The organism is Brevundimonas poindexterae (assembly GCF_020524625.1).
In the GTDB taxonomy this organism is placed as follows: Bacteria; Pseudomonadota; Alphaproteobacteria; order Caulobacterales; family Caulobacteraceae; genus Brevundimonas; species Brevundimonas poindexterae_A.
The window spans coordinates 1-55,706 of record NZ_JAIVLL010000005.1; the positions used below are offsets into that span (position 1 = coordinate 1).

The following is a 55,706-nucleotide window of genomic DNA, read 5'->3' on the forward strand; positions in this document are numbered from 1 at the left end:
CTCCCCGTCTCCGTCGCAGGAGAGGCGCCTCGGGACCCAGGCACTGAAGCGGCGGCGGGGGCCGGTCGAGCGGGACTGCCCGGGGCGAAACCCCGGGGTCCGGGGCGTTTCTGGGCGCTTCGCCCGTCGCGGGCCGAGAGACTGGGACCTGCTGTCGAACCGGGACAGGCGAGGTCGGGACCGCAAGCTTTTCGGCGCCCCGACCCCCGGCTGAAGAGACAGTCCCCCCAGGCGCTCGCGTGAACCGACCGGGGCAGCGCACAGGTCAGGTGCCGAAAAACACACACGCTCCCTAAGGCGAAAGCACGGGAGCACACGGTTCCGGGCCCCCGGCCCATGCGCCGCCCGCCTCTCCATCTCCTCTGCCGTGCGCGGCGAGAGGTGCTTTCGCGCGGCCGCATGTCGGTATGAGGCCGCAAGGGGCAGCCAAACCGTGCCGTCGCGCGTATCTACAGTCCCGATGATGCCGAGCCCGAGTTATTCCATGTCCCGTCGCGCCACGCTGGCGAGCCTGCTGGGCGGGCTGGCGGCTGCCTGTTCTCCGCTGGGGCTGCTGAACAGTCTGGGACCGCGCGATTCCGGGGCAAGGCGCGTCGCTCGCGACCTGCCCTATGGCGACGACCCGCGCCAGAAGATGGACCTCTATGCGCCGACCGGGGCCACCCCGGCGTCGCCGGTGCCGACACTGGTCTTCTTCTATGGCGGCGGCTGGGATTCCGGCTCCCGCGACGTCTACGGCTGGGCGGCGCAGGCGCTGGCGGCGAAGGGCTTTGTGGTGGCCCTGCCGGATTACCGGCTGGTGCCGGAGGTGCATTTCCCGGGCTTTGTCGAGGACGCGGCCCGGGCCACGGCCCGCGCGGCCGAACTGGTCCGGCCCCATGGCGGCGATGCCGGGCGACTGGGCGTTCTGGGCCATTCGGCGGGCGCCCATCTGGCCATGATGATCACGCTGGACAGGCGCTACATGGCCGCGGTGGACCGCCCGGACCTGATCAAGGCGGCCGCCGGTCTGGCGGGGCCGTATGAGTTCCTGCCCTTCGATGTGAAGGCCTCGGTCAATGCTTTCGGGCGGGCGCCTGACCCGACCCTGACCCAGCCGGTCACCTTTGCCCGGGCCGATGCGCCGCCGCTGTGGCTGGGCCATGGCACTGACGACACCGTGGTCCATGCCGAGGACACGCGGATACTGTGCGAGCGCATGGAGGAGGTGGGCGGCCCCTGCACCGCCCGTTTCTATGAAGGGCTGAACCACGCCGATCTGATCGCGACCTTCTCGCCCCTGTTCCGCAAGAAGGCGCCGGTGCTGGCCGAGGTGTCTGACTTTTTCCACCGGACCTTGGATCGCCCCGCCTGAGCGCGCACAGTGCCGCAAAGCTTTGCGGAGGTCCTGAGATGAAACGCCCCCTTGCCGCTGTGATCGCCCTGACCCTGCTGGTGGGCACCCCGGTCCTCGCGCAGGAGGCGGTGGAGCGCGCCGAGGCCGAGTACCTCGCGACCACGCCCCTGCCGTTCGATGCCCGCGACGAGGCCCGGGAGTGGCGCCTGTGGTGGGACGAGGCCGACCCGTCCGAACGCCCGGCCATGGAGGCCCAGCGGGTGACAGAACTGGAGGTCGCGACCTGGAAGGACCGGCAGCTGGCACGCTATGAGACTGACTTCGACAGTCTGGCGCGCACCTGTCCCGAGGGCGTGACGGATGTCTGTCGCATCGACGGCGCCGGCGTGATCATCGTGCCCGGCGACGAGGAGGCCGGCATACCGGCGCACCCCCTGTACTGGCAGCAGTTGAGGATGGGGGGCGAATGGGACATGCCCCGGGCGGCCGTGATCCTCTACACCCCCACGGCCGACGGACGGCTGAAAGCCGCGACCTGGGTCCAGACGGCCATTGTCCATGAGCCGCCGGTGGTGATCGAGGGACAGGGCGCCCTGTACGTCGCTGTGCCCGGCTATCATGACGGGACCGGGCATGCGAACGCCGACGTGCTGTTCCGCTGGACGCCGGAGGCCGACCGGCCCTTCAGCCAGATCGACATCACCTCCTGGAAGGAGGACCTGACGACCCGCCTGCCGACCGGGCTGGAGGTCTGGAAAGGGGTCGCCTATCGCTGGCCCTATCTGATGGCGGAAACGTCGCTGTGGCAGGCGAACGATGCCAACTGTTGCGCCAGCGGTGGCGAGGCCTGGATCGACTTCCGCATTGATGGCGACCGGTTGGCCATCGAGTGGCTGCAGGTCAATGACCGCGTTCTGCAGGCGGCCGAGACGACCCCGGCCGATATCCTGGCCTGGGCCGGCCGTCGGGTCGGCTGCGACCATTGGGCGGGGGAAGAACCCTATGATGCGGAGCGCGCCGCCATGATCGCGGAAGCGACCGCCCGGCTGAACTGTGAGGGGCTGGACGCCGATCAGGCGGCCCTGGTCGAAACCTATGCCGGGGATGAGGTGGCGCTGGCCCTGATCGAACGCGTGGCCGGTGCCGCGGCCCGGGAAGCGGGGGCGCCCTGAGGCGTCTCGCCAAGGTCATACTGTTCCGCTAGAGGAGGCCATGACAGAACATATGACTCCCGACGCGGTCCTCGACCGCCTTGAAACCCTGTATTCGAAATCGGTCGACACTCTGCGCCAGGCGGTGCGGGACTTCGTCGATCACGGCGCCCGACCGGATCCGGCCGCCCGGGCCGAGGGCCTGTTCGCCTATCCCGAGCTTCGCATCCGCTGGCACGGCGACCGCCCGCAGGACCTTCAGCCCCGCGCCTATGCCCGCCTGTCCAAGCAGGGCACCTATACGACCACCGTCACCCGGCCCGACCTGTTCCGCAACTATCTGCGGGAACAACTGACCCTGCTCGCCGACGAATATGACGCGACCTTCGAGGTCGGCCTGTCGCGGCAGGAGATCCCCTTCCCCTATGTGCTGGACGGGGCCGAGGTGGCCTTGGACCGGTCGATGACGGCCACCCTGGCGCGCTGGTTCCCGACGACAGAGCTGGCCCATATCGGCGACGAGATCGCCGACGGCCTGTTCGACACGACCGGGGACTTCCCGTTGTCGCACTTCGACGGGCTCCGGACCGACTTCTCGCTGGCGCGGCTGCGGCACTACACCGGCACGCCGGTCGATGACGTCCAGTCCTATGTGCTGTTCACCAACTACAACCGCTATGTCGACGAGTTCGTCAGCTGGGCCATCGCCGAGCTGAAACGCCCCGGCAGCCCCTATCAGACCCTGTCCTGCGCGGGCGGGGTGGTGATCACGCGCGACACGCCCGACCCCGAGGCTGCGATCAGCGACACGGCCTGGAAGAAGCACCAGATGCCCGCCTATCACCTGACGGCGCCGGGCGCGAAGGGCATCACCCTGGTCAACATCGGCGTCGGCCCCTCGAACGCCAAGACCATCACCGACCACCTGGCGGTCACCCGTCCGCACGTCTGGCTGATGATCGGTCACTGCGGCGGCCTGCGCGCCAGCCAGTCGATCGGCGACTATGTGCTGGCCCACGCCTATCTGCGCGACGACCATGTGCTGGACGCCGTCCTGCCGCCGGACATCCCCATCCCCTCGATCGCCGAGGTGCAGCGCGCCCTCTATGACGCGACCAAGTCGGTCAGCGGCATGCCCGGCGATCAGGTCAAGCTGCGGCTGCGCACCGGGACGGTGGTGACGACCGACGACCGGAACTGGGAGCTGCGCTACACGCGCTCGGCCCTACGCTTCAACCAGAGCCGGGCGGTCGCCATCGACATGGAGTCCGCCACCATCGCCGCCCAGGGCTATCGCTTCCGCGTGCCCTACGGGACCCTGCTGTGCGTGTCGGACAAGCCGCTGCACGGCGAGATCAAGCTGCCGGGGCAGGCCAACCGTTTCTATGAAGGGTCGATCTCGGAGCACCTGCAGATCGGCATCCAGACCGTCGACCTGCTGCGCGAGGAGGGCGAGCGCCTGCATTCGCGCAAGCTGCGCGCCTTCGACGAGCCGCCGTTCCGCTAGGGGGCGGGCTTGCGCATCAGCTGGAGCGCAAAGCCGGTATAGGGCCGGGCGAAGGTCAGGAAGGACCGGACCCGATCGGCGGTCGCCTCGATGTGCGGGCGCTCGATCCGGTCGGGATGGGCGGCGATCCACGCCCGGGCAGCGCGGTCCATGGTCTCGATATAGGTCTGCCAGGTCGCATCGTCGGCCACGTGCACATCGAGCACCTCCAGCCCGGCGGCCCCGGCGGCGGCGGTCCAGTCCTCCAGCGGCGTGCAGGCATTGGTCAGGGCCATGACCCGCGCCAGCGGTTCGGGCGGTTCTGCCGTCCAGAACAGGTCACCCCATACCAGCAGGCCACCGGGGGCCAGATGGTCGGCCAGCCGGCCAAAGGCCGCGTCGGGATGGCGATGGTCCTCGCCCACGGGATCGGTGGCCCCGATCGACAGGATCAGATCCTGCGGGGGCAGGTCCTCCAGCAGGGTCGGGGACTGCATGCGGCTGAGGGTGACCCGGTCCTCAAGGCCGGCCGCATTGATGCGTGACTGGGCCAGGGCGGCCACCGCCATGTCGACCTCGACGGCCTCGACCTGCATGTCGAAGTCTCGTGCCAGACAAAGGGCCAGGGCGGCATTGCCGGCCCCGATCTCGAGCGCCCGACCGCCCGCCTTCGGCTGTGCGGGCGCGAGGAAGGCGCGGAAGGTGTCGAGGGTCAGGGCGTTGCAGACCTCGATCGCCTCATAGGCCAGACAGTGGAAATTCATGCGCATGATGCAGCCCTAGCGTGCCGCTCCGCTTCGGTCATAAGAAAGCACTTTACATTACAAAGTGCATGCGCGATAAGGGGGGCAGACACACCCCACCAGGCGCCAAGGCGCAGGAGCGACAGGGCCATGCCCCAACAGACGACCACCCCCGAAGACGACATTGCCTACATCCGCGCCCTGGCCGAGGAGGGGCGCAACACCCCGGTGCTGGGCGGCGGCATCCTGATCACGGCCGGTGCCGTGTTCGGTCTGGCCTCTCTGGCCCATTACGCGGTCGACAGCGGGCTGCTCGACGTGGAGCCGGTGGCCTACGCCTGGATCTGGATCGGCGCCATGGTGATCTTCTTCCTCAGCCTGATCGGGCTGAAGTCGAAGCTGCGGGGCAAGCCGGGCGCCCGGTCGGCCGTGAACCGCGCCGTCGGGGCCGGCTGGATGGGCGTGGGGCTGGGCATCTTCGTCCTGGCCGTGTCGATCGCCATCCTCTCCTTCAAGCTGCAGAGCCCAGTGCCGACCCTGATCTTCCCCTCGCTGATCCTTGCTCTTTACGGCGCGGGATGGGCGGTATCGGCCACCATGTCGGGTCAGAAGTGGCAGTGGTGGCTGGCCATCGGCGGCTGGGCCGGAGCGCCGGCGATGGCGGCCCTGATCGGAACGCCCCTGCTGTGGCTGGGCTATGCGGCGGGTCTGGTGCTGCTGGCGCTCGTCCCGGGTCTGATCCTGGTGCGCCAGGAGCCGGCCGAGGTCATCTGATGGAAGACGGCTTCGACATCAATGAGATCGACGACGTCATCCACGGACGGGTTCGGCTGGGCATCATGGCCTATCTGTCCAGCGCGGGCATGGCCGACTTCAGCGACCTCAAGGCCCGGCTGAAGACCACGGACGGCAATCTTTCGGTCCACCTGCGCAAGCTGGAGGAGGCCGGCTTCGTCGAGATCACCAAACGCTTCGCCGGCCGAAAGCCCCTGACCGAGGCGCAACTGACCGACGCGGGGCGCAAGGCCTTCATGGCCTATCTGGACACCCTGTCGGCCCTGATCCCGCCCCGCTGAGATACGGGACGATCTGTCGGGGTGGCGCGGATCGGTCCCTGCGCTAAGAGGGGGCATGACCGACCGGATCAAGCGCTTCGAGGCGATCGATAATTTCCGTGACTTCGGCAACTATGCCGGGGGGATGGGCCGCCACATCCGGCCGGGCCACCTGTATCGCAGCGCCCATCAGGCGCGGGCGACCGAGGCGGATCTGGAGGCGCTGGGGGCGCTCGATCTTGGGCTTGTCGTGGATTTGCGCCGGCCGAGCGAACGGCGCGGCCAGCCCAGCCGCCGCCCGGCCGCCTTCGCCGCCCGGGTCATCGAGAGCGACCACGATGACGGCGGCGAGGCGCCCCACATCACCTTCCTGAAGACCGCCGACCTGACCGAAGAGTCCGGCCGGGCCTTCATGACCGACACCTATCGCCGCCTGCCGTTCGAGCCGTCCCACCTCGAGCTGTTCAGCCGCTACTTCGAGGCCTTGGCCGACAGCGACCGGCCCGTGCTGATCCATTGCGCGGCGGGCAAGGACCGGACGGGGCTGCTGGCCGCCCTGACCCACCATCTGCTGGGCGTCGCCGCCGATGACGTGATAGGCGACTATCTGCTGACCAACCAGGCGGTGGATCTGGAAGGTCAGGCCGGGTTCGTCGCCGAGCGCCTCAGGGCGATGACAGGCCGGACCGCCTCGCACGGCGCCGTGGTGGCCTTTCTGGGGGTGGAGCCGGCCTTTCTGGACGCAGCCTTCGCGGCCATTCGCGAGCGCCACGGATCCGTCGACGCCTATCTGGCGCAGGCTCTGGGCGTCGATGCCGACCGGCGCGACCGGATCGGCGCGCGCCTGTCTGCATGATCCGCGCCTTCACCGCCCGGGGCGAGCGGCGACTGGCCTGGCGCGATCCGCTCGACCTGATCGACGCCGTGGGGGCCCGCGAGGGCGCGCTCATCCTGTTCAGCGACGCCGGCGGGCGGGTGTTGATGACGGCAGAGCCGGACGCCACCCGCGAGATCACCGACGACCCGGATGCCGTTTCGGCCCTGCTCGGGGATCCGGCCTGGAGTGAGGGGGCCATCCAGCTGCTGTCCTATGACGGGGGCGCCCGCGTCGCGACCGGGGCCCGCCCGACCGTATGGCCGGACCTGATGGCCGCGCGCTATCCGGCCTGGCTGGTGTTCGAGCCGGAGACGCAGACGCTGAAGGCCGTGAGCTATGGGACGGCAGAGGCCGACGTCGATGACGCACTGGACCGGGCCGAGGGCTGGCTGGCCGATGCCGGAAAGGCCTGCAACGTGACCTGTCCGCTGTCCACGGGCTTCGAGGCCGAGGCTGACGAGGAGACCTATCGCGCGGCTGTGGCGGACGTTGTCGAGCGCATCGGCCAGGGCGAGATCTTTCAGGCCAATATCGCCCGGGGCTGGCGGGGCCGCCTGCGGGCGGATGCCGATCCGCTTGAGGTGTTCCGCCGACTGGTGACGGCCAGTCCGGCGCCCTATGCCGCCTTCTGGCGGCAGGGAGGCCGGGCGCTGGTCTCGAACTCTCCCGAACTGTTCCTGACCCTGCGGTCGCGACAGGTCGAGACCCGGCCGATCAAGGGCACCCGGCCCCGGCGTGCGGATCCCGATCAGGATGCCGGCGAGGTCGCGGACCTGCGATCGTCGGTCAAGGACCGGGCCGAGAACCTGATGATCGTCGACCTGATGCGGAACGATCTGGCGCGGGTGTGCGAGCCGGCCTCGGTCCGGGTGGGTGCCCTGTTCGCGCTCGAGTCCTATGCCAATGTGCACCATCTGGTCTCGACGGTATCCGGCCGGCTGGCGGAGGGCGCGACCGCCGGGGATCTGTTGGCGGCGACCTTCCCGCCCGGCTCGATCACGGGCGCGCCCAAGCATCAGGCCATGAAGGTGATCGCCGCCCATGAGCCGCCGCGCGGGCCGTGGTGCGGGTCGCTGGTCCTGCGCGAGGGGGCCGACAGCCTGACGGCGTCGGTCCTGATCCGCACCCTGGCCCTCACCCTTGAGGAGGGCGCCTGGCACTGGCGGACGCAGGCAGGAGCGGGGATTGTCGCCGACAGCGATCCGGTTGCAGAGGCGGCGGAGGTGCTGGCCAAGATCTCGGCCATCCGTCACGCCCTGACCGGGGCCTAGGGCAGGATCACGACCTTCTCGACCGTGCGCGGCCGCAGATAGAAGGTGTGCGAGAACCGGGTGACGCCCGGCATCATATAGTCGACCGGGGAGTCATAGTCGTAGGTCGACTCGGACATGACGACGCTTTCGCCAACCTCGATCAAGCCGTTCGGCACGGTGATGGTGCTGCCGACCGCGCGCGCGGCCATGCCGTGGCCCCGGCTCCAGTCGATGCGCACCGTGGTGCCATTGATGCGGGTCGCGCTGGACACCCGCATGTTGAGCGGCGAGGCCGAGAAGGGCGCCATGATCAGTTCGCCGATCTCGAAGACGTCATCGATCTCGCCGCCGGTGATGCCTTCGCGCTGGGCGATCAGGTCGGCGACCATGGCGGCCGAGTGGCTGGCCCGCTTCTGCGCCATATAGCCCTGGCAGAATTCCGCGAGGCCGAAGTAGAAAAAGATCATGACGGGCGCCAGCATGGCGAACTCGACCGCAGACACGCCGCGTCGGTCAGACCCCAGCCGCCGCCAGGGGCGCAGGTGCCGCATGATCCCGCCCCCGCTCATTGCCAGGGCTCGTTCCGGAAGGCGGTGGTCGCGGTCAGGATCGCCTTGCCGTCCCCCATCCGCGACAGGCCCTGCGACAGGAAGGGGGTGAACAGGCTGTGGCGGTACCAGGCCCGGACCAGCATCAGACTGCCGGGATCACCGTTGTCATAGCCGAGGCCCGCCTCGCTGAAGGTGCCCCCTGTCGTCGGATCCGGCGGATTGGGATTGGTGAACTGGGGGATTTCGCGCACGTCGATCGTGACCTTGGCCATGCAGTCACCCGAGAAGATGCTCATGCGCTGGCACATGGCGGTCTTGAACTGGCCAGCGGTGAAGCCCTGGCTATTGGCCTGACCGGTGCGCACCAGGCGGCCCGTCTCGATGGTGGCGTTCTCGAGCACCGAGTCGAGCACGAAGACAAAGGCCAGTTCGAGCACGGCGAACATCATGAAGAAGAAGGGCGCGGCGACCATGGCGAATTCGACTGCGGTCGAGCCGCGCCGCTCGGCCGCAAAGCGGGCCAGGGCCTTTCGGGGTCGCATGGCCCTCAGCATGGATCAGGGCGTGCCGGTGGAGCGCTGGGTGGGAGAGCAGGTCGAGCCGCAGGCCATCTCGGTCACCTGACCGCCCCGCCACACGCGCACGCGGCCCTCGTCACCGGCGCTGACGATGATCTGGCTCTGGAACAGGGTGCGGCCGATGCTGTCGACGGCGACAATCTCGGTGATGCCGTAGCCCTTGCCGGTCACATAGAGGGTGTTGGCGTCCACCACGGTAATGTCGGCGATCTGCGGATTGCCGACGATCACCGAGCCGGCGGGGGCGCGCAGCTGGATACGGGCGGTCTGGTCGATATCGACGCGCAGCGAGTCCTGGGCCAGCGCGGGCGTGGCGAGGGCGGCGCCGAAGACTGCCGCAGCGGCGATCATCAGGGTCTTGGCCATTCGACGGAACATGGGGCGATCAGCCTTCCACTTTTCACAACGGGCGCGCGGGGTGCGCACGCGTATGTGCACACGGAATCCTCAAGAAAGGCTGAAGGGGCGTTGCCTGTGTTTCTCATAGTAAACGCGATGGTAACTATGAATATTCGCGCCAAATCCGTTCACTTTACTTGTCCTTAAGCCGTTTGGGGCAGGATGAGCGTGTAAGGGGGTCAAGCGGGCATAACCGAAGACCCTGATGGTGCAACTGTTAGCTCGCTCAAGAAAAAGGACTATCCAATGACCAAGTTCATCTCGCGTTTTGCCCAGGACGAATCCGGCGCCACGGCCATCGAGTACGGCCTGATCGCGGCCCTGATCGCCGTCGTCATCATCTCGGCCGTGACCGCGCTCGGCACGACCATCAAGACCAAGTTCAATGCCGTCGTGACCGGCATGGGCGGAACCGCCGGCGCCTAAGCCGACCGTCTTGAAAACCGCAGGGGGGCCGGGGCAGCGATGCTCCGGCCCCTTTCGCTTGTGGACGGTCGTTGAATAAAATCACAGTAAATGGCCAAATAACCATTACTTTCGACGGCCTCTTAACTCAGGCGCCCTAGGGTGATCGTGCAATCAGGGGGCCGCGCGGGCGACCGTCTCCCCCGTTTCTGCCCGCCAAGGACTGATCAAGAGGATATCCATGACCAAGTTCATCTCGCGTTTTGCCCAGGACGAATCCGGCGCCACGGCCATTGAGTACGGCCTGATCGCGGCCCTGATCGCCGTCGTCATCATTTCGGCCGTGACCGCGCTCGGCACGACCATCAAGACCAAGTTCAATGCCGTCGTGACCGGCATGGGCGGAACCGCCGGCGCCTAAGCCGACCGTCCTGAAAACCGCAGAAGGGCCGGGGCAGCGATGCTCCGGCCCTTTTTCGTTGCGCGACGCCCGGGTCGGGCAACGTCGTTTTAACGCGTGGATGGCAAGGATGACGGCATGGACACACTGACCCTGACGCTTCTGGCCTGTCTGCCGGCCCTGGTCATCATCGCGGGCCTCAAGGACCTGACGTCGATGACCATTCCGAACTGGATCTCGCTGATCCTGATCGGGGCCTTCTTTCCCGCGGCCTGGGCCGTGGGACTGCCGCTGCCGACGGTCGCCGCCCATGTCGGCGTCGCATTGCTGGCCCTGTTTGTCGGCGCGGGCATGTTCGCCCTGCGCTGGATCGGCGGCGGGGATGCCAAGCTGATGGCGGCTTCCTGCCTGTGGCTGGGCGTGACCGGGTCGGGCTACTTCCTGTTGTGGACCGGCATCGCCGGGGGTCTGTTCTGTCTGGCCCTGATCTTTGCCCGCTTCCATGCGCGGCCGTATCTGTCGGGCGTGCCCGGCTGGGTGTCGGAGTTGATGCAGCCCAAGGGCGACATTCCCTATGGCGTGGCCATCGCGGCCGGCGCCCTGCTGGCCTATCCGGCCAGCACCATGATCGAGCGGTTCGCCGCCGGCTTCTGAGCAAAAGGTCTTCCGGAATCCGCGTTTAGGGGTGCGTTAACTCCGACCCTCCATGGTCGTTAACGCTTGGGTGGTCTGGCCTGTGATTCGGTCGGCCGCTCGCCGCTGGAGACCGTGGATGAAACCCGCCCGCATCATCGTGATCTGTGTCGCGGCCGTTTCTGCGATCGGCCTGGCGCTGGTCGTGCGCGCCATGGGCTCGTCCTCGGGACAGCCGACCACGCCCGCCGCCGCCGAGGCCCCCGCCGAACCCCAGGAACCCATGGCCAAGGTTCTGGTCGCGGCCCGCGATCTGGAGCCCGGCAGCCGACTGGCCGCCGCCGACATGGTCTGGAAGGACTGGGCGATCAGCGCCGTGGACGCCAGCTATGTGACCGACGGCACCGTCCCCATCCCCTCGCAGGGTCAGGTGGCGCCCGCGCGCGACAAGCCCGACGGCGCCGTCGCCCGGGTGGCGCGCGCGGCGACCGAAGTGGTGACCCAGGCCTCGAAATCGGACTTCGTCGGTTCGGTCGTGCGCGAACCCATTCTGGCCGGAGAGCCGATCGTGGCGCGCAAGGTCGTGCCGGCCGGCGACAGCGGCTATATGGCCGCCTATCTCGAGCCCGGCATGCGCGCCATGGCGATCCGCGTGACGGTCGAGACCGCCGCCGGCGGCTTCATCCTGCCCGGCGACCGGGTGGATGTGCTGCTCACCCGCGAGACGACGCTCGGCAATATGGGCGCCCAGGAAGGCGACCGCCCGCGCTTCACCTCCTCGACCGTGCTGGTCAACGTCAAGGTTCTGGCCATCGATCAGGCCACCCGCGTCTCGGACAATGAACAGGCCGTGGTCGGTGCGACCGCGACGCTGGAAGTCCGCCCCGGCGATGCCGAGGCCCTCGCGCTCGCCAAGTCGGAGGGCGAGCTGAGCCTGGTCCTGCGCTCCTATGCCGACACCGGCGGTCCCTCGGGCCGCACGGGCGCCGTGGCCACGGCCCAGGGCGGGTCGGTGCGGGTCTATCGCGGCGGTGAAACCGAAGTGGTGGTGGTCCAATGAGCCGTCTCACACAGATTGTCCGACAGGGGGCTGCGGCCCTCGTGGCCCTGTCCATGGTGACGGTCGGCCTGCCCCTGCCCGTGCAAACCGCGCAGGCCCAGAGCCGCGAAGTGGTGACCATGGGCACTGGCACCCGTCTGGTCAGCCTGCCGCGCGGGACGTCGATGGCGGTCGACCTGCCCAATGACGCGCGCGACGTCATCGTCTCCAATCCGGCGGTGGCCGAGGCAGTGCTGCATTCGCCGCGCCGCATCACCATCATCGGTCTGGCCCCGGGCGAGACGGATGCCGTCTTCCTCGATGCGGCCGGTCGCTCCATCCTGACCCTGCGGATCCGCGTCGATGCCGGCGTCAGCGCGCTTCAGGACACGCTCAGCCGCGTGCTGCCCGGCACTGACGTGCGGGCCGAGGCCGTCAATGACCGCATCCTGCTGACCGGCACGGTCTCCAGCCCCGGCGAGGCCGATCGCGTGACCCAGATCGCGGCAGCCTTCGTCGACGCGCCCGAGAAGATCATCAACATGATGACGATCACCGGTTCGGACCAGGTGATGGTGCGCGCCCGGGTGATCGAGGTGCAGCGCACCGCGGTCAAGCAGCTGGGTCTGGACGTGACCGCCATTCTGGACACGGTGGGCGACGGTCTGCAGCTGACAAACTCGGCGACCTTCGGCGTGTCCGGCAGCCAGCTGGGTGGCGGCAACCTGCGCTACACCGACGCCAACAACGACGGCGAAGGCATGACCGGCACTATCCGCGCCTTCGAGCGCGCGGGTCTGGTGCGGGTGCTGGCCGAACCCAATGCCACCTCGGTCTCGGGCGAGAATGCCGAATTCCTGGCCGGTGGCGAATTCCCTGTGCCGGTCGGGCGCGACGACCGCGGCAATATCCTGATCGAGTTCAAGCCCTACGGCGTGCGGCTGGCCTTCCGGCCGATCGTGCTGTCGGGCGGACGCATCTCGCTGCAGCTGTCGACCGAGGTGTCGGAACTGACCACCTCGGGCGCCTTTACGCTCGGCGGGACCGCCGACAATGCCTTGGTCATCCCGGCCCTGAACGTGCGTCGCGCCTCCTCAACCGTCGAACTGCCCTCGGGCGGGTCGCTGATGATCGCGGGCCTGCTGCGCGAGGACACCCGCCAGAACCTGGACCAGCTTCCGGTGCTGGGTGACATCCCCGTGGCCGGCGGCCTGTTCCGCTCGCGGGACTATCTGTCGAACGAGACCGAGCTGGTGATCATCCTCGAGGCCTACATCGTCTCGCCGACCAGTCCGGACCGGCTGCAGACCCCGGCGGACGGGATCGCCATCGCGGGCGACGCCTCGACCCTGTTGTTCGGCCAGCTGACCCGCACCTATGGCCCGCCGCGCCAGACCGGCGACGAGGCCCCGGCCCGCTGGGTCGGTCCCGTCGGCTATGTGATCGAATGAGGACGGAGACGATGCCCCGCACCCCCCGCACCCTCGCTGTTCTGGCCGCTACTGCGGCGGCGCTGGCCCTCTCCGCCTGTGGCGGCGCCGGGGCCGGTGGCGTGCGCCCGCTGACGCCCGTCTCGCAGTACTACATGCAGGTCGAGCCCGGCATCGACCGCATCGCCCTGGCCGTCCACGACCAGGGCATGTCTGCCAATCAGTCTGCGGCCATCGACGCCATGGTCCAGCGCTACTGGGCCACGGGCACCGGCGGCGTGTTTGTCCAGGCCCCCGGCATCGGCGATGCGGTGACGGCCGACATGGCCTGGTCGATCCGCTCGGCCCTGATCGCGCGCGGGATTCCGGAAGGCCGGATCCGCATGGAGGGCTATGACGCCCCGGACGCCCGGGCGCCGGTGCTGATCGGTTTTGACACCGTCCAGGCGGTGATCCCGAACTGTGCAGCCGTGAACAGTGCGGGGCGCCCACGCTATTCCAACGCCCCGTCGCCCGGCCTCGGCTGTGCGGTGACCGCCAATATGGCCGCCCAGATCGACGATCCGCGCGACATCGTGCGGCCGCGCGCCATGACGCCCGCCGACTCGGGCCGGGCCGCCGTCGTCTTCCAGAACTACCGGGCCGGCGAGCCCACCTCGGCCCCGCAGGACGAGCTGGTCAGCGGTCGTATCGCGCGAGCGGTGGAATAGGGGCCCGATGAACGCCGCAGCCTTTCCCCGACCTGAAGACGCCTTCGACGCGGATCTGGACGATGCCTTCGATCTGGACATGAGCTATGCCCGGCCGGGCGAGGCCGCGCCCGCGCCTGCCGCCCAACGGTCTGAGCCTCGGCCGTCGCATGAGCCGCTGCAGTTCACCGCGCCGATCGGCAGCGAACCGGCCGGCTTTCCGTCGACGCCCGCGCCGGCCGCCTTCCCGTCTGAGCCTGAGACCTTCAATCCGGTGGGCGAGCTGGTGGCCGGGGCCTCGGCTGCGCTCGCTCCCATTGAGTCGGCCCTGCCCGAAATCGCCTCGACGACCGGCTATGGCCAGCCCGATCCCTCGGGTGTATCGATCCCGCGCATCGCCATCCATGTGTTTGCCGAGCGTCAGGACACGCTGGCCGCCGCCGACCGGGCGGGCAAGGACCGGCGCATGTCGCGCGCCACCACCCACATCCGCGTGGGCGGCATTCCGGCGGCCATCGAGACCTACGCGAACGAGCCGACCCCGCCGCTGATCATCGTCGAATGCCTCAAGGACCCGCATTCCCTGCTGGCCGAGATCGACGCCCTGGCCGAGGTCTGCGACGCCGGCACCAAGGTGGTGGTGATCGGCGCCACCAATGACATCCTGCTGTTCCGCGAACTGATGCGCCGGGGGGTCAGCGAATATCTGGTCGCGCCGTTGCAGCCGCTGCAGCTGATCGCCGCGATCGGCGGACTGTTCTCGGACCCGGCCCAGCCGTTCGTCGGTCGCTCGATCGCCTTCGTCGGAGCCCGCGGCGGGACGGGGGCCTCCTCCATCGCGCACAACACCGCCTATGCGATGAGCGAGCGGATCGGCGCCAATACAGTGATCGTCGACTACGACCTGCCGTTCGGCACGGCCGGGCTGGACTTTAACCAGGACCCCCTGAACGGCGTGGCCGATGCGCTGAGCCAGCCGGACCGACTGGACGCCACCCTGCTGGACCGGATGATGGTGCGCTGCACGGACAAGCTCAGCCTGTTCGCTGCGCCCGCCACGCTCGACACCGACTGGGACATCTCGGTCGAGGCGTTCGAGGAAGTCACCACCCGGATCCGCTCGACCGCGCCGTTCGTGGTGCTGGACCTGCCGCACATCTGGAGCGGCTGGATGCGCCGCAGCCTGATCTCGGCGGACGAGGTCGTCGTGGTGGCCACGCCCGATCTGGCGTCGCTGCGCAATGCCAAGAACATGATCGACCTGATCCGTCAGGGCCGCCCCAATGACGCGCCGCCGCGGCTGGTGCTCAATCAGGTCGGCGTGCCTGGACGTCCCGAAATTCCGGCCAAGGACTTTGGCGCGGCGCTGGGAGTCCACCCCAGTCTGGTCATTCCGTTCGAGCCCAAGGTGTTCGGCACGGCGGCCAATAACGGCCAGATGGTTCTGGACCTGAACGACAAGTCCAAGTCTGCCGCCGCCTTCCAGACCCTGGCCCAGATCGTGTCGTGCCGGGAACTGCCGGTCGTGGCCGGGCCGAAGGCCAAGGCCAAGGGCGGCTCGTTGTTCGGCAATCTGTTCAAGAAGGGCTGACCGCTCCGGTGTTTGGCAAGCGCACACAGTCAGTGGCTCCGGGTGGTGCGGCTCCCGCGCAGCCCGCCCCTGCGCCTGCGCCCCAGCCGGCCGCCAAGGCGCCCCAGCCGGGCATCCAGACCGAGGCCTTCGCCTTCGGCTTTGACGGCGACGACGCGCCGATGCCGCCCGCCTCCGACGCGGTTGCCCCGGCCGGCGGCCTGGACCAGGCGGATCGACTGGAGGCTCTGGCCGCCCGCCCCAAACCGCGCCCCGACGCCCGCGCCACATCGCCCGCGCCCGAGGCGCCCCGGCCCAAGGGCCCGGGACCGCGTGCCACCCCGGCCTTCGAACAGATGAAGAAGGTGCAGTCGGTCACCGAAATCGTTCGGGAGCAGTCCGACTATTATCACGCGACGAAGACGACCATCTTCAATGCGTTGATGAATACCATCGACCTGTCGCAGCTGGCCCAGCTGGACCAGAAGGCGGCGTCGGAGGAAATCCGCGACATCGTTGCCGAACTGGTGGCGATCAAGAACGTCTCCATGTCGGTGGCCGAGCAGGAGCACCTGGTCCAGGACATCGTCAATGATGTGCTCGGCTATGGCCCGCTGGAGCCGCTGCTGGCCCGCGACGACATCGCCGACATCATGGTCAATGGCGCCGGCCGGGTGTTCATCGAGGTCGGCGGCAAGGTGCAGCTGACCAACGTCCGCTTCCGCGACAATGCCCAGCTGATGAACATCTGCCAGCGGATCGTGTCGCAGGTCGGCCGCCGCGTGGATGAGTCCAGCCCGATCTGTGACGCCCGCCTGCCCGACGGCTCGCGCGTCAACGTCATCGCCCCGCCGCTGGCCATTGACGGCGCGACCCTGACGATCCGGAAGTTCAAGAAAGACAAGCTGACGATGAAGAATCTGGTGGAGTTCGCCTCCATCAGTCCCGAGGGCGCGCGCGTCCTGGGCGTCATCGGCGCGTCGCGATGCAATCTGGTCATCTCTGGCGGCACGGGCTCGGGCAAGACGACCCTGCTCAATACCCTGACGGCCTTCATCGACCCGACCGAACGGGTCATCACCTGCGAGGATGCGGCCGAACTGCAACTGCAGCAGCCGCACGTGGTGCGCCTTGAAACGCGGCCGCCGAACCTTGAGGGACAGGGCCAGATCACCATGCGTGATCTGGTCAAGAACTGTCTGCGGATGCGCCCCGAGCGGATCATCGTCGGCGAGGTCCGGGGCCCGGAGGCGTTCGACCTGCTGCAGGCCATGAACACCGGCCACGACGGCTCGATGGGCACGCTGCACGCCAACAGCCCGCGCGAGGCCATCAGCCGGATGGAGTCCATGATCACCATGGGCGGCTACGGCCTGCCGTCCAAGACCATCCGCGAGATGATCGTCGGATCGGTCGATGTGATCATCCAGGCCGCGCGCCTGCGCGACGGCTCACGCCGCATCACCCACATCACCGAGGTGGTCGGGCTGGAGGGCGATGTGATCGTCACCCAGGACCTGTTCGTCTACGAGATCACCGGCGAGGACGAGAACGGCAAGATCATCGGCCGCCACCGCTCGACCGGCATCGCCCGTCCCCGCTTCTGGGATCGCGCCCGCTACTACGGCCTGGAGCGCGAGCTGGCCGAAGCCCTCGACGCGGCGGAGTAGGGCCGATGCTGGCACTTCTCGCGGCCGTTCTCGCCTTCGTTACCATTGGCTCGGTCGGCTGGGTGCTGGTCGGGGGCGATGACTCGAGCGCCCAGGCGGTCAAGCGCGCCCAGACCTTCGGCGGTCCCAAGGTCGATCAGGCCCGCGCCAAGAAGGCCGCCGCCAACACGCCCGAGGCGCGCCGCAAGCAGATCGTCGACCAGCTGCAGGACGCCGAAAAGGCCCAACGCAAGGCGCGGATGACGTTGAAGGCCCGCATTCGTCATGCCGGGCTGAACATGAATGTCCGGACCTTCTGGATCTTCAGCGGCGGGCTGGGGGTCACGGCCCTGCTGATGAGCCTGCTGTTCGGGCTGAACATCCTGCTGGGCGTGGGCCTGGCCATGATCTTCGGACTGGGTCTGCCGCGCTGGGTGCTGTCCTTCCTCGCCAAGCGGCGCATGAAGAAGTTCTCGAACCTGTTCGCCGACGCGGTCGATGTGATCGTGCGGGGCATCAAGTCGGGTCTGCCCGTCCACGACTGCTTCAAGATCATCGCGCGCGAGAGCCCGGCGCCGCTGGGGCCGGAGTTCCAGAAACTGGTCGAGGGGCTGGGGGTCGGCATGACCCTCTCGGAAGCGCTCAACAAGATGTACGAGCGGATGCCGACGCCCGAGCTGAAGTTCTTCGCGATCGTCATGGCCATCCAGCAGAAGACCGGCGGCAACCTGGCCGAGGCGCTGAGCAATCTGTCGTCCGTGCTGCGCGCGCGGCGGATGATGGGCGAGAAGATCAAGGCCCTGTCGTCGGAGGCCACGGCCTCGGCCGGCATCATCGGCTCGCTGCCGCCGGCGGTGATGATCCTCGTGACCCTGACCACCCCGGCCTACATGATGCTGCTGTTCACCGACCCGCGCGGGCAGTTCATGCTGCTGGTCGCCGTCGCCATGATGACCATGGGCATCTTCGTCATGAAGAAGATGATCGCGTTCAAGTTCTGATGGCCCGGCACCCATGATCCAGTTCCTGACCGATCCCCAGAACCTGCTGACCCTCGGCGTCGCCGTGGCGGCGTTTGCCACCGTCTTCACCCTGCTGTCGTCGATGGGCGGGGGCTCGGGCCTCGACAAGCGGATGAAGGCGGTCGCCGCCCGCCGCGAGGAGCTGAAACGCCGGTCGCGCCAGGCCATTGCCAGCCAGGGGTCGAGCCTTCGCCAGTCGGACGAGGGCTTCAAGAAGCGCGTCGTCGACCAGCTGAACCTGACCAAGCTTCTGGAAGACCCCAAAGTCGCCGAGAAGATGACCCAGGCCGGCTACCGCGGGCCCAAGCCGCTGACGACCTTCTACTTCTTCCGCTTCTCAACGCCGTTCATCTTCATGGCGGTGGTGGCCTTCTACCTGTTCATCTTCAACGACTTCGGCCTGCCCTTCATGACCCGGATCACCGCCGTGATGGCGGCGGCCGTGGCGGGCTTCTATGCGCCCAACCTCTATCTTTCGAACCGGATTTCCAAGCGTCGCACCTCGATCATGCAGGCCTTTCCGGATGCGCTGGACCTGCTGCTGATCTGCGTGGAGTCGGGCATGTCGATCGAGGCGGCCGTGCAAAAGGTCAGCCAGGAAATCGGCGCCTCCTCGATCGATCTGGCAGAGGAACTGACCCTGCTGTCGGCCGAGCTCAGCTATCTGCCCGATCGCCGCATGGCCTATGAGGGTCTGTCGAAGCGGACCAATCACCCGGGCATCCGTTCGGTCGCCACGGCCATGACCCAGGCGGAGACCTATGGCACGCCGCTGGGCGCCGCGCTCCGGACCATGGCCAAGGAAAACCGCGAGCTGCGCCTGTCCGCCGCCGAGAAAAAGGCCGCAGCCCTGCCGGCCAAGCTGACCGTGCCGATGATCCTGTTCTTCCTGCCGGTGCTGTTCATCGTCATCCTGACGCCGGCCATCATCAACATCCAGGACACGATGGCGGCCGGCGGCGGCTAGGTCGCCCGCCGCTTCAGGACTCGGCCAGCGCCTTCAGACGATCGCACATGTCCGTCAGACCGTGCCGGATCGACTTACTGTGCCGGTCCATGAACAGCTCGGCGCGCAGGCCCTGGAAGAGCATGCCGGTCGCGACGATGCATGAGCCCTTGTCGAGCTCCTCTATCTCGAAATAGCGCACGGTGGTGAACAGCCAGCCGCGCTTCTCGACCCAGATCAGCTGGGCCAGCGGCTGCCATTCGGTGACGCGCGCTTCGACCTTGCGGGGGGCCATGTCGGGCCAGGTCTCGGTCAGGGCAAAGGCGCCGCCAAAGGCCAGTTGACCCTCGACTTCGGTCTCATGGGTGTTCCAGCGGGACCAGTGGGGGAAGTCCACCAGAATGTCCCACAGATGCTCGGCGGTGGCCCGGATCCCCACCCGTTGTTCGATGCGTGTGTCCATGACCGGCATGTGCCACGAGATGCGCGGTCTGACTATCCCGAAGCGGTCAGCGGTTGCCCTCTGGCCCGGGCTGGGAGGCGGGGGCAGTGTCCGGCGGCGGGGTCTCGTCCCGATCCGGCAGATCGACAGGACCTGTCCGGAGGACCGGGCTGAGGAAACATCCGGCCAGCGCCAGCGCGCCCAGCAGCACATTGAACAGGAAGGGCGCGGCCTCCATCAGTTCGTAGAGCCCCACGCCAATGATGGGCGGCGCCAGAAAGCTCAGGCCCGCCAGCGACATCATCAGGCCCGCGACGGCGCCCTGCTCATGCGGTCCGACGGACAGCGAGGACCCGGCCGTAAAGCCGGGGCGGGCAAAGCCCACCCCCATCGACACCACCGCATAGCCGACCACCACCCCGAAGAAGCCGGGCGAGGCGATGCTCATCGCATTGCCGATCAGGGCCAGTCCCGCGCCCCAGCGCAGCAAGTCGCGGGGCTCCATCCTGAGCATGGGGATCAGGCCCCACTGGACCATCAGGGTCGCGGCCGCCCCCGCCAGCATGGCCACGCCGATGAAGGGCTGGGCCTGGGCCGGCGCCAGCCCCTCAATCGCCAGTTCGTCGATGACGTGAAAGCCGAGGACCGAGATGTTGATCGCCTGCACGGCCATCAGGGCGATGCCGTACAGCAGATAGTCCTTGATACGCGGATCCCGCCACAGGCCGCGTCCGGGGTTGCGGAGGCTGTCGGTCGGCAGGCGTACGACATCGCCGCTGGGCAGATAGCGCCAGACCGCCCACAGCACGATCGCGCCCATGGCCGCAAAGGCATACATGGGCCCCGCCAGTCCTACGAGCGGAAGGACGAAGAAGGGGGCCAGCGCCGGGCCGATCACCGTGCCCAGGCCCTGGGCCGAAGCCAGCCAGCTCATCGCCTGGGTCCGCTGGGCGGGACTGGTGCGGTCGGCCACATAGGCCTGGGAGGCGATGGGCGCGGCCGATCCGAACAGACCGTAGACGGTGCGGGCCACCACCATCAGGCAGAAGGCGACGATAGCGAGGAGCCAGCCTTCCAATCCTGACGTGGCGGCCAGCCCGAAACCGCTCATCGAGACGATGAAGCCGCCGAGGCCGATCAGGATGACGCGTTTCCGGCCCAGCCGGTCCGACAGCCGCGCCCAGACCGGCGAGGTCAGGGTCCACATCAGGGCCGAGATGGCAAAGGCCCCGGCCACCAGGGTGTCGGACAGTTCGAACGCCCGGCCCAGAGCCGGCAGCACCGACTGCAGCGCCATATTGCCGGCTGCCGCGATCAGGCTGACCGCGAACAGAAGCATGAAGGTGGGGCTCTTGAGGTTCACCCGGTCTCGATAGGCCCGGACGCCGGGGTCTGGCCAGAGCCGGGCCCGGCGGGGGGATCACTTCGTGTGGCCGCAGATTTCCGCCGGCGGCCGTCGGACAGGTTCAGGCCGTCGCGGATTTCGGTCAGGTCGGTGCCGGGCGCGATCACCAGCAGCCGCTCGGGCGTGCGCGCATTGGCGGCCACCACGGCCCCCTTGGGGCACAGATCGAAACACCCGGTCTCGACCACGGCCACGCGGGCCTTCAACCCCTTGCCGGGCTTCAGCCAGCGCTTCAGCGCCTTCCTGAGGCTGCGGTCCTGATCCGGGCCAAAGCCCTTGCGCTTCAGCTTCTTCGTGCATTTGCGGCAGACGAGAACCACGTCCTGCCACTCGGTCTTCGCGGTCTTGATGGGCATGGAACTCGGGGGTGTAGGGCGGGTCAGACGGGGCTGGCGGCGGGTGGTTTCCTTGTCGGATCAGAAACGCCTTCCATCAAACCCTGATGACAGACCCCCGACAAGGGCTCCCGCAAGACGGGCATTGTGGCCGTCACAGGAACAAGGCTACGCTTGCCGGGCGTCCGGCAGCGGGGCCGACACGACAGATATTTCGGGTGTTTTTTGCGGATGACGGAACAGCAGCCCCTGCGAACCCTGGAGCCCCCGACCTACTATGCAAACGTCATAGCCTGGCTTCGCAAGGAAGAGCCTCACGCCTGGGACTGGTCGGCTGCGGCGACCATGGGCCAGCAGGCAAGCGACGTCCGCGACACCATGTTGCGCGATACCTACCGGCTGGAGCCCGCGGGGCATCCGGATGCCTTCGAGGCCTGTCGCACGGCGATGGAGCGGCTGGGCATCGAGGCGCCCTGCACCCTCTATCAAGCCAATGACGGCAGCATGAATGCGTCGCTGGTCTACGTTCCGGGCGAGGTCCATCTGGTCTTCTTCGGGCCCATTCTGGAGAAACTCTCTACCGACGAACTGCTGGCGCTGATGGGGCATGAATTGGCGCACTATCTGCTGTGGTCGATGGACGAGCGCGAGATGTACCGGGCCAACCGCGTGTTCGACCACGCCCTGTCCTATTCCGACGCCAAGCCCGCACACCGCGAGACCGCCCGTCTGCTCAGCCTGCACACCGAACTGTTTGCCGATCGGGGGGCTGCCGTGGCTGCGGGCGCGCCGGGGCCCGCCGTGGCGGTCCTGATCAAGGTCATGACGGGGCTCACCCAGGTGGATCCCGAAGCCTATCTGCGTCAGGCCGAGGAGGTCGAAGGACTGGCCGGCAAGTCCCGCGGGATTTCACATCCCGAGATTCATCTGAGGGCACGGGCCCTGAAGCTGTGGTGGGATGACGACCCGGACCTGCCCCAATGGCTGAAGAAAAACCTGCATGGTCCCCTGTCCATCGAGACCCTGGATCTGCCGGGGCAGGGCAGGCTGACGGGAATGACGCGCACATTCTTGGCCCGGCTTGCGGGCGAGGTCGGAGAGGTCAGCGAGGAAATCATCAGCAGCCTTCGGACCTTCTTTCCGGACTTTGGAGAGGCGGAGGAGCCCCGGCTGGATGTCGCCGACATCGGCGTGGAGCGGATCGACGACCCGACGCGGGACTATTTCATCGCCCTCATGTTCGATGTCGCCATGGCCGACACCGACTCCACGGACGAGGTGATGTTGGCTGGGGCCAGGCTGGCGTCCGAGTTCGGTGCGACCGAGCGCCTCCGGGAAGCGCTTCGCCGTGATCTGAAATGGTCCAAGGCCCGTATCGACAAGCTGATAAAGAAGGCGGCCGCGGAATGACACCGGGAGGGGCAGACGTGGACGGACCGGCCTCTGAAGTCCCGGGCAACCGCACCCTGGGCGAGGTTCTCGGGGCGGGCGTCTGCCTGCGACCGGATGACCTTGTGCATGCCATGTCCGGTCTGCTGGATCAGGTGGCCGGCTTGCATGCCCGGGGCCGGGTTGCCCGCATTTCGGCGGGTTCGGTGGTCGAGCAGAAGGACGGCCAGCTCGCGCTTGCGGACCCCGGCGGCATGGCGCCGAAGGACAATCTGGACGCCATTCTGGCCCTCCAGCCGCAGGTCTCCAGCGCCCTCAAACTGGTCGGCAACTACCGGGTCACACATGATGAACAGGTCGGCACCTCGGTAGACGATCTGTCGGTCCTGGATGGCGACGATCCTGAGATTTCCAGCCCCGTTTACCTCACGCGGTTCCGCACGTGGGAAGCGGAGCTGGGCCACCACGACGAGATCACGGATGTCTTCCAGCTGGGTCTTGTCATGGCCTGCCTGGCCTGTGGTCTGGACCCGGACGAGCCCAGGGACCTCGAGCGCTTTTCCCTGAACCGCCAGAACCTGTTCGCCTTGGCAGCCGGCCTCCATCCGGTAATCGCCTCGCTGATCGTCGAGACGACGGAACTGAACCGGCACGAGCGTGCCAAGGACGTGGCTGAACTGGCCCAAAGGCTCCGGACATGGCGGGACCAGCCCACCGGGATCGAGGTGGAGCGGGTGCTGGCGGAGGCGCGGGGTGTGCCCGGCCGCAGGACCGCCGTCCTGTCCCATCTGCGCGACCGGCTGTTCGACCTTTCGCGCCGGAACCGCCTGATCCACTTCCGCTCCACCCAGGGCTCCATCAACCTCACCGACGCCAGCATGCCGATCGTCATGCGTCTTGAGAGCGTCCGTGCGGACTCGCTCTGCACCTGGCGGGGGGCGTTCGCCGACGACGTCCTCAGCGGCAAGGCGGTTCCGCTCAATCGATGGCTACGGTTCGAGGACCAGCCCCAGATCCCGTCACAGCTGGACCGGATCATCCAGGAAAATCGGCGGAACCGGAATGAGTACGGATTTTCCAGTCTGCGCCTGACCGTCGCCTTCCTGCACTGGCATAACCTCAAGGAAGCGCCCAACGAACGCATCAGCTCGCCCCTGCTGTGGCTTCCGGCGGAGGTGGTCCGGCGAAAGGGCGTTCGGGACCAGTATGTCCTGACCTGTGCCGAGACCGTGGCCGAATTCAACCCGGCCCTGCGGCATATGCTGCGCCAGCTGTACGGCATTGAGCTGCCCGAGACGGTCGATCTGGCAAAGGCACCCCTTTCGGCCGTTCACGAAGCGATCCGCACCCAGATTCACGACAGTGAACCGGGGGTCCGGTTAGAGCTGCAGGAGCGCCCGCCCATCCGGCTGATCCTGCAGCGGGCGGTGCAGCGGGTGAACAGCTTCAATCGGCGGCGGTCGGGGGCGCGGGCAGCAGTCTCTGCGCGGCTCGATTTCAGCTACGCGCGGGACGACTACCGACCCCTGGGGCGCGCGCTGTTCGAGAAGTTTGTAAAGCCCGGCGCCTTGCCACAGCGCCTTGCCGCGGGCGGGGCCATGCCGCTCAAACAGGACTATGCGGTCGCCGAAACCGAGCAGGCGGCCTATGGAACGGCAGCGGGCGAAGGCCACAGGTTCTCCTGGGAGATCGATCTCACCCAGGTGACGCTAGCCAACTTCAACTACAAGAAGATGTCGCTGGTTCGCGACTACAATGCGCTGATCGAGGCGCCGGAGGCGCAGCCCGGCTTCGACCAGGTCTTCTGCATCGACCCCAAACCCTTCGTGGCGGAAGCGCCACCGCCGATCCCGCCGGCGGATCAATGGGGCGTCGTGGCCAGTGACGCGACCCAGGACCAGGCGGTCGCCTTTGCCCGGACCGGTCGCAGCTGCATCATCCAGGGCCCACCGGGGACGGGTAAATCCCAGACCATCACCAACCTGATCGCGGACTTTGTGGGGCAGGGGAAGCGGGTGCTGTTCGTGTGCGAAAAGCGCGCCGCGCTCGATGTCGTCTACCACCGCCTGGCCCAGGCCGGTCTGGATGGTCTGGCGACGCTCATCCACGATTCCCAGGACGACAAGAAGGCCTTCATTGCGGACCTGCGCGCGCACTACGAAGCTTGGGGGCGCAACGCCGACGGGCTCGACGAAACGACCGGCAACCGGGAGCGGATGGTCGCGGCCCTCGAGGAGCATCTGGCCCAGATCGGTGTCTTCGAGGCCGCAGTGGGCCTTGGCGCGCCGGACGGCAATCCGCCGCTTCGCGATCTGGTGCGGCGGGCGGCCATGTTGCCGGCACCGGCGAGCAGCGTCGGTCCGACGGACCGCGAAGCCTTGCCCGACCTGGCCCTGTGGGACGCCCATCGCGACTTGGTCCAGCGGGTGTACCGGGCGATGCAGGAGGTTGTCGGGGCGAGCAGTGTCGCCGCCCACCCCATGGCCCGGCTGAAGGGTGATCTGCTGATGCAGGACCGGCCCTATGCTGCCGTCGGGGCCGCGGTCGATGCCGCCGATGGCCAGTTGCAGCGGCTGGACAGCCTTCTGGAAGATCCGTCTGTTCCCCTGACGGGCCACACCTCGCTTCTGGAAGCGGAGGCGATGACGGCGCTGGCCCGGCGCCTCGTGGCGACCGGCCTCGTCGGGGCCCCGGCCCTGCTGGATCCCCTGTCCGCAGAGTCGACCAAACTGGAGGGCGACCTCGCTGCGTTGTCCGGGTCGGAGGCTGCTGTGGCCTCGGCCGCCCTGGCTGCATCGGGCTGGAAGGACCCGCTGGACGCCGGCGATACCGCCGCCGCCCTGGATCTGGCCAAGTCCAGGGAAGGCTCGCTTTTCGCAATCTTCAGCAGTCCCTGGCGCGGGCTGAAGTCGACGGTCGCGGCACGCTATGACTTTGCCGTTCACGCCGTGAAGCCAAAGATCACGAAGGTCCTCGAAACGCTCAATGCCCTTCACGAGGCGCGAGCGCGACTGGGGGCGGCACGGGCGGCGCTGGAGCAGCGACTGGGGACATCCGACCTGGACGGTCTGGTCGCCCTGCGTCGGGAACTGCTCGACGATACCACGAGCGGAGCGGTCGCCTCGGTGGCCGCCCTTGCCCGGTCCGGAGGTGGGGCAGCGGCCTTGATGCAGATGGCGCGTCATGCGGCCGGTGTGGCCGACCTTCGGGCCATCCTTGAAACGGCGCTCGATGCGCCGCAGGCCCTGAGCCTCGACGAGCTGGCCGAGCTGGTGCGGGACCTGCGCGAAAGCCTGGATGACCTGCCGGACCTGCTTCCGCATCTGTCGGTGCTTCATGGCGCGCCGGCGGCTGTCGCCCGTGCCGTGACACGGTTGCCCCTGCCGCTTGCCGGGGTCGAGGCGCTGATTGTCGACGAGGCCATTGCGGCGCGCGAGCGCGCCAATCCCGACATCCGTCGCTTTGACATCGATCGGCTGATCGCCGTCTCGCGCCGCGCGACCGTCGCGCGTGAAGCTCTCAGAGGCCTGAACTCGGCGGCCATCCGCGCAAGGCGCCAGCGCCAGTTCCGGGACCGGGTCAAGGTGTCGGAAACCTCGGTGACCCAGCTGGACACGGCAGGGCGGGCGTTCAAGAAGACCTATGCCACCGGGCGTCGCGAGCTTGAGCACGAGTTCGGCAAATCCATGCGCCACAAGTCCATCCGGGAATTGGCCAGCGGTGACAGTGGGCGGGTGGTGAACGACCTCAAGCCCGTGTGGCTGATGTCTCCGCTCTCGGTGTCCGACACACTGCCGCTCGAGCCCGACCTCTTTGACGTGGTCATTTTCGACGAGGCCAGCCAGATTCCCACCGAGGACGCGGTGCCCGCCCTGTGCCGCTCACGCCAGGTACTGATCGTCGGCGACGAGATGCAGCTTCCGCCGACCAGCTTCTTCGCCACCGCCCAGTCGGACGACGAGATGGCCGTTGAAGCGGAGGAGGACGGGGAACGGATCGCCATTGTGCTGGACGCAGACAGCCTGCTCAGTCAGGCGGCACGCAACCTGCCGGCCACCTTGCTCGCCTGGCACTACCGCAGCCGGTTTGAAGCCCTGATCAGCTTCTCCAATGCGGCCTTCTATGCGGGGGAACTGGTCACCATTCCCGACCGGACCCTCCGGCCCCGTCACGGGGCGGCCACGGCGGTGTCCTCGACCGACTCAGAGGCGTGGAAAGAGGCTGCCGACCGCCTGCTGACCGCGCCAATCACAACCCACCGGATCGCCGACGGCGTGTATGAGCGCCGCGCCAATATGCCGGAAGCGCGGTTCATCGCCGGCCTGGTGCGGGACCTTCTGGCGCGAAAGACAGGGCAGAGCATCGGCATCGTCGCCTTCTCCGAGGCCCAGCAGTCGGAGATCGAGGATGCCCTTGACCGGCTGGCCTCCGACGATGACGCCTTCGCCGCCGCGCTCGCCCGCGAGGTGGAGCGGGAAGAAGACGGGCAGTTCGTCGGCCTGTTCGTCAAAAACCTTGAAAACGTCCAGGGCGACGAGCGCGACATCATCCTGATGAGCGTCTGCTATGCGCCAGGGCCGGATGGCCGGATGGCCATGAATTTCGGACCGATCAACCAGCGCGGGGGCGAAAAGCGGCTGAATGTCATTTTCAGCCGGGCCCGACGCCACATGGCGATCGTTTCGACCATCGCGCCCGAGGCCATCACCAATGTTCACAATGACGGCGCCCGGGCCCTGCGCAGCTTCCTCGCCTTTGCCGAAGCCCAGTCCAGCGGAGCCGAGGAGTCGGCCCAGGCGGTTCTGGCCGGGCTGAACCCGGATGCGGCCCGAACCTTCGACACCCCGCCGCCACCCGACCCGGTGCGCCGCGCGATCGCCGAGGCCCTGAAGGCCCGGGGGCATGAGGTCCACGAACATGTCGGCGGGGCCAGTTTCCGCTGCGACATCGCCATCGTCGATCCTTCGGGCGACGCCTACGCCCTGGGCATACTGCTGGACCGGACCGGAACGGACAGCCGGGGTCTGGAGGAACGGTTCGTGTTCCGGCCCGGGATTCTGCGGTCCTTTGGCTGGCGCGTCATCGATGTGCCGGTCACCAGCTGGCTGCGCGGACGCAGTGCGGTGATCGACCGGATCGAGGCCGAGTTGCGCCGGTCGAGCTGGGACCTGGCCGACAATGATCCGCTCGCGGGCGTTGCCTTGCCGCCGATTCCCGAAAGCCCCGTGGCTTCCGGACAGGTTGAACCCGAACCGGTACCCCAGGTTGAGGCCGTCGACCCGACCCCTGCGACCGGCATGACGGAGTACCGGTTCGTCGCGGGGACCTCGAACAAGTTCTGGCGGATCGGCATGGATGGCTGCACTGTGGTGGTCGAGTACGGTCGGGTGGGGACGAAGGGCCAGCGGGTGGTCAAGACGTTCGAGGACGAAGCGCGCGCCCGGCGCGAGGTGACCAAGCTGACGCTGGAAAAGACCCGCAAGGGCTATGAGGAATTCGCAGGGGGCTGACGGATGCTGGAATACATCAGGTGCGTGGCGGCAACGTCCGGTGTGGTTGTGGCGCTGGCGATGGCTGCGGCCGGTCCTGCGAAGGCGCAATCCGTGGAACCCGCCCGGATCGAGGCGGCGGTCGAGGCGGTGATGCCCGATGTGGTCCTGTGGCGCCGGGATTTTCACCAGAATCCCGAGCTGGGCTTTGCCGAACATCGCACGGCCGAAGTGATCGCCGACCATCTGCGTGGGCTGGGACTGGAGGTCCGGGTCGGCGTCGGCAAGACCGGGGTGGTCGCCATTCTGCGTGGGGGCCGTCCGGGCCGGACCGTGGCGCTTCGGGCCGATATGGACGCCCTGCCGGTCGAGGAGGCGACGGGCCTGCCGTTCGCCTCGACCGCGACCGGGACCTATCAGGGACGCACCGTGCCGGTCGCCCATGCCTGCGGCCACGACGCCCATATCGCCATGCTGATGGGCGCCGCCGAAGTGCTGGCCGGCATGCGTGACCAGATTTCCGGCACGGTCGTCTTCATCTTCCAGCCCGCCGAGGAAGGGGCCCCTCCGGGCGAGCCGATGGGCGGGGCGGCGCTGATGATCGCCGAAGGGGCGCTGGACGATCCCCGGCCCGAGGCGATCTTCGGCCTGCACGTCGTGCCGGGCCTGCCGGGCACGATCTTCTATCGGCCCGAAGGTTTCATGGCGGCGTCGGACCGGGTCGACATCGTCCTGTCAGGGCGCCAGACGCACGGGGCCTGGCCTTGGAAAGGCATTGATATCATTGCCGTTGCCGGTCAGGTGGTGGAGACGGTCAATACGCTGACGGCACGTACCGTCGACCCGACGGCGACGCCGACTGTCTTCACCATCGCCACGATCGAGGCGGGGGTGCGCTACAACATCATCCCGGACGAGGCACGGCTGAGCGGGACTCTGCGCACCTTCGACGTCGCCCAGCGGGACGATCTGGTGGCGCGGGCCGAGGCGGCCATCGGCCACGTCGCCGAAGCCTATGGCGCGACGGCGGAATTCTCGGTCCGGCAGAATGCGGCGCTGGTCTATAACGACCCGGCGCTGTCGGCCTGGCTGGCCCCGGTTCTGGAAGAGGCGGCGGGCGAGGGGCAGGTCAATCCGGCCGTGCCGCCGACCACGGTGGCCGAGGATTTCAGCTACTACCAGCGTGAAATTCCGGGCGTTTTCTATCACTTGGGGGCCAGCGCCGCAGGGGTGGACCCGGCGACGTCGGCGCCCAATCACTCGCCCATGTTCGACGTGAACGAGGACGTGCTGATCGTGGGCGTGCGGGCCCATGTGCTGACCGCACTGAGGTTCCTCGAACAGTAGGGATTTCAGGTGGTTCGGGCGAACCAGGTGCGGATCACGGCGGCGTAGATTTCCGTCAGGGATTCCAGCTGGTTGACCGGCACCTGCTCGTCGATCTGGTGCATGGTCTGGCCGACCAGACCCAGCTCCAGCACCGGACATAGCGCGCGGATGAAGCGGGCGTCGGAGGTGCCGCCGCTTGTCGAGCTTTCGGGCCGGATACCCTCGACACCCTCTACGGCGGCCTCGACAGCCTCTACGAGCGGACCGCGGTCGGTGAGGAAGGCATCGCCCGAGCACAGATGCTCCAGCGTGATCGCCAGACCGGTCTCTGAGGCGACCTCGGCGGCCTGATCGTCCAGCCATTTTGACAGGGCGTCGCCCGTATGGGTCGGGTTGAAGCGGATGTTCAGCCGGGCGGTCGCCTCGGCCGGAATGACGTTGGAGGCCGGATTGCCGACGTCAACGGTGGTGATTTCGAGGTTCGAGGGCGGGAACTCGGGATAGCCCTCGTCCAGATGGGCCTCGGCCAGACGGTTCAACAGGCGCACCAGCACCGGCACCGGATTGGCGGCCCGGTCGGGATAGGCGACGTGGCCCTGACGCCCCTTGACGGTGATCCAGCTGTTCAGCGAGCCGCGCCGGCCGACCTTGATCATGTCGCCGAGGCGTTGGGAGGAGGAGGGCTCGCCCACCACACAGGCGTCGATCCGCTCGCCCTCGGTCCTGAGTTGCTCAACGACGCGCTTGGTGCCGTGCAGGGCCGGGCCTTCCTCATCGCCGGTGATCAGGAAGGACAGGGAGCCGGGCACGCCGCCCTCGGCCAGCACGCGGGAGACGGCGGTGACCCAGCAGGCGATGCCGCCCTTCATGTCGACCGCGCCCCGGCCGAACAGCACGCCATCCCGGACCTCGGCGGCGAAGGGATCGTGCGACCAGGCGGCGACCGTGCCGGTCGGCACGACGTCGGTGTGGCCGGCAAAACAGAGGTTCGGCCCCTCGCTGCCCAGCCGGGCATACAGGTTAGGCGTGCCCTCGAACGGCAGGTCGCGACAGGTGAAGCCCAGCCCTTCCAGCGCTCCCTTCAGTGTCGCCATCGCCCCGGCATCGACGGGGGTGACCGACGGGCTGCGGATCAGGTCGCGGGTCAGGGCGACGGGATCGATCAGGTGGGCTGGTCTTGTCATGAGGCCATGCTTTAGGAGGTGTCAGGACCTGCGAGAAGACCCCATGCCCCGTATTGATCTGAACACCGCGCCCCGGGCCGACGGCACCACCTATCCCGAGGAACATGCCGGGCCTTGCAAGGCGCGCCGGCGGCTGAAGCTGGGCGATGCGGTGGGCCTTGACCAGTTCGGGGTGAACCACCTGACCCTGCCTCCCGGTGCCTGGTCCAGCCAGCGTCACTGGCATGAGGGCGAGGACGAATTCGTCTGGGTGCTGTCGGGCGAGGTGGTGCTGATCGAGGATGAGGGCGAAACGACCTTGCGCGCCGGCGACTGCGCCGGGTTCAAGGCGGGCGTCCGAAACGGCCACAAGCTGGAAAACCGCACCGATCAGGACGCCGTCCTGCTGGAGGTCGGCACCCGCAAGCCCGGTGGGGACCAGGGCGAGTATCCCGACATCGACATGACCTTCCGCTCGGGCGTCTATTCGCACCGAGACGGCACCCCCTATCCGAAATACGACCGCCGCACGTGAGCGACGACGGACCCGCTTCCTCTCCGCTGCACGAAGGCCCGGCCAGTCCCTGGTCGGTGCCGGATTTCCGCTGGCTGTGGATCGGCCGGCTGAGTGCGGTCCTGGGTATCCAGATCCAGTCCTCGGCCCTGTTGTGGCAGGTCTATGAGATCGCCCGGCGCGACCATCCGATCGAACAGGCCAGCCTGTATCTGGGCCTTGTCGGTCTGGCGCAATTCCTGCCGCTGCTGGCCCTGACCCTGCCCGCCGGGGCCATGGCCGACCGGCGCGACCGGAAGACGACCGTCATCCTGTCGGTGCTGGTCGAGGGCAGCTGCGCGGCCGGGTTTCTGGCGCTGGCGCTGCACGGCAACCCGCCGTTGTGGGGGCTGCTGGCCATTGCCGCAGTGTTCGGCGCCGCGCGTGCGTTTCTGGCCCCCGCCACCCAGGCGTTTCTGCCCATGGTGGTCGGACGCCGCGCTCTGGCCCCGGCCATCGCGGCCCAGTCGATCGCCTTTCAGACCGGCGCCATTGCCGGACCGGCCTTGGGCGGACTGATCGTCGGCCTGTCGGTGCCACTGGCCTATGGCGTATCCGCGGCCCTGTTCGGGGTGGCGGTGCTGTCGCTGCTGCTGATCCGCACCTCGGGCCGCCCGCCGGTGATCCAGACGGGGCTGACCCGCATCCAGGCGGTAACCGAGGGGCTGCGTTATGTCTGGAAGACCAAGATCGTGCTGGGCGCCATCTCGCTGGATCTGGTGGTGGTCATGCTGGCGGGGGTGGCCCTGCTGACCCCGGTGTTCGCGCGCGACATCCTGCATGTGGGCGCGCTTGGCTTTGGCCTGCTCAGGGCCTCGTTCGGGGTCGGGGCGCTGGGGATGGCGGTCTATCTCAGCCGGTTCCCGATCACGCGGAACGGCGGCACCTGGATGCTGGCGGCGGTCGCCGTCTTCGGCCTCTGCACCCTGACGTTCGGCCTGTCGCGGTTCGCCTGGCTGTCCGGGCTGGTGCTGCTGATCGGCGGGGCGGCCGACATGATCAGCGTCAACATCCGCCAGACCCTGATCCAGCTGGCCACGCCCGATCACATGCGCGGCCGGGTCAGCTCGGTTTCCATGCTGTTCATCGGCGCGTCGAACGAACTGGGCGAGGCCTATTCCGGTGTCATGGTGCGATTGCTGGGCCCCGTGGGGGCTGCGGTGTTCGGCGGCTTCGGCGCCTTGGCCTCCACCGGCCTCTGGGCCAGGATGTTCCCGGACCTGAGGAGGGCCGACCGGCTGGAGTGAGGCCGGGCCGCGCGATCAGGCGTGCAGTGCGGGAGTCGGCGGCTGTATCGCCCGGACGGGGGCACGGCCGGTCAGGGCCAGCTCAGCCTGCATGAAGATGAAGGCCAGGATGGTGACGGCCTCGGCCATTTCCTCGAACAGTTCGTGCTGGAGAAGCACGCCGGCCGAGACCAGCAGGGCGATGCGAACGACCGAGGGCCGATCCAGCGGGGGCTGTCGCAGCAGGGGAGCCAGCCATCGCGGGCGGAGGCTCAGCAGACCGGCCGCGACCACCATGCCCCAGCCGACCGCCGCATAGGCGATATCGTAGAGGCGGGGGGACACGAAGTTGTGCAGATTGGTTTCCGCCTGCAGGTTTTCGGAGGCGAAGGCCCCGGTCGAGGTCCAGTGGAAGATGTGCTGGCCCCAGCTGGCCTCTTCCCCGAAAGCCAAGATTCCGAACAGGGCGACGAGTGCCCAGAAGCCGGACTTGAGGGCGTTGCGCGACACAACCGCCTCCCGGAAGGCCAGCAGGACGATCAGGATCAGGCCGACGGCGGTGACGGTTTCCACCACGCCGCCGTCATAGGTCTCGGCTCCGAACAGCCAGGGCGCCGCCAGCCCTTGCCGCCACAGGACGAGGGTGATGGGTACCAGCGCGCCCCAGGTCACCAGCAGGACGCCGAGGCCGAGACGGGACAGCCCAGCCCGCGCGGGATGTGCGCCCCGCTCCCGGACCTGCCACGCATGCAAGCACACCCCCAGGCCGCACAGCCCGGCCAGACCTGTACTCATCGCCATCCAGGACATGGCAGCCTCCTGAGCCCCTGTTCCGAAGTGATCCGGGCCGGGACGATTTGAGCAGGATGTGTGCCAGAGGTGGGGGGCGTGCAACGGCCTCTGGGCCGGAGATGTTCCCGACCCTCGGGTCAAGCCCGAGGGTGACGAGGGGGCGTGAGGCGTTTCACACAGGCGGACGTTTCCGGGGGCGCGTGAAGTCGAGGTTGCACGTGTCGCAATACCTTGGGAAGCGCGCCAGGGGGAGTGGCCAAAGGTATGGCTGGGTATGGGGCATGGCGTTGCATCGCGGGCAGCGCATCTTGATCATCAGGAAAATGAAGTAGGCCAGGCCAGTTCCGAGAAGGGCAATCGAAGTCTGGCCGTCATGAGCGCGCAGAGCGTGGGCCAGCCACCCCGCCCCGATCAGCACGAGCGGAAACCCGAGAACCAGCAGTCGCAGTCGGGTGCGGTGAACCATATTTACAGCATGGGCCACTGTCGGCGGGCGCTCAAGCCGCGCCAACGTATCCGCCCCCTCCACCCTCCTTCGCCCTGCGGGCTGCGGAGGGTCCCCCTCCCCCGTTTCACGGGGGAGGATATCAGGCCCGGAAATGCTTGCTGAGCTTCAGGCCCTGGCTCTGGTAGTGGCTGCCGCCTTCGCCGTAGAGGCGGTCGGGGCGTTCGGTCAGGGGCTCATAGACCAGGCGGGCGACGATCTGGCCGTGTTCCAGCATGAAGGGGGTGTCGTGGGTGCGGACCTCGAGCACGCCCTTCGAGCCCGCGCCGTGCGCCTCATCGGTGCCGAAGCCGGGGTCGAAGAAGCCCGCATAGTGGACGCGGAACTCGCCGACCGAGGGGTCGATGGGGGTCATTTCGGCGGCCTGGTCGACCGGGATCTCGACGGCTTCGCGCGAGGCGAGGATGTAGAATTCGCCGGGGTCCAGCATCAGCTCGCCGCGCCGGGCGCGCAGCGGCTCCCAGAAGTCGGCGGGGTCATGGCCGTTGACCTTGTCCAGATCGATCAGGCCGGCGTGGCGACGCCCGCGATAGCCGACGATGCCGCCTTCTGTGTCGAAGGCCAGGTCCACGCCGACGCTGCGGGTCTCGAGGTGCGGGGGCTCGCCCACCTTGAGGCGCAGCTGGTTCAGCCGGGTGCCGGGACGGACCAGCACCGAGAAGGTCTGGGGCGCGATCTCGAGATAGAGCGGACCGTCATAGCCCTCGGCCACATCGTCAAAGGTGGCGCCCCGGTCGGTCATCAGGCGGACGAACACATCGACCCGGCCGGTCGAGCTTTTCGGATTGGCGCGGGCGACCACGCCTTTCGGAAGGCTGAGCCGCTCCTGCAGCTTCACGATATAGACACAGCCCTTTTCCAGCACCGCCCCGCCCGACAGGTCGATGGTGTGCATGACCACGTCCTGGATGCGGGTCTCGACCGTCCGCTCGCCCGGCAGGAAGGAGGCGCGGACCCGCCAGCCCCGGTCGGACAGGCGCAGGTCGAGGCTGGCCGGCTGGACCTGATCGGCGTCGAAGGGCGTGTCGGTGGTGATGGCGCCCGTGGCGATCAGGGTGTCGATGGCCTGGCAGGGCAGGATGCCGGGGCGGGAGGCGTCGAAGGTCATGGGGGATGTTCCACGGATTTCGGCGCGAGTCGTCAAGCGGAAACGGGCTTGCGGCGGACACGCGGCGGGGCGAGCATGGGGGCATGTATGAGAGTTCCGCCTATACCGCCGAGACCCGGGGCGTCCGGGTGAAGGTCCAGCCCAGCTATCTGGCCGGGCGCTCGAACCCCGATGAGGGGCTGTGGGTCTGGGCCTATCAGATCGAGATCGTCAATCTGACCGGGGTGCCGGTGCAGCTGCTGTCGCGCCACTGGATCATCACCGACGCCACGGGCCGCGAGGAGGTGGTGATCGGCGACGGCGTGGTCGGCGAACAGCCGGTCATCGCGCCCGGCGACAGTCACAGCTATGCCTCGGGCTGTCCGCTGCCGACGCCCTCGGGCGCCATGCGCGGCAGCTATGTGATGGAGACGCCCGACGGCGAGCGGTTCGAGGCGGAAATCCCCGCCTTCAGCCTGGACGTGCCGGGCGCGCGAACATTGAACTGATGAAATGGCCGTGGGGGAACAGCCAGGCAAAGGCGCAGGCAGTCAGAGACCGCTCATGGGCATGTGTCCGATCGCTTGGGCTACCCACCGACGAGACACTGCCTGAGTTCTCCAAAATCACGTGCTCCAGGGACCCCTCCGCAGTGCTGGACCGCCTCTTCGTCTTGCAAGCTGTCACGGCGGTGGCTTACGGGTTTTCAGCAGACAGAGCGAAAACCTGGCTCCGACAGGAAGGCCTCGAACACAGTGTGGGGCCAGATGAGCAGCGAATTCTCGACGAGGAGTCCAAAGACTACGAACCCTACCAGCAGCAGGTCGAGGCGATGTGGGCCCTGTTTTGGTATTTGGGACTAACGCCCACACTCGATCCGACCGCATCCTGTTCCGACAGTTTTGCCAGCGAAATGCCGGATCTCCGGCCCGATCCCATGCCATCCACGCTGGACTGGCGGGCGAGGTCGCGACCGCGACAGGCCGATGAGCTCTTGGAGGCAATGGATGTGGCGCACTGCCTCGCTTGGGCGTTCGCCCATGCGCGGTCGCTTGGACGTCCAACGCCGCAACTCGAATATGGATTATGGGTGGATCACCGTGCCCGCGCATTCGCGTGGCTGACGGGAGATGGCGACTGGACCACGCCAACGGCAGCTCGCCGCAAATGGCGGAAACCCATTCTGAAGTGAGTTCCGAGGCCGGGGCTGCGTCAACCCGGAGAACCGCAGCCCCGCCCCCCGAAGGCTCGCCCGACCCGAAGGCCCGGCGAGGGGGTGGTGGCCCACAAGGGGCGTTCAAGAATGTCTCGAAGTGATGAGTGGCGAGTGGCGTGTGACGAGCAGTCAGATCCGTCAATTGGCGAAAGCAGGCCTCGCCACTCGCCACCCGTCACTCGCCACTCAGATATACCGCCGGAGCGAACGGGCGAGGTCGGAGCTGCCGTCCTTGCCGCCGCGCTTGACCTGGGGCTGGTAGGCGACCCGGGCGTGCTCGACGCAATAGACGCCTTCCGAGGCGCGACGGCCGCAGAAGCTGAACTCGGTCGAGGACGGGTCGCCGATCGGCCATTTGCACATGTGGGCGCCCAGCGTCATCACCGTGGCGGTGCCGGGCAGCTCGGGCGCGGGCTCGGGTCGGGGCGGCGTGACCGGGCGCGGCTGGGCGGCCTCGATCCGGCGCGGGGCCGAGGGCTGGGCCGGAGCCGGGGCCGCAGCGCGCGGACGGGTCGGACGATAGTTGGTGCGGGCCGGCTGGCTGGGGGCGGCGCGCCCCGACAGGCCCAGACGGTGCACCTTGCCGATCACGGCATTGCGGGTGACGCCGCCGCCCAGGGCCTTGGCGATCTGACTGGCCGACTGTCCCTCAAGCCAGAGCTTGGTCAGTGCGCCCACGCGGTCCTCGGTCCAGCCTGCGGTCATGCCATCCTCCCGGTTTGGTCGATTCAACATCTTGCGTCAGGTGCCAAGATTGGCGGCCCCGACCTACAACCAGTCGTAAACCTCTCGTTAACAGACGCAAGATGTGCGATTCGGAGTGTCCACAGAAACCACATCTTGAATCGGCGTTCGGTGAAGCCGCTGTGCCCCTCGCGGCTTGAACCGGCGCCGTATCGGGCGCATCTGGCCGACATGACCGAACCGATGACCGCCTCTTCCGCAACCCTTGCCGACCTCGCCACCGCGGAGGCCGCCAAGGGCCCGCCCGTGCCGCGCCGCTATGCCGGGATCAACGGCATCGGCGTCTGGACCCTGTACCAGCGCGAGGTTCGCCGCTTCTGGAAGGTGGGGGCCCAGACGGTGGCCGCGCCGGTGGTCACGACCCTGCTCTACATGCTGGTGTTCGTGGTGGCTTTCGAGGGCGGCCGGCCGCCCCTGCACGGCACGCCGTTCGCCGAGTTCGTGGCGCCGGGCCTGATCATGATGGCCATGCTGAACAACGCCTTTGCCAACTCATCCTCCAGCCTGATCCAGGCCAAGATCATGGGCACGGCCACCGACTTCCTGACCCCGCCGCTCAGCCCGCTGGAGCTGACCATCGGCTTCACCCTGGGGGCGGCGACGCGGGGGCTGGCGGTCGGGATGGTGACCGCCCTGTGCGTGCTGCCGTTCGCCCAGCTCGAGATCCAGAACATCGGCCTGATCCTGTGGTTCGGCCTGTGCGCCTGTCTGCTGATGGGGATGGTCGGGGTGCTGGCGGGTCTGTGGAGCGAGAAGTTCGACCAGCTGTCGGCCGTGCAGAACTTTCTGGTCATGCCGCTGACCTTCCTGTCCGGCGCCTTCTATCTGGTCGAACGCCTGCCCGAGCCGTTCGCCACCTTCAGCCGCTTCAACCCCTTCTTCTACCTGATCGACGGCTTCCGCGCGGGCTTCATCGGCCACGCCGAGAGCAACCTCCTGATCGGCGGGGTCGCGGCCGGAGTGCTGACCCTGACGCTGGCGGTCACCTGCTGGGCCGTGTTCCGCTCGGGCTGGCGGCTGAAGAGCTGAAGCAGGAGCGGATGGTCCGGATCCCTCAGGTTCAGCCGCAAGGACGTGAGATGCGTCCGCTCATGAGCGGGTGGGGTCGCATGCACTGGGCGTCCTGCCTCCCCCTTTACGTGCTGGCGTTCGGGGCGAGCCTTCTGGTCGCGATCACATACACATGGGCTTCTCGAGCCGACGGTCCCTCGGCAGTGATCCTGTGGATCGGCTTGGCCATCTTCCTGCTTTGGGCTGCAACAACCAAGCTTGCCGAGCACGCCTTCAGGAAGGCCCAAGCGTCCGCCCCCGCGAGCGGGATGGCTTATGACTGGGCGTTCGATGAATCGGGCGTCGGGTTCACGGGGCCCCTTACGTCGAGCCGGTACCGCTGGGAAGCCATCAAGGCTGTGAAAGACGAGACCGACCGGATCGTCATTCTCATTTCTCCCTTCAACAATCCGGTGCTCCCCAAACGCCAACTGACGGACCAGCAGCTGTCGGCCATTCGCGCGCTGATAAATGAGGCAACCGCCTCGGGTCGTCTCGGCGCCGGTGTTGACTAAGCGGGGGCGGAGTCCGACAACGCCTGACGTCTGTTTCATCGGTCCCGGTGCCGTCTGTGCGCCGGGGCCTTCGTCTTTTGGAGGTCTGATCCCGTGTCCAGCCATCTGATGGGTGTCTACAACCGTGCGCCGCTGGCCGTGGATCATGGCAAGGGGTCGCGTCTGTATGCGACCAACGGCACCGTCTATCTGGACTGCGTCTCGGGCATCTCGACGAACGCGCTGGGCCACGCCCACCCGCGACTGGTGCAGGCGGTCAAGGACCAGGCCGAAAAGCTGTGGCACGTCTCGAACATCTTCCAGATCCCGGGTCAGGAAGAGCTGGCCGACCGGCTGTGCGCCGACAGCTTCGCCGACGCGGTGTTCTTCACCAACTCGGGCTCGGAAGCCGTGGAATGCGCGCTGAAGACCGCCCGCAAGTACCATCATGCCAATGGCCAGCCCGAGCGGATCGAGATCTACGGCTTTGACGGCTCGTTCCACGGTCGCACCTATGGCGCCATCAATGCGGCGGGAAATCCCAACTATGTCGAGGGCTTCGGCCCGCGCCTGCCCGGCTATTCGCAGCTGACCTTCGGCGACCACGAGGCCATCAAGGCGGCCATCGCCAGGCCCGATACGGCGGCCATCATCCTCGAGCCCGTGCAGGGCGAGGGCGGCGCCCGCTCGGTGCCCGAGGTCTGCCTGCGCGGCCTGCGCGAGCTGTGCGACGAACACGGCGTGCTGATCATCTTCGACGAGGTCCAGTGCGGCATGGGCCGGACGGGCAAGCTGTGGGCCCACGAATGGGCCGACATGGCGCCCGACATCATGGCGATCGCCAAGGCGCTGGGCGGCGGCTTCCCGGTCGGGGCGTGCCTCGCGTCTGAAAGGGCGGCCAGGGGCATGACGGTCGGCGTGCACGGTTCGACCTTCGGCGGCAATCCGCTGGCCATGGCGGTCGGTCTGGCCGCCTATGACGAGATCGCGAAGCCCGAGACCCTGGAAAATGTGCGCGAAATCGCCGGCTATCTGAAGCAGCAACTGGCCGGTCTGCAGGAGCGCTTCCCCGATGTGATCGAGGATGTGCGCGGCAAGGGCCTGCTGATCGGCATCAAGCTCAAGCCGAACAATCGCGAATTCATGGGCTGGGCCCGCGACGAGAACCAGCTTCTGGTGGCCGGGGGCGGCGACAACTGCGTGCGCATGCTGCCGCCGCTGAACTTCACCCGGGAAGATGCCGCCGAGGCCATCGCCCGCTTCGAAAAGACCTGCGAGTTCGCCCGGTCAAAGGCCGGCTGACGGAGGCCGTCATGGTGCGTCACTTCCTCGACCTCTCCCGGCTGTCGGCCGAAGACCTGCGGGCCATTCTGGACGACGCCCATGCGCGCAAGGCGGCGCGCCGCGACAAGCCGAAGGGGTGGGTCGATGCCGACGCGCCGGCGCGTGATCATGTGCTGGCGATGATCTTCGAGAAGAACTCGACCCGCACGCGGTTCAGCTTTGATGCGGCCATCCGTCAGCTCGGCGGCTCGTCGATCATCGCGACGGCGTCCGACATGCAGCTGGGGCGCGGCGAGCCGGTCGAGGACACGGCGCGGGTGCTGTCGCGCATGGTCGATGCGGTGATGATCCGCGCCAACGATCATGAGGATGTCGAGCGCTTCGCCCGCTTCGCCAGTGTCCCCGTGATCAACGGCCTGACGGATCGCAGCCACCCCTGCCAGATCCTGGCGGACCTGATGACGGTCGAGGAGCATCGCGGACCGGTGAAGGGCATGACCTTTGCCTGGATCGGCGACGGCAACAATGTCTGCCACAGCTTCATGCATGCGGCGCCCAAGCTGGGCTTTCACCTGAATGTCGCCTGCCCGCCGGAATACCATCCCGACCTTCGCGACCTGACCATCGGCGGATCGGCCGTGACGCTCACGTCCAACCCCCATGACGCGGTCAAGGGCGCCGATGTGGTGGTCACCGACACCTGGGTGTCGATGGGCGATCAGGACTATGAGGACCGGCTGGAGGCGTTCGAGGGCTATACGGTCGATGAGGCTCTGATGGAGGAGGCCGCCGACGGCGCCGCCTTCCTGCACTGCCTGCCGGCCCACCGGGGCGAGGAGGTCACCGATGCGGTGATCGATGGTCCTCGCTCGCTGGTCTGGGACGAGGCCGAAAACCGCATCCACGCCCAGAAGGCCGTTCTGGCCTGGTGTCTGGCGGGCGGCTGATCTCCTAGGGCAGGGGGTCGTCGCCCTTGCGACCGTTGCGGTTGCCGAAGGCGCCTCGGTGCCAGGCGAGGATGCCCAGATAGCCGACGATGGCGCCGACGATCAGGCCGATGATGCCATCCAGCACGGCTGCGCCCACGAGGGCCACGGCGATGAGGATCAGCCAGTCGGTGGTGCGGAAGGCTTTCAGATGGGCGCGGATCTCATCCATGGGTCTGATCCTCAGTGCGCCAGATCGACGTCGACCACGTCGCCGCTGTCGGGCGTGGTCCTGGTGACATTGGCCTTGAGCACCTCATAGGCGAAACCAAAGGCGCCCTTGTCGGAGACCCAGACGCGACCGTCGCCCGGCGCGAACTTCAGCATGACCAGATGCGGGTCATCCTTGCCCTCCGGGTACCAGGCGGCGACCACGGGGTTCCACCATTTGTCGACCTTCTGGCGGTCGTTCTCGCGGGTCAGGGTGCCATGGATGCAGGCAAAGACGTGCTGGTCCTTGGCGGCGTAGGTGAACATGGCGGTGGCGCCCGTGCCGACGTCACGCACGAGGTCGGTGTCGTCGCGGGTGTAGAACCAGATGGTGTCCGTTTCCTCGTCGCGGAACGCGGTCATGGGCTGGCTGTGATAGCCCGGCCGGTCGAGGCCCAGCATGCCGGTGTTGGACTTTTTGAGGTGTTTCCAGAATTCGGTTTCGGCGTCGGCGGGGCTGAGGTGGTCGGCCATGAAGGGCTCCTGTTTCGGGGTTCCCTCCAAGAACAGGCCGGGTCCCCGTCCGGTTCCGGGGTCAGCCGCGCAACAGGGTCGCCAGATGCACGGCCAGCGCCAGCGCCACAGCCATGGCGACGATCATGAAAAACCGCCACGGCACGAGGCGCGGGCCTCGCCGGGGATCGGGCGGACGGGCGCCCCGCCAGCCGCTGAACAGGCCAAAGCCGATCACGACGGCGAGGACAATCAGGGTCAGGGTCAGCGGCATGGGCGGTCCGTGGGGCGCCGGAAAGGGGACGGAGCAGCGATCCCGCACCTTTCCAGAGGGTTAATCTTTACGAGCCGTTAACCCTGTCTGTTCAGAAAATCAGCCAGAGGCGGGACGGTCGACGCTGGATGTCCACAGGAAGATGGCGGCATCGCTATATCTTGGGGTTAACCACACGTTTACACCCCTGATCTGGATCAGTAGCGTCAATGTCTAGAGGTCGGGAGGCGAATCAGTGAGCGCAGCCGCGCCGTGGAGCGTGAAGGGGATAGACCCCAAGGCCCGCGAAGTCGCCAAGGACCTTGCCCGTCGCTCGGGCATGACCCTGGGCGAGTGGCTGAACTCCATGATCATGGAAGGCGACGACGAGGACGGTATCGTCCCGCTGCAACGTCGCGCCCACGCTGCAGACATCTACGAACGCCGCAGCCGCAGCCGTCGTCTGGACGATGCCTATGGTCTGGACGGGGGTGACCCGGTCCAGCGCCTGTCGGCCACGGTCGAGATGATGGCCGAACGGCTGGAGGCAGCCGAGCGTCGCTCGACCCTCGCCATTCAGGGGGTCGATCAGGCCGTCGCCGGTCTGGTCCGGAGGCTGGACGCGCAGGACGGACGCGACGGCGGGCTGAACCGGCGCATCGACGACATCGCCGAGGAGCTGCGCGAAGGCCACCGTCGCCTGCGCCGCTTCGAACAGGAAACCGGCCCGACCACGGCCGAAGGGTTTGCCAAGACCGAAACCGCCATCGGCGCCCTGTCCAGCCGCCTGTACGACATCGAGGAACGCCAGCGTCTGGGCACGCACGAGCTGCGCCAGCGGCTGGATGCCGTCGAGAAGACCGCCGAGGCCAATCGCGGTGTCGAGATTCTGGAGCACGTCGGGCGGCGTCTGGACGACGCCCAGGCGCGGACCAGCGAAGCCCTGCGCGGGCTGGAGCGGGCCTTCTCGGAGCTGGATCGCCGGATGGGCCTGTCCGAGGCGCGGGCCGAGGCGCGCGGTCGCGGACCGGATCCCGCAGAGCGCTACGAAGGCAAGCTGGAGAAGCTGGCCGAGGCCCTGACCCGTCAGGTGGAAGCCAGCCGGTCGGAGATGTTGCACCGGCTGGATACGGCCCAGTCGGAAAACCGCATGGAGCGGGTCGAGCGCGCGGTGGCGGCGCTGGGCGACCAGCTGCGTCAGGCCGAGCGGGGATCGGCCCAGGCGGTCGAGGCCATGGGCCGCGAGGTGCTGCGCATCGCCCAGAACCTGAACGGTCGCGTCCAGAAGATCGAGGTCGACGGTCCCGCGCGCATGGATCGTCTGGAGCGCGATCTGGAGATCAAGACCCAGGGCATGGAGCGCCGTCTGGTCGCCAGCGAGGATCGCAATGCCCTGGCGCTCGAAAAGCTGGGCAATGAGATCGGCCGCATCTCGGATCGTCTGAGCGAGCGGATCGCCGAGTCCGAGCGCCGGTCCAGCCAGGCGCTGGACGAGATCGGCCAGAAGCTGAACGACAGTTCCTCGCGCATCGAGCAACGCTATGACCGCGCCTCGGGCGAGCTGGCCGAGCGGATGCGCCAGAGCGAGGAGCGCACCGCCCGCCTGCTGGCCGAGGCCCGCGAGAGCATGGCGCGTCGCACCGAGCCCGAGCCGGCCCGTCCGGAACCGGTCGCCGAGCCAGAACCCCAACCCGAAGCCAAGCCGCAGCCGTCCGACTGGCGCGCGGGCGCCTTTGGCGTCGCCGCCCTGGCCGATGACCCCATCTGGTCGAGCGACCCGATGGACGGCCCGGCCGACCCCTTCCCGACCGGCGGCGTGGCTGCGGCCAGCGAGGCCCCTGCGCTTGTCGCGACGCCCGAGCCCGAGGTCGAGCCCGAACCCCACACGCCCGCCTTCGCCGCCCCCCGCGCGACATCGGCCCCGTTCGGCAGCCCGGCGGCGGCCAATCCGGCCCCGACCCTGACCGCGCCGGCGGACTTTGGCGGGGCCGATGTGTCGGACGCCCTGGCGGCCACGGCGCCGGACGATGACGAGTTCTCGGCCGAGACCGAATTCGTGAACCCGCGGGCCCTGCGGGCCGCCGCCGCCGCCGGACGCGCGTCCAGCAGCACCCGGGGGGCCGTCGAGGCTGCCCGCGCGGCCATGGCCACACCCGAACCGGAAGCCCCCCGCTCGGCCTTCGGCCTGAAGAAGGGCGGCAAGTCCCGTCTGCAGGAACGGATGGACCGTCAGGCCAGCCGTGAAGGCTCGACGATGAAGAAGGCGCTGGGCGCCTCGGCCGTCGCGGTGACCCTGATGGGCGGCCTCTATGCCTTCACCGAACTGACCGGTCAGGCCCTGCCGTGGCAGTCGTCCGAGCCGGGCAATCCGGTCGAGACCACGCCGCTGGTGGCGTTGGCGACGCCCGTCGCCCCGCTGTCGGCCGAAACGGTGGCGCAGGCGACGGACCTGTACGAACAGGCCCTGACCGCCATCGAGGAAGACAAGCCCGAAGGGCTGGACCTGCTGACGCAATCGGCCGAGCTGGGCTATGGACCGGCGCAGCTGATGCTGGCAGGCCTGTATGAAACAGGCGATGCGGGCGCCCCCGTCGACATGGGCGAAAGCCTGACCTGGACGCGGCGCTCGGCCGAGGGCGGCTATCCGCGCGGCATGTTCGCCTATGGGATGCGCCTGTTTGAGGGCGCTGACGGCACCCCCGACCGCCCGACCGGTCTGGACTGGATCGAGCGCGCAGCGCGGGCCGGTCTGATCGATGCCCAGTTCAACGCCGCCGTCATCCACGAGCGCGGCGAAGGCGGCATGCCGGTTGATCCGGTGCTGGCCTATGCCTGGTACCGGGTGGCGGCGCGCTCGGGCGATGAACCGGCGACGGCCTCGGTCAACCGTCTGGGCGCCCGGCTGACCCCCGAGCAGCGCGAGGCCGCCGAGGCCCGCGCCCGTCAGATCCTGCCCGGTACCGGCGCCGACGCTGGCTGATCCGAAGGCTGCGGGCGGTTCGTTACCGTCTGTCACCTTCGCGCACTGGCCATGGCGGATAAGCGGGTCTAAGCCCTTGGACCTGCGGCATACGTGCCGATTCCGGGTCCCGCTTCCAGCCGAAGGTCCGCCCTTTGGATATCTATCTGCCGATCGCCGAGGTTTCGGTGAACTGGCCTGTTCTGGTTTTGCTGGGCGGGCTGGTCGGCTTTGTGTCCGGCCTGTTCGGAATCGGCGGCGGATTCCTGATGGCACCGATCCTTGTGGTGCTGGGTATCCCGCCGACCGTGGCGGTCGCCAGCCAGGCCAGCCACGTCGTGGCCTCCTCGACCTCGGGCGTCATCAGCTATTCCTCGCGCGGGGCGGTCGACTTCCGCATGGGCGGCATCATGGCGGGCGGTGGCATCCTGGGCGCCCTGGTGGGGGTGGAGCTGTTCCGCTGGCTGCGGCTGCTGGGCCAGGCCGATCTGGTGGTGGCGCTGGCCTATCTGATCTTCCTCGGCGTGATCGGCACCCTGATGCTGAAGGAAAGTCTGGAGCAGATCCTGCGCCGTCGCAGGGGCACGCCTGCCCCGCGCAAGCAGCGCCGCCGCCCGATGTGGCTGTACGGCCTGCCCTGGCGGATGAAGTTTCCCAAGTCGGGCCTCTATATCTCGGCCATTCCGCCGCTGGCGCTGGGGGCCGGGGTCGGCATTCTGTCGGCCATCATGGGGGTGGGCGGCGGCTTCATCCTGCTGCCCGTCATGCTCTATGTGCTGCGCATGCGGGCCTCGGTCGTGGTCGGCACCAGCCTGTTCCAGATCATCATCACGACGGCCATGACGACCGTGCTGCAGGCCGGCCGCAACCAGACGGTCGACATCGTACTGTCCTCGCTGCTGCTGTTCGGCGGGGTGATCGGGGCCCAGTTCGGGGCGCGCCTGTCGGGCCGGTTCCGGGCCGAGGAGCTGCGCGCCATGCTGGGCGTGATCGTGCTGGGCGTCGGCATCTATATGGGGCTGGAGCTGTTCGTACGGCCCAGCGACCTGTTCGCCATTGCGCCGGGGGTGCCCGAGGGATGATGCAGGACCTGCCCCCGCCGCCGCCCGCCCTCGTGGCCGAGGCGCCCGCCCCGGTGCTGGCACGCGATCCTTCAGTCGCGACCGGCCGGATCCTTCGCGTTTCCGCGGCCCTGACCGATACGGAGGTGCAGGTCGACTCGGGCTTCACCGGGGCCTCGATCGTCCTCTATGGCGCCGTGTTCAATCCGACCGACACCCCGGCCGATGTGGTCGTGGTGGTGCGCGGACCGGACGCGCCGGTGCGACTGGTGCGCAAGTCGCAGACGGCAGGGGTGTGGCTGAACAGCCGGCCCGTGCTGTTCGAGGGGGCGCCGGGCTTCTACATGACGTCCTCGACGCGGCCGCTCAGCGACATCGCCAATTTCGGCCAGCTGCGCCGGCTGGGTGTGGGGCTGGATCACCTGCGCATCGCCGCACCGGAAGAACGCAGCACGGTGACGCGCTATGGCGTGCGTGACGTGGTCGTCAGCCGTCTGGGCGAGGACTATCTGGACTGGCGAAGGGCCGTGATCCGGCTGCGCGAAAAGGAAGGCCTGTACGCCGCCGATCCGCAGGGCGTGCGCTTCGTCGACAACGGTCTGTTCCGGGCCGAGGTGGTCCTGCCGACCAGCGCCCCGACCGGCACCTACCAGGCCGAGGTCTGGCTGTTCCAGGACGGCGAACCCGTCTCGAGCGCCGAGCTGGAACTGACCGTCGAGAAGGTCGGCATTGAACGGGGCATCTATGAATTCGCCCAGACCCGGCCGTGGACCTACGGCATCCTGTGCGTGATCCTGGCCGCCTTCACCGGCTGGACGGCGTCACGGGTGTTCAGGCGGAACTAGACCCTATCGCCGGAACGACTTGGCGATATCGACAGGCGTGCCCGGCAAGGCGCGGCCGTGAGGGGAGGCCCCGCCGCAGCCTATGGCTTGAGCTTCGGCACTGGGGGAGTCCGGGTAAATCGTTCGCCATTCATCGCCCGGCTCATACCTGCCTAGGAACGAGCCATCGGGCCCAAACGCGACAATGGTCGTTGTTAGCGTCGTGCCGTCTGCGCAGTTGATCTGAGATCGCACAGCCATGTGCGATAGGCCGTCCTCCACATCCTTGTAAGACCAGATGGCCGTTACCCAAATGATGTCGTCATTATTCCTGTGTGGACGGAATGCGCCATTGGCAAGGTACATAACCATGGCTTCGTCCTCGTGCAGCAGGGTGTAGGGGCCGTCGACAATCACCACCCGCCGGTCCGGGGCATCGTTTGGGATGACAACCGGCGGGGGGGTAAAACGCAGGCGCGGCTGCGGAGCGGGCGTTTCCTGAGCGATAGCCATGCTGGTGCAGCCGAGGCAGGTGGCGCTCGCTATAAGGCCGGAAATAAGTGGATGGGCCACGGCGGAAATCCCCTGCAAGCGTCCGCCCAATGCTAGGGCACGTGCGCGGTCGAGTTCAACTCGAGATACCCGGCGCCTCGGCCAGAGGCTCCGCTCGGTCACTACGACCCTCAAGCAGCGGGCTGTCTGACGGTAGCCTTTAGACCGTTCGCCTACCGCCGGAAGGCGTTGGCGATGGCGGTGGGGTCGTTGCCCAGCACGCGGCCGCGCGGCGCGGCGCCATTGCAGGCGATGTCGCGGATCTCGCCGGCCGGCGAGGTCGGGTCGACGGGGCCCCATTCCTCCTGGCCCGGGGTGTTTCCGGCGACCGTGCCGTCGGCATAGAAGCCGGTGCCATAGGTGATGCGCGTGGTGTTGTTGGCGCAGTTGACCTCGGTGGCCATGGCCATGTGCGAGATATTGCCGGTCGTGGCCATCCGCTCGGCGGTGATGGCGATCAGCGAGGTCGCATAGGCGATGTCGCCGGACCGGCGGAACGAGCCGTTGGCCAGGAACAGCAGGCTCTCATTGTTTTCGCTCAGCACGGTGTAGGGCCCGCCGAGGGGCGGCGTCTCCTGGGCCTGGGCCTGGGCCGGGACGGCGGCGGCGAGGCAGGTGCCGAGGGCGATCAGGCTGAGGCAGGCAGAACGGCGCATGAAAGGCTCTCCGGATAAGCGGTCCGGGAAGGCTAGCCAGACCGGGGGGCGCGGGCCAGACCCGCACCGGCAGCGGTCAGGTTCCGTCAGTCCCGTCTTCAGGTCGCGGCAAACTCGCTGAGCGCGTCCATGACCGCGCGGTTCTGGTCATCGGTGCCGATGGTGATGCGGAGCGCCTCGGGCAGGCCATAGCCGCCGACGGGGCGGACGATGATGCCCTTCGTGTTCAGATAGGCATTGGCGGCACTGCACTGGTCCACATCCTTGAAGCGGACAAGGACGAAATTACCGGCGCTGGGCAGGACCTCGAAGCCAAAGCCGCGAATGGCCTGGGTCAGGCGCGGACGCCAGGTATGGATCAGTTCGCGCGAGGCCTGCTGGTGGGCCTCATCGCCCAGGGCTGCGACGGCCGCCTCGATCCCTGCAACCGAGACATTGAAGGGCAGGCGGATGCGGTCGACCGCCTCGGCCACCTTCAGCGGCGCATAGCCGTAGCCGATGCGCAGGCCGCCGAGGCCGTGAATCTTGGAGAAGGTGCGGGTGACGACGATGTTCTCGCTGTCGCGGGCCAGGTCGAAACTGGTCTGCCAGTCGGACTCGGTGACGTATTCGGCATAGGCCTCGTCCACGACCAGAATGACGTCCGAGGGCAGGCCCGCGTGCAGCTGGCGGATTTCCTCGGCGGTGTTGTAGCTGCCGGTCGGGTTGGACGGGCTGGAGACATAGACGATGCGGGTGCGCTCATCGACCTGGGCCAGCAGGGCCTCGGGCGTGGCCTTGAAGTCGGGCTCGGGCGCCAGCTTGACCTCGGCCTGGTTCGCCTTTGCCGAGATCCGGTAGGCGAGGAAGCCGTACTGGCCCGAGACGATGTTGTCGCCGGGCGTCAGATAGGTCTGGTTCAGAAGCGCGAAGACCTCGTCCGAACCATTGCCGAAGATCAGCCGCTCGGGCTCAAGACCCATCTTGTCGGCCACGGCCGAACGCAGTTTAGCCGCCCGGCCGTCGGGATAGATGTGGATGCCGCTGACCGCATTGACATAGGCCTCGCGCGCCTTCTCTCCGGCCCCCAGCATATTCTCGTTGGACGACAGCTTCATCGGCTCGGCCACGCCGTCGATCTTCGATTTGCCGCCGACATAGGGGGCGATGTCCAGAATGCCGGGCTTGGGCGCGGGCGTCCGGGCGGGGTCCTGGGCGTCGGTCATGAAGTCCTCGCGGAAGGGAATCTCAAAAGAGGGGGGCGGCGCCGATCACGCCAGTCAGGGTGCCGGGCAGGCCAGCCAGCCGCCCGTCGTCGGCCTGCACATAGCCCGCGATCATCATCAGCTTCAAGCCGCCGGTCGCGATGAGGGGCGCCGCGGCCAGACCGTTGAGGCCGAGCGCCTCGACCAGACGCGGGGCAGGCAGGGCGGAATCGGTGACCCAGAAGGTGCGGTCGTCGCCGGTCGGCTCGGGCTGACCTCGCGCGATCATCAGCGACTGGGGCATGAGGGCCGAACTGTCGGGCAGGGCGCCGACGACGCGGACATCGGGCATGACCAGCAGCCGACCCCACCAGGCCGTGACCCCGGACAGGTCCATCAGCACCCGGGCTCCGGCGGCGGCCTGCTTCAGCCCGTCCTCGGCCTTGTCCAGCCTCTGGAAGCCGAGGCCGAACCGGTCGGCGGCCAGCAGGGCCGAGAGCCCGCCATGGACATGCAGCGGACCGCGCGCCTCACCCTCCAGCCGCCCGAGCACGGCGTGCAGGGCGGCGCGTCGGGTCGGGGGCAGGGCCGCGAAGGTGCGACGCAGGTCGGCCAGTGTCTCGCCGTCGCGGGACAGCGGCGCCTGTTCGGTCAGGGCCTCGATCAGACGGGTGAGGGAGGCCGGCTCCATCAGAACAGGCGCGGCGCGGGCGCCAGGGTGAAGGGGCCCAGCCAGGTGCGGCCGTCGCGGAATTCCAGCACCAGCGAGACCGGCGCGCGCTCGGCCACGGCGGCGGCTCCGGCTGCGGCGGTGGCCTGGGCCCGGTCGACCATACTGTCTTCGGTGGTCGCGAGACCGGCAAGTGCGGGCGCCGCGCGCTCGGCCCGGACGCTCAGGCTGCCGGTCAGGCGTCCGTTCTCGTCCGCAGACAGGGGGCCGCCGGTCAGCAGGGCGCGGCTGTCGCCCGACTGCATCTCGACCCGCACATTGGAGAAGCGCCCGCCCGCCTCGGTCCAGGCGTCGAACACCCCGCCCCGGTCCATGCCGGTCAGGGCACCGGCGCGTTCCAGGGTGACCTCGGTGCGCACGCTCAGTCGGCCCTGACCGGTCAGGCGGTCGACGGGACCGTCCCGGCGACCGCGCCCGTCGACCATTTCGAACAGCACGTCGAGGTCGTCGGCGGCGGGCTGAGGCGCTGCGGCATCTGCAGGTCTGCGGCTGGCAGGGCGGGCTTCCAGCGACAGGCGTTCGGCGGCGGAAATGGGGAAGGGCTCGGCACCCTTTTCGGCCAGGAAGGTCGGCTTGATCAGTTCGACCGCCATCTGCGGCCATGTCTCGGAGATGTCGCGCGCGCTCATGCGGATGGCGTCGGCGCGAACGAAGACGCGGCCCTTGTCGCCGCGCAGCACGGTCAGGCCGTCGGTCGCAATCACCACCCAGTGGAGCGGGGCATAGGCATTGGCCTCGGCGATCAGCTCGGGCGCGCGGGCGCCATGGCCCGAGGGGGCGACCACTGTGACGTCCCGGATGTCCAGTCGGGCGCGGAAGGGCCAGCCGCTGATGCCGATCTTGCCGTGACGCACGTCCCAGCCGGATTCACGCAACATCTCGGCGCGGGCCAGTACCTCACGCTCGATGCGCTGGGTCAGCACGAACCACCAGCCGGTCCAGGCGACCAGCAGGCCCAGCGCGATGAGCAGCGGCAGATAGAGACCCAGTCGGCTGTGCGACCGGGCAGGGGTGTCGGCGGTCATGCGGGCGTTCCGTGTTCGTCTGGTCCGAGGAACCGCGAAAGGGTGGCGACCGCTTCGGCCAGTTCCATGCGCTCAACCTCTACACCGGGGGGCAGTCCGCCGAAAAGGCGGGTGGGGCAGGCGGCGTCGAGCATGACGAACACTCCCTTGTCATCGGCCCGCCGGATCAGTCGTCCGAACGCCTGGGCCATGCGCCCCCGCGCCAGGGCATCGTCATAGATGCGTCCCCCGCCAGAACCGTCGACCTTTGCGAACCGTTCCCGCCGGGCCCGGTGCAGCAGGTCGGGCCGGGGCCAGGGCACCCGGTCGAACACCAGCAGGCGCAGAGATCGACCGGGCACATCCACCCCGTCGCGGATGGCGTCGGTGCCGAGCAGGCAACTGTCCCGCTCGGTGCGGAACACATCGACGAGGGCGCCCACGTCCAGCGGATCGATGTGCTGGGCATAGAGAGGCAGGCCCGCACGGCCCAGTTCCGGTCCCAGCAGTCCATAGACGGCCTTCAGCCGGCGGATGGCGGTGAACAGGCCCAGGGCCCCGCCGCCCGAGGCGAGGAACAGGGCGCGCATGGCGGCGGCCGTGCGGCGTGGATCGTCGCGCGGCACATCGGTGACCACAATCACCTTGGACTGGGCGGCATAGTCGAAGGGGCTCTCGACCTTGAGCGTGCGGGCCGGCATGTCCAGCCGCCCCGTGGCCGAGCGCAGCCGCGCCAGATGGAAAGGGTCCTCGCCAAAGTCCGGATCGGTCAGGGTGGCCGAGGTCACCAGCACCCCGTGCGACGGGCGGATCACGGTGGCCTCCAGCGGCTGGGTCGGGTCGACCCAGTGACGGCGCAGGGAGACATCGGACAGCCGGCCAAAGGCGCTCTCGGCCGCCAACCAGTCGACGAACTCCGGATCGCCCGCCGTATCGCCCGAGGCCAGGTCGGTCAGCATGGCCCGCCACGAGGGCAGGGTCATGCGCGCGCGCCGGTCCAGACCGCGGAGCGCCCCCTCGATCCGCGCCCGGGCGCCGCCGTCCAGGGTCTCGGCCTCCTCGTCCAGCACATCCTCGAGATGGCGCGACAGGGCCAGCAGCGGCGCCTCGACCGCGGCCAGGGCCTCGGCGGCCTTTGCGGCTGCGGCGGCGAGTTCGGGAATGGCCGGGCGGGCGGCGCATTCCATGCCTTGCTCCTCGGCGCCGCCCCGGGGATCGGCCCGGGCGCGCAGCTGCTCCAGCGCGATGGCGAGGAATTGTTCGACCGGACCGCTGGGGCCGCCCGCGTCCGCGCCCCTCAGGATGCGCGTCTGGACGCCTTCGCCCGGCAGACGGCTGGCGGCGGCCAGTACGTCGCCCAGCGCCTTGCGGGCCGGGCCGTCGTCGCCGATCAGATCGCCCAGCCGCTGTTCCAGCCCCCGCCCCCGGCGCGCGCGGGTTTCCGGACCCCGGATCCAGCGGCGCAGCTCGGCCGCCTCCTGTCCAGACAGGCTGGCGGAAAAGGCGCTGTCAGCGGCCTCGAACAGATGGTGGCCCTCGTCGAACACGATCCGCTTGAGGGCAGCGGTCTCGGTGTCGCCGGCGGCGGCAGGACGGGCGGCGCGCGCGCCGTCGAAGGCGGCCTGCACCATGACCAGCGCGTGGTTGGCGATCACCACATCCGCGTGGCGGGCGGCCCGCACCGTCTTTTCGACGAAGCAGCGGCGATAGTGGGCACAGGCGGCGTGGATGCATTCGCCGCGCCGGTCGACCAGATTGGCGGGCCAGGGCTGGTGCGCGGCAGGGGCGGCATAGAGGCCGGGCAGCCAGGCCGGAAAGTCGCCGCCCGTCATGTCGCCGTCGGCACAGGCCCCGGCCCAGCGCGCGACCAGTCCCAGACCGATCACATCGCCCGCGCCCAGCTGGGCCTGCTGCACCATCTCCTGCAGGTTCAGCAGACAGAGGTAGTTTTCGCGCCCCTTCCGGACCACCACCCGCCGCCGGGTCTGGCCGGGATGGTCGGGCAGGGCCAGACCCTCGCGGGCGATCTGGCGCTGCAGGGCGCGGGTATAGGTCGAGACCCAGACGGTGCCGTGATTGCGCTCGGCCCACAGACCGGCGGGCGCCAGATAGCCCAGGGTCTTGCCGGTCCCTGTGCCCGCCTCGGCCAGCAGGGCGCGCGGCTGGTCCTTCTGGTCGCGCGGGGAAAAGGCAAAGGCCGCCTCGGCGGCATAGTCGGACTGGGTGGGGCGCGCCTCGTCCAGACCCAGCCCCTTGAGCATATGGTCCAGCCGGATGCGGGCGCTTTCGCTGTCGACCGGGTGCGAGCCCGCCTCGCCGCGCGGTGCGACCTCCTCCCATTCCGACAGGCGGTTCCAGACATCGAGGCCGGTGCCCGGCTCACGCCGGTCGCGCGGGTTGCGCCCTGCCGCCACCAGCCCGGCACGCAGGGCCTGATCGACGCGCTCGCCCCAGCTCCAGCCCGCGCGGGAAAGGGTGCCATTGAGGGTCAGGGCGGCCTCAAGGTCCGGATAGTCCGCCGCCGACAGCTCGCCCAGCAGGCGCCCGGCAACCGTGCGCAGGGCCGTGGCCTGGGCCACCGCGCCGATGGGCTCCTCGAGGCCGAGGGCGATGGCGAGGCCGGTCGGCGTCGGCGCACAAAAGCGCGCGGGCCTGACGAAAACGAACAGCTCCAGCACATCCAGCAGGTGCGCGGCCCGGGGCGGCGCCTCCAGCCCCAGCCGCCGCGCCGTCAGCCCCGCATGGGCGACCAGCACCGGCGCGGGGCCACAGAACAGCCCCTCGGCCGCCCCCCGCCCGATGGCCCGCGCGCCCTCGGCATCCGCCACCGCCCCTGCACCCGGCGGCGTCGCCAGCGCAGGCGGCAGGTCGAGGACCAGCGATGATTCAGGAACAGCAACGGGAGACACGCCCCTCCCTTACCCGTGCCCGCGCCGAAACGGAACGGGAACGGGGACTGTCGTGCATCTTTGATATACGGTCCCCGAGGAGATCGCCGAGTGGTATATCTACGGTATGGCTCGGGACGAGAATCGAATCGGGAAGTTTGACTCGTGGGTGTCCGTGGGACAGTGGACCTACGACAAAGTTGCCGCCTTGTACGTTTTGCTCGCCACGGGTGGCGCCGCCTTAACTAGTTCATTCGCAGCGATATTCGCCGGTTGGACGCCCTTTGAATGGGCATGTCTCGGTTTGGGTACCGCAATCGGACTTTATCTGCTTTTGAAGCTGGGGAGCGCGATCGGGGCGTGGGATATCCACCGTCGAGCTACAGCACAGCTATTGGAGCGAACGCGCCAAGGCTCTCCTATCAACCCGCTTGATGCAGTTTACACCAACCAAACCATCCGCTTGGATGACCTACTCACGCCAGCCGGAGCAACCGTCTACCAGAAGACATTTATAGGATGCGATCTCATAGGTCCTGCCCCGATGATTTTGTCTGGCAGTACTGTCGACATTGTACTTTTCGGCAACGTCGAGGCCGTTTCGTTTGACGGCACGAGGGCTACATCAGTGCCCAACAAGGTGTTTTTCTCTAGGTGTAACTTTCAGTCTTGCCGAATTTTCAACACCGTATTGATGGTTCCCGAAGAGATGGCAGATGGCTTCAGAGCGGCTTATCCAATGGTGCCATGGATGAACTAGGCGACCCGATGGCATTGATCGGGATTCTCTTAGACTAAGACCTTAGGCGATCCCTGACCTCACCCCTTCGGAATCAGGGCGTCGTCGATCTCGCTGGCGCGGATGTAGGCGGGGCGGGCGCGGAGGCGTTCGGCGTAGGGAATGAAGGCGGCGCGCTCGGGCAGGGACTTGAACATCAGGCCCCAGTTGATCTGGGCCCCGACATAGACGTCGGCGGCGCTGAACCGGTCGCCGAGGATCCACGGGCCGGGACCCGAGACGGCGGTTTCCAGCGCATCGACCATGGCGTCATAGCTGCCGTAGCCTACCATGCGGGCCTTGTCCTCGGGCGGCAGCAGGCCGAGCGAATTGGCGGTCACGGCGGCCTCGAGCGGGCCGGCGGCAAAGAACATCCACCGCAGATATGTGCCGCGTCCGGCCTCCTGCGGGCCCGGCGCCAGGCCGGCCTCGGGGAAGCGGTCGGCGAGGAAGGTGCAGATGGCGGCACATTCGGTGACCACCTCGCCGTCGCAGACGATGGCCGGGACCTTGCCCATGGGATTGATCGCCAGATACCCGGGTGCCTTCATGGTGGTGCCGTAGTCCAGCACCTCGGCACGGTAGGGGCGGCCGACCTCCTCCAGCATCCAGCGCACGATGCGGGCCCGCGACATGGGGTTGGTATAGAAAACGATCTCGTCGGCCATGGCGTCCTCCCGGGTTTTCGACAGCCTAGTCCGGGATTGTGGCGCGCGTCACGCAACCGTGGTTTCGCAATACGGCAAAGTCGGGGATAGTCGGCTCATGACTCGCCCTGACAGGCCGCTGGCGCTCGGTCGCCTTGAAATCTGGCGTCACCCCTTGCCGGTGCGCGTGACCCACTGGGTGAACGTCATCTGTCTGGTCTTCCTGTTGATGACGGGGCTGCAGATCCTGCGGGCGCATCCGCATCTGTACTGGGGCCTGGCCTCGACCTTTGACGATCCCTGGCTGAGCTTTGGCTCCATCCCCGGCTGGCTGACCCTGCCCGGCTATCGCGATCTGGCGACCGGGCGGAACTGGCACTTCTTTTTTGCCTGGATCTTCGTTGCCAACGGCATGATCTACCTGTTGTACATTCTCTTCTCCGGGCGGCTGGCGCGGATGCTGGAGCCCAGCCGGGCCGAGCTGGCGCATCTGCCCGACAGTGTCGTGGAGCATGCGCGGCTGAAGTTTCCGGAGGGCGAGGCGGCCCGGACCTACAATGTCATCCAGAAGCTGACCTATCTGATCGTGCTGCTGATCCTGCTGCCGATGATGCTGGTCACGGGGCTGGCCATGTCGCCGACGATGAATGCCGCCATCCCCGAGCTGCTGCCGATCCTGGGCGGGCGACAGTCGGCGCGGACCCTGCACTTCATCGCGGCCATGGGCATCACGACCTTTGCCGTCGTGCATGTGCTGCTGGTGTTCCTGAGCGGGCCGGTGAACAATCTCAGGGCCATGATCACCG

Annotated in this window: 54 protein-coding genes (1 of these 54 running past the window's edge); 33 read left to right on the top strand and 21 right to left on the bottom strand. The window is 68.0% G+C overall.

All coding sequences use genetic code 11. From position 1 onward, the window contains the following. Positions 1-484: 484 nt before the first annotated feature. From LC068_RS12755 to LC068_RS12765, 3 genes are read left to right on the top strand one after another with little or no spacing between them, the layout of a single operon-like run. Entirely contained in the window at positions 485-1,354 is an 870-nt protein-coding gene (locus LC068_RS12755) for an alpha/beta hydrolase (protein ID WP_226637779.1), read from the top strand. 38 nt (positions 1,355-1,392) lie between these two features. Then, positions 1,393-2,508, top strand: coding sequence for a hypothetical protein (locus LC068_RS12760; RefSeq protein ID WP_226637780.1), 1,116 nt, complete (start codon positions 1,393-1,395; stop codon positions 2,506-2,508). Between the two features lie 40 nt (positions 2,509-2,548). Beyond that, positions 2,549-3,994 (top strand): AMP nucleosidase, encoded by a 1,446-nt coding sequence (locus LC068_RS12765; protein WP_226637782.1) that lies wholly within the window; start codon positions 2,549-2,551, stop codon positions 3,992-3,994. On the opposite strand, the gene LC068_RS12770 is transcribed toward LC068_RS12765, so the two are convergent. Beyond that, complete coding sequence (locus tag LC068_RS12770) at positions 3,991-4,743, bottom strand: SAM-dependent methyltransferase (RefSeq protein ID WP_226637784.1); 753 nt, start codon at positions 4,741-4,743, stop codon at positions 3,991-3,993. The genes LC068_RS12765 and LC068_RS12770 overlap by 4 nt on opposite strands. Before the next feature lie 123 nt (positions 4,744-4,866). Here LC068_RS12770 and LC068_RS12775 point away from each other — a divergent pair, with 123 nt between their 5' ends. The 4 genes from LC068_RS12775 to LC068_RS12790 are packed head-to-tail and all read left to right on the top strand — an operon-like array spanning position 4,867 to position 7,919. Further along, the gene (locus LC068_RS12775; RefSeq protein WP_226637786.1) at positions 4,867-5,490 is read left to right on the top strand and encodes a hypothetical protein; all 624 of its coding nucleotides are present in this window, start codon (positions 4,867-4,869) and stop codon (positions 5,488-5,490) included. Next, the gene (locus tag LC068_RS12780; protein ID WP_226637787.1) at positions 5,490-5,792 is read left to right on the top strand and encodes a winged helix-turn-helix domain-containing protein; all 303 of its coding nucleotides are present in this window, start codon (positions 5,490-5,492) and stop codon (positions 5,790-5,792) included. The genes LC068_RS12775 and LC068_RS12780 overlap by 1 nt, the downstream gene beginning before the upstream one ends. Positions 5,793-5,847: 55 nt before the next feature. After that, on the top strand, positions 5,848-6,627 hold the full coding sequence (locus tag LC068_RS12785) for a tyrosine-protein phosphatase (RefSeq protein WP_226637788.1): 780 nt from the start codon (positions 5,848-5,850) through the stop codon (positions 6,625-6,627). Then, positions 6,624-7,919 carry an anthranilate synthase component I family protein gene (locus LC068_RS12790; protein ID WP_226637789.1) on the top strand — a complete coding sequence of 432 codons (1,296 nt, stop codon included), beginning with the start codon at positions 6,624-6,626 and terminating at the stop codon, positions 7,917-7,919. The genes LC068_RS12785 and LC068_RS12790 overlap by 4 nt, the downstream gene beginning before the upstream one ends. Here LC068_RS12790 and LC068_RS12795 read toward each other — a convergent pair. The 3 genes from LC068_RS12795 to LC068_RS12805 are packed head-to-tail and all read right to left on the bottom strand — an operon-like array spanning position 7,916 to position 9,408. Continuing rightward, positions 7,916-8,452 (bottom strand): TadE/TadG family type IV pilus assembly protein, encoded by a 537-nt coding sequence (locus tag LC068_RS12795; RefSeq protein WP_226637790.1) that lies wholly within the window; start codon positions 8,450-8,452, stop codon positions 7,916-7,918. The two genes, LC068_RS12790 and LC068_RS12795, sit on opposite strands and share 4 nt — an antisense overlap. Before the next feature lie 14 nt (positions 8,453-8,466). Beyond that, the gene (locus LC068_RS12800; RefSeq protein ID WP_226637791.1) at positions 8,467-8,994 is read right to left on the bottom strand and encodes a TadE/TadG family type IV pilus assembly protein; all 528 of its coding nucleotides are present in this window, start codon (positions 8,992-8,994) and stop codon (positions 8,467-8,469) included. 15 nt (positions 8,995-9,009) lie between these two features. Then, positions 9,010-9,408, bottom strand: a complete 399-nt coding sequence (locus LC068_RS12805; protein WP_226637792.1) for a pilus assembly protein N-terminal domain-containing protein — start codon at positions 9,406-9,408, stop codon at positions 9,010-9,012. A 267-nt stretch (positions 9,409-9,675) separates the two neighbouring features. On the opposite strand from LC068_RS12805, the gene LC068_RS12810 reads away from it, so the two are divergent. From LC068_RS12810 to LC068_RS12855, 10 genes are all read left to right on the top strand, one after another. Next, positions 9,676-9,855 (top strand): Flp family type IVb pilin, encoded by a 180-nt coding sequence (locus tag LC068_RS12810; RefSeq protein WP_123288020.1) that lies wholly within the window; start codon positions 9,676-9,678, stop codon positions 9,853-9,855. 220 nt (positions 9,856-10,075) lie between these two features. After that, positions 10,076-10,255, top strand: coding sequence for a Flp family type IVb pilin (locus tag LC068_RS12815; protein WP_123288020.1), 180 nt, complete (start codon positions 10,076-10,078; stop codon positions 10,253-10,255). Positions 10,256-10,372: 117 nt separating this feature from the next. Further along, positions 10,373-10,888, top strand: coding sequence for an A24 family peptidase (locus tag LC068_RS12820; protein ID WP_226637794.1), 516 nt, complete (start codon positions 10,373-10,375; stop codon positions 10,886-10,888). 118 nt (positions 10,889-11,006) lie between these two features. Next, positions 11,007-11,927 (top strand): Flp pilus assembly protein CpaB, encoded by a 921-nt coding sequence (cpaB, locus tag LC068_RS12825; RefSeq protein WP_226637796.1) that lies wholly within the window; start codon positions 11,007-11,009, stop codon positions 11,925-11,927. Next, positions 11,924-13,357: a type II and III secretion system protein family protein gene (locus tag LC068_RS12830; RefSeq protein ID WP_226637798.1), complete on the top strand. Its 1,434-nt coding sequence runs from the start codon at positions 11,924-11,926 to the stop codon at positions 13,355-13,357. Before cpaB ends, LC068_RS12830 begins: the two co-directional genes overlap by 4 nt. Positions 13,358-13,368: 11 nt before the next feature. After that, on the top strand, positions 13,369-14,046 hold the full coding sequence (locus LC068_RS12835) for a CpaD family pilus assembly lipoprotein (RefSeq protein ID WP_226637800.1): 678 nt from the start codon (positions 13,369-13,371) through the stop codon (positions 14,044-14,046). 7 nt (positions 14,047-14,053) lie between these two features. Beyond that, complete coding sequence (locus tag LC068_RS12840; protein ID WP_319002522.1) at positions 14,054-15,616, top strand: cellulose synthase operon protein YhjQ/BcsQ; 1,563 nt, start codon at positions 14,054-14,056, stop codon at positions 15,614-15,616. A gap of 161 nt (positions 15,617-15,777) precedes the next feature. Continuing rightward, the gene (locus LC068_RS12845; RefSeq protein ID WP_264182432.1) at positions 15,778-17,265 is read left to right on the top strand and encodes a CpaF family protein; all 1,488 of its coding nucleotides are present in this window, start codon (positions 15,778-15,780) and stop codon (positions 17,263-17,265) included. A 5-nt stretch (positions 17,266-17,270) separates the two neighbouring features. Continuing rightward, positions 17,271-18,245, top strand: coding sequence for a type II secretion system F family protein (locus LC068_RS12850; RefSeq protein ID WP_226637804.1), 975 nt, complete (start codon positions 17,271-17,273; stop codon positions 18,243-18,245). Between the two features lie 13 nt (positions 18,246-18,258). Beyond that, on the top strand, positions 18,259-19,233 hold the full coding sequence (locus tag LC068_RS12855; RefSeq protein ID WP_226637806.1) for a type II secretion system F family protein: 975 nt from the start codon (positions 18,259-18,261) through the stop codon (positions 19,231-19,233). A 13-nt stretch (positions 19,234-19,246) separates the two neighbouring features. On the opposite strand, the gene LC068_RS12860 is transcribed toward LC068_RS12855, so the two are convergent. The 3 genes from LC068_RS12860 to LC068_RS12870 are packed head-to-tail and all read right to left on the bottom strand — an operon-like array spanning position 19,247 to position 21,415. Beyond that, positions 19,247-19,675 (bottom strand): SRPBCC domain-containing protein, encoded by a 429-nt coding sequence (locus tag LC068_RS12860; protein ID WP_226637808.1) that lies wholly within the window; start codon positions 19,673-19,675, stop codon positions 19,247-19,249. Between the two features lie 46 nt (positions 19,676-19,721). Beyond that, complete coding sequence (locus tag LC068_RS12865) at positions 19,722-20,993, bottom strand: MFS transporter (protein WP_404825219.1); 1,272 nt, start codon at positions 20,991-20,993, stop codon at positions 19,722-19,724. A 20-nt stretch (positions 20,994-21,013) separates the two neighbouring features. Beyond that, positions 21,014-21,415, bottom strand: coding sequence for a hypothetical protein (locus tag LC068_RS12870; protein WP_226637814.1), 402 nt, complete (start codon positions 21,413-21,415; stop codon positions 21,014-21,016). A gap of 210 nt (positions 21,416-21,625) precedes the next feature. On the opposite strand from LC068_RS12870, the gene LC068_RS12875 reads away from it, so the two are divergent. From LC068_RS12875 to LC068_RS12885, 3 genes are read left to right on the top strand one after another with little or no spacing between them, the layout of a single operon-like run. Beyond that, positions 21,626-22,804 carry a M48 family metalloprotease gene (locus tag LC068_RS12875; protein ID WP_226637815.1) on the top strand — a complete coding sequence of 393 codons (1,179 nt, stop codon included), beginning with the start codon at positions 21,626-21,628 and terminating at the stop codon, positions 22,802-22,804. Between the two features lie 17 nt (positions 22,805-22,821). Continuing rightward, a complete protein-coding gene (locus LC068_RS12880) occupies positions 22,822-28,293 on the top strand; it encodes an AAA domain-containing protein (protein WP_226637817.1) in 5,472 nt (1,823 codons plus the stop codon). Positions 28,294-28,296: 3 nt separating this feature from the next. Beyond that, positions 28,297-29,619: an amidohydrolase gene (locus LC068_RS12885; RefSeq protein ID WP_226637818.1), complete on the top strand. Its 1,323-nt coding sequence runs from the start codon at positions 28,297-28,299 to the stop codon at positions 29,617-29,619. Positions 29,620-29,624: 5 nt separating this feature from the next. Here LC068_RS12885 and dapE read toward each other — a convergent pair whose 3' ends face one another. Then, complete coding sequence (gene dapE / locus LC068_RS12890) at positions 29,625-30,785, bottom strand: succinyl-diaminopimelate desuccinylase (RefSeq protein WP_226637819.1); 1,161 nt, start codon at positions 30,783-30,785, stop codon at positions 29,625-29,627. A gap of 43 nt (positions 30,786-30,828) precedes the next feature. Between dapE and LC068_RS12895 the strand changes: the two genes are divergently transcribed. Then, a complete protein-coding gene (locus LC068_RS12895; RefSeq protein WP_226637820.1) occupies positions 30,829-31,299 on the top strand; it encodes a cupin domain-containing protein in 471 nt (156 codons plus the stop codon). Continuing rightward, positions 31,296-32,564, top strand: coding sequence for an MFS transporter (locus LC068_RS12900; RefSeq protein WP_226637821.1), 1,269 nt, complete (start codon positions 31,296-31,298; stop codon positions 32,562-32,564). The genes LC068_RS12895 and LC068_RS12900 overlap by 4 nt, the downstream gene beginning before the upstream one ends. A gap of 15 nt (positions 32,565-32,579) precedes the next feature. On the opposite strand, the gene LC068_RS12905 is transcribed toward LC068_RS12900, so the two are convergent. Next, positions 32,580-33,353 (bottom strand): hypothetical protein, encoded by a 774-nt coding sequence (locus LC068_RS12905; protein WP_226637823.1) that lies wholly within the window; start codon positions 33,351-33,353, stop codon positions 32,580-32,582. Between the two features lie 569 nt (positions 33,354-33,922). Further along, positions 33,923-34,948 (bottom strand): 2'-deoxycytidine 5'-triphosphate deaminase, encoded by a 1,026-nt coding sequence (locus tag LC068_RS12910; protein WP_226637825.1) that lies wholly within the window; start codon positions 34,946-34,948, stop codon positions 33,923-33,925. Positions 34,949-35,031: 83 nt separating this feature from the next. Between LC068_RS12910 and apaG the strand changes: the two genes are divergently transcribed. Together apaG and LC068_RS12920 are read left to right on the top strand one after the other, a co-directional pair. Continuing rightward, entirely contained in the window at positions 35,032-35,436 is a 405-nt protein-coding gene (gene apaG, locus LC068_RS12915; RefSeq protein WP_226637837.1) for a Co2+/Mg2+ efflux protein ApaG, read from the top strand. Beyond that, positions 35,436-36,119, top strand: a complete 684-nt coding sequence (locus LC068_RS12920) for a DUF4272 domain-containing protein (protein WP_226637840.1) — start codon at positions 35,436-35,438, stop codon at positions 36,117-36,119. The genes apaG and LC068_RS12920 overlap by 1 nt, the downstream gene beginning before the upstream one ends. Before the next feature lie 210 nt (positions 36,120-36,329). Here the strand turns inward: LC068_RS12920 and gcrA are convergent, their stop codons facing one another. Continuing rightward, positions 36,330-36,848, bottom strand: coding sequence for a cell cycle sigma 70 cofactor GcrA (gcrA, locus tag LC068_RS12925; RefSeq protein WP_226637843.1), 519 nt, complete (start codon positions 36,846-36,848; stop codon positions 36,330-36,332). Between the two features lie 222 nt (positions 36,849-37,070). Here gcrA and LC068_RS12930 point away from each other — a divergent pair, with 222 nt between their 5' ends. From LC068_RS12930 to argF, 4 genes are all read left to right on the top strand, one after another. Continuing rightward, the gene (locus LC068_RS12930) at positions 37,071-37,916 is read left to right on the top strand and encodes an ABC transporter permease (RefSeq protein WP_226637845.1); all 846 of its coding nucleotides are present in this window, start codon (positions 37,071-37,073) and stop codon (positions 37,914-37,916) included. Positions 37,917-37,996: 80 nt separating this feature from the next. After that, complete coding sequence (locus LC068_RS12935) at positions 37,997-38,452, top strand: YcxB family protein (protein WP_226637847.1); 456 nt, start codon at positions 37,997-37,999, stop codon at positions 38,450-38,452. Positions 38,453-38,560: 108 nt separating this feature from the next. Beyond that, on the top strand, positions 38,561-39,733 hold the full coding sequence (locus tag LC068_RS12940) for an aspartate aminotransferase family protein (RefSeq protein WP_226637995.1): 1,173 nt from the start codon (positions 38,561-38,563) through the stop codon (positions 39,731-39,733). Between the two features lie 11 nt (positions 39,734-39,744). After that, the gene (argF, locus tag LC068_RS12945) at positions 39,745-40,662 is read left to right on the top strand and encodes an ornithine carbamoyltransferase (RefSeq protein ID WP_226637849.1); all 918 of its coding nucleotides are present in this window, start codon (positions 39,745-39,747) and stop codon (positions 40,660-40,662) included. Positions 40,663-40,666: 4 nt separating this feature from the next. Here the strand turns inward: argF and LC068_RS12950 are convergent, their stop codons facing one another. From LC068_RS12950 to LC068_RS12960, 3 genes are all read right to left on the bottom strand, one after another. After that, positions 40,667-40,873: a hypothetical protein gene (locus LC068_RS12950; RefSeq protein WP_226637852.1), complete on the bottom strand. Its 207-nt coding sequence runs from the start codon at positions 40,871-40,873 to the stop codon at positions 40,667-40,669. A gap of 11 nt (positions 40,874-40,884) precedes the next feature. Beyond that, complete coding sequence (locus tag LC068_RS12955) at positions 40,885-41,385, bottom strand: pyridoxamine 5'-phosphate oxidase family protein (RefSeq protein WP_226637854.1); 501 nt, start codon at positions 41,383-41,385, stop codon at positions 40,885-40,887. Positions 41,386-41,446: 61 nt separating this feature from the next. Beyond that, on the bottom strand, positions 41,447-41,638 hold the full coding sequence (locus LC068_RS12960; RefSeq protein ID WP_209120500.1) for a hypothetical protein: 192 nt from the start codon (positions 41,636-41,638) through the stop codon (positions 41,447-41,449). A gap of 235 nt (positions 41,639-41,873) precedes the next feature. Here LC068_RS12960 and LC068_RS12965 point away from each other — a divergent pair, with 235 nt between their 5' ends. The 3 genes from LC068_RS12965 to LC068_RS12975 all read left to right on the top strand — a co-directional run bounded on the left by LC068_RS12965 (position 41,874) and on the right by LC068_RS12975 (position 46,482). Then, positions 41,874-44,597, top strand: a complete 2,724-nt coding sequence (locus LC068_RS12965) for a tetratricopeptide repeat protein (RefSeq protein ID WP_226637857.1) — start codon at positions 41,874-41,876, stop codon at positions 44,595-44,597. Between the two features lie 134 nt (positions 44,598-44,731). Next, positions 44,732-45,658: a sulfite exporter TauE/SafE family protein gene (locus LC068_RS12970; protein WP_226637859.1), complete on the top strand. Its 927-nt coding sequence runs from the start codon at positions 44,732-44,734 to the stop codon at positions 45,656-45,658. Continuing rightward, positions 45,655-46,482: a TIGR02186 family protein gene (locus tag LC068_RS12975; RefSeq protein WP_226637862.1), complete on the top strand. Its 828-nt coding sequence runs from the start codon at positions 45,655-45,657 to the stop codon at positions 46,480-46,482. The genes LC068_RS12970 and LC068_RS12975 overlap by 4 nt, the downstream gene beginning before the upstream one ends. A 3-nt stretch (positions 46,483-46,485) precedes the next feature. On the opposite strand, the gene LC068_RS12980 is transcribed toward LC068_RS12975, so the two are convergent. The 6 genes from LC068_RS12980 to LC068_RS13005 all read right to left on the bottom strand — a co-directional run bounded on the left by LC068_RS12980 (position 46,486) and on the right by LC068_RS13005 (position 53,496). Beyond that, entirely contained in the window at positions 46,486-47,034 is a 549-nt protein-coding gene (locus LC068_RS12980) for a hypothetical protein (RefSeq protein WP_226637865.1), read from the bottom strand. A 152-nt stretch (positions 47,035-47,186) separates the two neighbouring features. Next, entirely contained in the window at positions 47,187-47,669 is a 483-nt protein-coding gene (locus LC068_RS12985) for a surface-adhesin E family protein (RefSeq protein WP_226637868.1), read from the bottom strand. A 98-nt stretch (positions 47,670-47,767) separates the two neighbouring features. Beyond that, complete coding sequence (gene hisC, locus LC068_RS12990; protein ID WP_226637869.1) at positions 47,768-48,874, bottom strand: histidinol-phosphate transaminase; 1,107 nt, start codon at positions 48,872-48,874, stop codon at positions 47,768-47,770. Between the two features lie 22 nt (positions 48,875-48,896). Next, a complete protein-coding gene (locus LC068_RS12995) occupies positions 48,897-49,544 on the bottom strand; it encodes a hypothetical protein (RefSeq protein ID WP_226637870.1) in 648 nt (215 codons plus the stop codon). Continuing rightward, positions 49,544-50,608: a DUF2125 domain-containing protein gene (locus LC068_RS13000; protein ID WP_226637871.1), complete on the bottom strand. Its 1,065-nt coding sequence runs from the start codon at positions 50,606-50,608 to the stop codon at positions 49,544-49,546. Before LC068_RS13000 ends, LC068_RS12995 begins: the two co-directional genes overlap by 1 nt. Next, complete coding sequence (locus LC068_RS13005; RefSeq protein ID WP_226637873.1) at positions 50,605-53,496, bottom strand: ATP-dependent DNA helicase; 2,892 nt, start codon at positions 53,494-53,496, stop codon at positions 50,605-50,607. The genes LC068_RS13000 and LC068_RS13005 overlap by 4 nt, the downstream gene beginning before the upstream one ends. A gap of 154 nt (positions 53,497-53,650) precedes the next feature. Between LC068_RS13005 and LC068_RS13010 the strand changes: the two genes are divergently transcribed. After that, positions 53,651-54,235, top strand: a complete 585-nt coding sequence (locus LC068_RS13010; protein WP_226637875.1) for a hypothetical protein — start codon at positions 53,651-53,653, stop codon at positions 54,233-54,235. 59 nt (positions 54,236-54,294) lie between these two features. On the opposite strand, the gene LC068_RS13015 is transcribed toward LC068_RS13010, so the two are convergent. Then, positions 54,295-54,921, bottom strand: a complete 627-nt coding sequence (locus LC068_RS13015; protein WP_226637878.1) for a glutathione S-transferase family protein — start codon at positions 54,919-54,921, stop codon at positions 54,295-54,297. A 97-nt stretch (positions 54,922-55,018) separates the two neighbouring features. On the opposite strand from LC068_RS13015, the gene LC068_RS13020 reads away from it, so the two are divergent. After that, positions 55,019-55,706, top strand: partial view of a cytochrome b/b6 domain-containing protein gene (locus tag LC068_RS13020; RefSeq protein WP_226637880.1) — the 5' portion only. 74 nt of this gene lie beyond the right edge of the window; 688 of the gene's 762 nt are visible here — the first part of the coding sequence; its start codon is at positions 55,019-55,021; its stop codon lies beyond the right edge, outside the window.

Excerpts from the sequence above, each read along its gene's own strand:
- LC068_RS12835 (WP_226637800.1), top strand. The coding sequence starts at position 13,369 with ATGCCCCGCACCCCCCGCACCCTCGCTGTTCTGGCCGCTACTGCGGCG.
- LC068_RS12760 (WP_226637780.1), top strand. The coding sequence starts at position 1,393 with ATGAAACGCCCCCTTGCCGCTGTGATCGCCCTGACCCTGCTGGTGGGC.
- LC068_RS12870 (WP_226637814.1), bottom strand. The coding sequence starts at position 21,415 with ATGCCCATCAAGACCGCGAAGACCGAGTGGCAGGACGTGGTTCTCGTC.
- LC068_RS12790 (WP_226637789.1), top strand. The coding sequence starts at position 6,624 with ATGATCCGCGCCTTCACCGCCCGGGGCGAGCGGCGACTGGCCTGGCGC.
- LC068_RS12770 (WP_226637784.1), bottom strand. The coding sequence starts at position 4,743 with ATGCGCATGAATTTCCACTGTCTGGCCTATGAGGCGATCGAGGTCTGC.
- LC068_RS12910 (WP_226637825.1), bottom strand. The coding sequence starts at position 34,948 with ATGACCTTCGACGCCTCCCGCCCCGGCATCCTGCCCTGCCAGGCCATC.
- gcrA (WP_226637843.1), bottom strand. The coding sequence starts at position 36,848 with ATGACCGCAGGCTGGACCGAGGACCGCGTGGGCGCACTGACCAAGCTC.
- LC068_RS12920 (WP_226637840.1), top strand. The coding sequence starts at position 35,436 with ATGAAATGGCCGTGGGGGAACAGCCAGGCAAAGGCGCAGGCAGTCAGA.
- LC068_RS12865 (WP_404825219.1), bottom strand. The coding sequence starts at position 20,993 with ATGCTTCTGTTCGCGGTCAGCCTGATCGCGGCAGCCGGCAATATGGCG.
- LC068_RS12855 (WP_226637806.1), top strand. The coding sequence starts at position 18,259 with ATGATCCAGTTCCTGACCGATCCCCAGAACCTGCTGACCCTCGGCGTC.
- LC068_RS12905 (WP_226637823.1), bottom strand. The coding sequence starts at position 33,353 with ATGTCCTGGATGGCGATGAGTACAGGTCTGGCCGGGCTGTGCGGCCTG.
- LC068_RS12995 (WP_226637870.1), bottom strand. The coding sequence starts at position 49,544 with ATGGAGCCGGCCTCCCTCACCCGTCTGATCGAGGCCCTGACCGAACAG.
- LC068_RS12780 (WP_226637787.1), top strand. The coding sequence starts at position 5,490 with ATGGAAGACGGCTTCGACATCAATGAGATCGACGACGTCATCCACGGA.
- LC068_RS12840 (WP_319002522.1), top strand. The coding sequence starts at position 14,054 with ATGAACGCCGCAGCCTTTCCCCGACCTGAAGACGCCTTCGACGCGGAT.
- LC068_RS12755 (WP_226637779.1), top strand. The coding sequence starts at position 485 with ATGTCCCGTCGCGCCACGCTGGCGAGCCTGCTGGGCGGGCTGGCGGCT.
- LC068_RS12765 (WP_226637782.1), top strand. The coding sequence starts at position 2,549 with ATGACAGAACATATGACTCCCGACGCGGTCCTCGACCGCCTTGAAACC.
- dapE (WP_226637819.1), bottom strand. The coding sequence starts at position 30,785 with ATGACAAGACCAGCCCACCTGATCGATCCCGTCGCCCTGACCCGCGAC.
- LC068_RS12935 (WP_226637847.1), top strand. The coding sequence starts at position 37,997 with ATGCACTGGGCGTCCTGCCTCCCCCTTTACGTGCTGGCGTTCGGGGCG.
- LC068_RS12795 (WP_226637790.1), bottom strand. The coding sequence starts at position 8,452 with ATGCGGCACCTGCGCCCCTGGCGGCGGCTGGGGTCTGACCGACGCGGC.
- LC068_RS12785 (WP_226637788.1), top strand. The coding sequence starts at position 5,848 with ATGACCGACCGGATCAAGCGCTTCGAGGCGATCGATAATTTCCGTGAC.
- LC068_RS12930 (WP_226637845.1), top strand. The coding sequence starts at position 37,071 with ATGACCGCCTCTTCCGCAACCCTTGCCGACCTCGCCACCGCGGAGGCC.
- LC068_RS12985 (WP_226637868.1), bottom strand. The coding sequence starts at position 47,669 with ATGCGCCGTTCTGCCTGCCTCAGCCTGATCGCCCTCGGCACCTGCCTC.
- LC068_RS12850 (WP_226637804.1), top strand. The coding sequence starts at position 17,271 with ATGCTGGCACTTCTCGCGGCCGTTCTCGCCTTCGTTACCATTGGCTCG.
- LC068_RS12810 (WP_123288020.1), top strand. The coding sequence starts at position 9,676 with ATGACCAAGTTCATCTCGCGTTTTGCCCAGGACGAATCCGGCGCCACG.
- hisC (WP_226637869.1), bottom strand. The coding sequence starts at position 48,874 with ATGACCGACGCCCAGGACCCCGCCCGGACGCCCGCGCCCAAGCCCGGC.
- LC068_RS12885 (WP_226637818.1), top strand. The coding sequence starts at position 28,297 with ATGCTGGAATACATCAGGTGCGTGGCGGCAACGTCCGGTGTGGTTGTG.
- LC068_RS12895 (WP_226637820.1), top strand. The coding sequence starts at position 30,829 with ATGCCCCGTATTGATCTGAACACCGCGCCCCGGGCCGACGGCACCACC.
- LC068_RS12960 (WP_209120500.1), bottom strand. The coding sequence starts at position 41,638 with ATGCCGCTGACCCTGACCCTGATTGTCCTCGCCGTCGTGATCGGCTTT.
- LC068_RS12950 (WP_226637852.1), bottom strand. The coding sequence starts at position 40,873 with ATGGATGAGATCCGCGCCCATCTGAAAGCCTTCCGCACCACCGACTGG.
- LC068_RS12820 (WP_226637794.1), top strand. The coding sequence starts at position 10,373 with ATGGACACACTGACCCTGACGCTTCTGGCCTGTCTGCCGGCCCTGGTC.
- LC068_RS12775 (WP_226637786.1), top strand. The coding sequence starts at position 4,867 with ATGCCCCAACAGACGACCACCCCCGAAGACGACATTGCCTACATCCGC.
- LC068_RS12845 (WP_264182432.1), top strand. The coding sequence starts at position 15,778 with ATGCCGCCCGCCTCCGACGCGGTTGCCCCGGCCGGCGGCCTGGACCAG.
- LC068_RS12955 (WP_226637854.1), bottom strand. The coding sequence starts at position 41,385 with ATGGCCGACCACCTCAGCCCCGCCGACGCCGAAACCGAATTCTGGAAA.
- LC068_RS12940 (WP_226637995.1), top strand. The coding sequence starts at position 38,561 with ATGGGTGTCTACAACCGTGCGCCGCTGGCCGTGGATCATGGCAAGGGG.
- LC068_RS12975 (WP_226637862.1), top strand. The coding sequence starts at position 45,655 with ATGATGCAGGACCTGCCCCCGCCGCCGCCCGCCCTCGTGGCCGAGGCG.
- apaG (WP_226637837.1), top strand. The coding sequence starts at position 35,032 with ATGTATGAGAGTTCCGCCTATACCGCCGAGACCCGGGGCGTCCGGGTG.
- LC068_RS12830 (WP_226637798.1), top strand. The coding sequence starts at position 11,924 with ATGAGCCGTCTCACACAGATTGTCCGACAGGGGGCTGCGGCCCTCGTG.
- LC068_RS12805 (WP_226637792.1), bottom strand. The coding sequence starts at position 9,408 with ATGTTCCGTCGAATGGCCAAGACCCTGATGATCGCCGCTGCGGCAGTC.
- LC068_RS12860 (WP_226637808.1), bottom strand. The coding sequence starts at position 19,675 with ATGGACACACGCATCGAACAACGGGTGGGGATCCGGGCCACCGCCGAG.
- LC068_RS12875 (WP_226637815.1), top strand. The coding sequence starts at position 21,626 with ATGACGGAACAGCAGCCCCTGCGAACCCTGGAGCCCCCGACCTACTAT.
- LC068_RS13000 (WP_226637871.1), bottom strand. The coding sequence starts at position 50,608 with ATGACCGCCGACACCCCTGCCCGGTCGCACAGCCGACTGGGTCTCTAT.
- LC068_RS13015 (WP_226637878.1), bottom strand. The coding sequence starts at position 54,921 with ATGGCCGACGAGATCGTTTTCTATACCAACCCCATGTCGCGGGCCCGC.
- LC068_RS12800 (WP_226637791.1), bottom strand. The coding sequence starts at position 8,994 with ATGCGACCCCGAAAGGCCCTGGCCCGCTTTGCGGCCGAGCGGCGCGGC.
- cpaB (WP_226637796.1), top strand. The coding sequence starts at position 11,007 with ATGAAACCCGCCCGCATCATCGTGATCTGTGTCGCGGCCGTTTCTGCG.
- argF (WP_226637849.1), top strand. The coding sequence starts at position 39,745 with ATGGTGCGTCACTTCCTCGACCTCTCCCGGCTGTCGGCCGAAGACCTG.
- LC068_RS12815 (WP_123288020.1), top strand. The coding sequence starts at position 10,076 with ATGACCAAGTTCATCTCGCGTTTTGCCCAGGACGAATCCGGCGCCACG.